This is a genomic window from Curtobacterium sp. MMLR14_006 (genome assembly GCF_001864985.1).
GTDB lineage: Bacteria > Actinomycetota > Actinomycetes > Actinomycetales > Microbacteriaceae > Curtobacterium.
Genome location: NZ_MJGU01000023.1, coordinates 287,114 through 341,162 on the forward strand (window position 1 = coordinate 287,114; position 54,049 = coordinate 341,162).

Consider the following 54,049-nt stretch of genomic DNA (forward strand, 5'->3'; position numbering starts at 1 on the left):
GCAGCAGGATGAGCGTGCCGAACATGGCCATGAAGCTCAGCGCCATCGCGACGATCGGCACCGTGAAGCCGCGGGTGCGGAACGTGCGCAGGTCGAGCAGGGCGCTGTCCGTGCGCTGCAGGCGGGTCTGCCGGACGACGAACACCACGAGGGCCGCCACGCCGACGACGAGCGCGCCGATCGGCACGGCGAGGCCGGTCGAACCCGACTCGCCGATGCTCGACAGGCCGTAGACGATGCCGCCGAAGGCGAACGCCGACAGCACGACGGACACGACGTCAAGCGGGGCCTTGCGCGGCGTCGAGACGTTCTGCACCTTGAACGCACCGAGCACGAGGGCCGCGAGCGCGATGGGGAGCACGAAGCCGAACAGCCAGCGCCACGAGAACGCGTTGAGGATGAGGCCGGAGATCGTCGGGCCGATGGCCGGGGCCACCGAGATGACGATCGAGATGTTGCCCATGATGCGGCCGCGACGCGCCGGGTCGACGAGCGTCAGCACCGTCGTCATGAGCAGCGGCATCATGATCGCCGTCCCGCTCGCCTGCACGATGCGCCCGACGAGCAGCACGGAGAAGCCCGGGGCCAGCAGCGCGATCAGGGTGCCGGCGGAGAACAGCCCCATCGCCGCGAGGAAGACCGGGCGGGTGTCGAAGCGCTGCAGCAGGAACCCGGTGATCGGGATGACGACCGCCATGGTGAGCAGGAAGCCGGTGGTGAGCCACTGGCCCGTCGCCGCGCTGATCTGCAGGTCGTCCATGAGCCGCGGCAGCGCCACGCCCATGATCGTCTCGTTGAGGATGACCACGAACGCGGAGACGAGCAGCAGCCCGATCACCAGACGGGTCTCGGCAGCGGACGGCGGCGAGACGCTCCCCGTGCGCGGGGCGGAATCGACGGCCTGGGTCATGCGGGGGCTCCTGGTGGATCGCGAGGGGTGGGAACGAGGGGCGCGGACCGCGCAGACAGGGCAACCGCCTGAGTGGATTCGATTATTCCGCTTCCGTGCCGACTCGGCCCGACCCGGTCCGCTCAGTGCCGATTCGGCCCGCTCAGTGCAGGATCGCGAACCCGTCGGCGTCGCCGTGCGGCACGACCGGCCGGAGTTCGACGGCGGTCACCGTCGCCGACGGCGGTCCGGTCCGCAACCAGCCCATGAGCGCCTCGACGGCGGGCGACGGCCCCTCGGCCTCGACCTCGACGGTGCCGTCCCACAGGTTCCGTGCGTAGCCGACGAGCTCGAGCGCGTCCGCCTTCCGTGCGGTCCACCACCGGAAGCCGACCCCCTGGACCGTCCCCGACACGACCGCGTGCATCCTCGTCACCGTTGCCATGTCGCTCACCGTAGGCGCGCGCGGACCCCCGGAGTTTTCGTCCCGGTGACGATGTGTTTCCGGTTCGTGACGGCGAGTGATAGTGTCACACCTACCCGAACAGTTCGGGTCAAAACGACCATAAGGTGTTCGATGGAGAAGGCAGGCATCCGCGTCGCGGTCTCGACCGTGATCGTCGCGCTGCGGCCGCACCCGGACACCGGCGCTCCGGCACTGTGGATGCCGCTCGTGCGCCGGGTGGCCGAGCCGTACGAGGGGTCGTGGGCACTGCCCGGCGGGTGGGTGCAGCCGGACGAGGGGCTCGAGGACTCCGCTGCCGCCCGCCTCCGCGAGACGACGAACGTGCAGCCCCGCTACCTCGAGCAGCTCTACGCGTTCGGCGACGTCGACCGCTCCCCGTCGCGGGTCGTGTCGATCGTGTACTGGGCCCTCGTGCACCCGGACGAGGCGAACTCGGTGCCCGACGACTGGAACGTCCGGTGGTTCCTGGCCGACGAGCACCCGCCGCTCGCGTTCGACCACGACCGCATCGTCGAGTACGCCCTGTGGCGGCTCCGCAACAAGATGTCCTACTCGCGGATCGCCCAGGCGTTCCTCGGCGACCGGTTCACCCTCGCCGAGCTCCGCGGCGTGTACGAGGCGGTGCTCGGCCGAGCGCTCGACCCCGCGAACTTCCGTCGACAGGTGGAGAAGACCGACGCGGTCCTGCCGACCGACGAGACCACGAGCGGGGACCGGCACCGTCCGGCCCGGCTGTACCGCTCGAACCCCGACCTGGCCTACGCGGACAACGGCCCGCTGCAGACCGGGGCCGATCAGCACCAGCAGCGGAACCGATAGGAGACCCTCCCGTGTCCATCGCCACGACCATCGAACGCATCTCCAACGGCCAGGCCGGCGGCAGCACCTGCACGCCCGACCTCGCCCTGCCGACCTGGGACTTCGACGCCCGAGCCGGGTACGGCCCGGGCTCGTCGATGTCCGACGTCATCCCCACGAGCGCCCCGCGCCAGGGTGTCCTGCCCGACGAGTACAAGACGGCTCCGACCGACGAGCTGCACGAGCGCATCGAGCGGGCGAAGGCCACGCTCGGCGAACGGGTCGTCGTCCTCGGGCACTTCTACCAGCGCGACGAGGTCGTCCGGCACGCGGACTTCCTCGGCGACTCGTTCCAGCTCGCGAACGCGGCGCTGACGAAGCCCGACGCCGAGGCCATCGTGTTCTGCGGCGTGCACTTCATGGCCGAGACCGCCGACATCCTGGCGCGGGACGACCAGCGGGTCATCCTGCCGAACCTCGCCGCCGGGTGCTCGATGGCCGACATGGCCGACATCGACAGCGTCGAGGCCGCGTGGGCCGAGCTCACCGCGGTCTACGGCACCGAGCCCGACGCCGACGGCCGCGTGCCGGTGATCCCGGTCACCTACATGAACTCCGCCGCCGACCTCAAGGCCTTCTGCGGGCGCAACGGCGGCATCGTGTGCACCTCGTCGAACGCCGCGACGGTGCTCGAGTGGGCCTTCGAGCGCGGGCAGCGCGTCCTGTTCTTCCCCGACCAGCACCTCGGCCGCAACACCGCCAAGGCCATGGGCATCAGCACCGACCGCATGCCGATGTGGAACCCGCGGCTGCCGGGCGGCGGCAACACCGCGCGGGACCTGCTCGAGGCCGAGGTCATCCTCTGGCACGGCTTCTGCTCGGTGCACCGCCGGTTCACGGTCGACCAGATCGACCAGGCCCGCCGCGAGCACCCCGGCGTGCAGGTCATCGTGCACCCGGAGTGCCCGATGGCGGTCGTCGACGCCGCGGACCACGCCGGCAGCACCGACCTCATCCGGAAGACCGTCGCCGCGGCCACCGAGCCGACCACGTTCGCGATCGGCACCGAGATCAACATGGTCAACCGGCTCGCCGCCGAGTACCCGCAGCACACGATCTTCTGCCTCGACCCGGTCGTCTGCCCCTGCTCGACGATGTACCGGATCCACCCGGGCTACCTCGCCTGGGTGCTCGAGGCACTCGTCCGCGGCGAGGTCCTCAACGAGATCGTCGTCCCCGCCGACGTGCAGGCCGACGCCCGGGTGGCGCTCGAGCGGATGCTCGCGGCGAAGCCGCGGGTCTGACGGGCGGGGGACCGGCCGTGCACGTCGTCGTCGTCGGGTCCGGCATCGCCGGTCTGACCGCCGCGATCCGCGCGAGCACCGCCCACGACGTCACGCTCGTGACGAAGGGGGCGCTCGCCGACGGCGCCACCGCGTACGCCCAGGGCGGCATCGCGGTCGCGCTCGGCGCCGACGACACGTCGGCGCTGCACCAGGCCGACACGCACGTCGCGGCGGCCGGGAGCGCCGACGCCCGCGCCGTCGCGGTCCTCTGCACCGACGGACCGGCCCGGGTCCGTGACCTGCTCGCCCTCGGGGTGCCCTTCGACCGCTCGTCGGACCCGGCGACCCTCGACCGGTACGGCGACGACCTCGCCCGCGGTCGCGAGGCAGCGCACGGTCGCTGGCGGGTGCTCCACGCCGACGGCGACGCGACGGGCGCCGCCGTCGAACGGACCCTGATCGACGCGCTGCACCGCCGACACGTGACGATCCTCGAACGCACGAGCCTGACCGACCTCGTCGTCCGCGACGGGGCGGTCGTCGGCGTCGACGTCCTCGACCTGCTCGGCGAGCCCCGGCGGATCGACGCCGACGCCGTCGTCATCGCCTCCGGGGGAGCGGGACACCTGTACCGCGAGACGACGAACCCGCTCGTCGCGACGGGGGACGGCGTCGCCGCGGCCTGGCGGGCGGGTGCCGTCGTCGCCGACCTCGAGTTCGTGCAGTTCCACCCGACGCGACTCGCCGTGCCGGGGGGCGGGTTGGTGTCCGAGGCCGTCCGCGGCGAGGGCGCCGTGCTCCGCGACGCCTCCGGCCACCGCTTCATGACCGACGTGCACCCGGACGCCGAACTCGCCCCGCGCGACGTCGTCGCCCGGGGGATCGCCGCCGCGGTGCGCGACCAGGGCGGCGCACCCGTGCTCCTCGACGCCACCGCGCTGGGCGCCGACTTCCTGACCGGACGCTTCCCCGGGCTGACCCGGGCCACCCGCGCGGCCGGGTTCGACTGGACCCGACAGGGCGTGCCGGTGTCCCCGGCGGCCCACTACGCGATGGGCGGCATCGCGACCGACGCCGAGGGCCGGACGAGCCTGCCCGGACTGCTCGCGGTCGGCGAGGCGGCCTGCACCGGCGTGCACGGCGCGAACCGACTCGCCTCGAACTCCCTGCTCGAAGGACTCGTCTTCGCGGTCCGCGCGGCGGACGCGGTCGCCGGGCCGCGACCCGGCCTGCTCCGCCTGCGCGGCGACGCCGGTCTCCACGTCACCACCGTGCCCCGAGCGGCCGACGCGGGTCGCGCCGCTCCCCACCTGCTCGGCCGTGACGCCGCTCCGCAGCGCGCCGGGACCGGTGGGCGTGGGTCCGGTGCGGACCGCACGGGAGGCCCGGATCACCGTGACGGGACCGCCGACCTCCGACAGGCGGTGCAGTCCGTCATGACGGAGCGGGTCGGGCTGCTCCGCGACGCCGCCGGGTTGGCGAGCGCGCGACGCGACCTCGACGCGCTCACCGCGGCGACCGGCGGCGGCGTGCGTGAGCACGAGGACCGCGCGCTGCTCGACCTCGCCCGACTCGTCGCCCGCGCCGCCGAGACCCGCACCGAGTCCCGCGGCGCACACGCCCGCACCGACCACCCCGACACCGACCCGACCGCCCCGGCCTCGTACGCCTGGGTCGCAGAGGCCGTCCCCGTCTCCGTCCCCGCCCAGCAGGAGGTACCCGCATGACCACCGACCCCGGCACCGTCCCGCCGCACGCCCTGCGCCGCGTGATCGAGACCGCGCTCGAGGAGGACGCGCCCTGGGGCGACGTCACGAGCGAGACGCTCATCCCCGCCGAGGCGACCGCGACCGCGACCCTCGGCGCCCGCGAGCCCGGCGTCCTGAGCGGCGGCGGGGTCTTCGTCGCCGTCATGCACGCGGTCGACCCCTCGATCGACGCCGTCGTGCACGTCGCCGACGGCAGCGCCTTCGTCGCGGGAGACGTCCTCGCGACCGTGACCGGTCCGGCGCGCGCCGTGCTCCGCGCCGAACGGGTCGCCCTCAACCTCGTGCAGCGGATGTCCGGGATCGCGACGACCACCGCCGCGTACGTCGCCGCCACGACCGGCACGTCCGCGCGGATCGTCGACACCCGGAAGACGACGCCCGGACTCCGCGCGCTCGAGCGGTACGCCGTCCGGTGCGGCGGTGGCCACAACCACCGCACCTCGCTGTCCGACGCCGTGCTCGCCAAGGACAACCACCTCGCGGTGCTGCTCGCCGGGGGCACCGAGATCGGCGACGCCCTCCGGCAGGCCCGCGAGCGGCTCGGACACACGGTGCACGTCGAGGTCGAGGTGGACCGCCTCGACCAGGTCGAACCCGTCGTGGCTGCCGGGGTCGACACGATCATGCTCGACAACTTCACGCCCGACGAGCTCGTGGCCGGGGTCGACATCGTCGCCGGTCGGGCGCTCGTCGAGGCGTCCGGCGGGGTCTCCCTCGACACCGTCGCGGCCATCGCCGCCACCGGGGTCGACGTCGTCTCCGTCGGGGCGCTCACCCACTCCGCCCGCGCACTCGACCTCGGTCTCGACATCGACGTCGCGGCGCCGGTGCGGGACTGACCGTGTTCTACCTGGACCGCGCCGCCACGACACCGGTCCGCTGCGAGGTGCTCGAGGCGATGTGGCCCTGGCTGACCGGGGCGTTCGGCAACCCGTCCTCCACCCACGGCGTCGGGGACCAGGCTGCCCGGGGGCTCGCGGACGCCCGGGCGACGGTCGCCCGGGTGCTCGGCTGCCGACCGGCCGAGGTCGTCTTCACCACCGGCGGCACCGAGGGGGCGAACACCGCCGTCAAGGGGATCGCCCTCGCCGCACCCCGCGGCCGGCACGTCGTCACGAGCGCGATCGAGCACGAGGCCGTGCTGGAGAGCTGCGCCTACCTCGCGCGGTTCCACGGCTTCCAGGTCACGGTGCTGCCGGTCGGGTCGGACGGCCGGGTCGACCCGCAGGTCCTGCGCGCCGCGCTCCGGCCGGACACCACGCTCGTCTCGATCGCGCACGCCGACAACGAGATCGGCACCGTGCAGGACGTCCCGGCGCTCGCCGCGGTCGCCCACGGGGTCGGGGCGCGCTTCCACACCGACGCCGTGCAGTCCGCTCCGTGGCTGCCGGTCGGGCCCGACGCGCTGGGGGTCGACGCGGTGTCGCTCTCCGGCCACAAGCTCGGCGCGCCGAAGGGCACCGGCGTGCTCGCCGTGCGGTCCGGCGTCCCGCTCGAACCGCTGCTGCACGGCGGGGGACAGGAACGCGGACGGCGGTCGGGCACCGAGGACGTCGCCGGCGCGGTGGCGGTGGCGACGGCACTCGGGCTGAGGTCCTCCGGTGGCGCTGCCGGTGCTGCCTCCGTCGCGGCCACGAGCGCCCGCGACGCCGTGCTCGACGGCGTGCTCGCCGCGGTCCCCGGGGCCTTCGTCACCGGGTCGCGTACGCACCGGCTGCCGGGGCACGCGTCGTTCTGCTTCCCCGGCGTCAACGGCGAGACGGTCCTGCTCGAACTCGAGCAGCGCGACGTCGTGTCGTCGTCGGGGAGCGCCTGCGCGGCCGGGAGCACCGAGGCCTCGCACGTGCTCACCGCCCTCGGCATCCCGGAGGACGTCGCCCGCACGGCCCTCCGACTGACCTTCGACGAGACACTCATGGCGGCCGACGTGCCGCTCGTCGTCGGCGCGGTGGCCGACGCCGTGGCGGCGGTCCGCAGCCTCGCCTGACGTGTACTAGACGTTCTACTCCATCTCTGGGTACGTGTCCCCCCTTCTGCGGACACGAGAAGTGCGTCAAGGTGGGAACATGACGAACACGACGACCACCGGCACCCGGCAGGAGGACCGCTTCCGCGCGGTGCAGCTCCTCCCCGCGCCGGCGACGGTCGTCGCGCTCGTCCTGGGCGCGCAGCACGACCTCGGCAGCGCGCCGCTCGGACTCATCGCCCTCGTCGGCGCCCTCGCCACCGCCGGGAGCGCCCTGCTCCCCACGGTGCGACCCGCCGTGGAGCGACGGGTCGGGTCCGCCACCCGACGGTCGATGCCCGCGCCGACCGAGACGGACCGGTACCGAGAGGACACCGGACACCCCTGAGGTCCACCACCACCCGGGCACCCGACCCGTGTGGTGGCCCAGACCGGACGTCGAACCCCTGATCGGCGCCCGGCGCGGGGCGCGACGTCCCCTGTCGTCGTGTCCCGCCGCACACCACGACCCGCCGTGGGTCACGACGTCCCACCCCCGATCGGACGTCGGATCCCCTGCAGCCCACGGCGGGTCGGCGGTGTCGCCGCTGCGCGCTAGCGTCGGCGCATGCCCTCGTACCGCGTGACCCTGGCCGTCGGCGCCCTGGCCCCCGGCACCGCTCCGGACGCGGTCCTGCCCGCCGCGGCTCGGCTCGTCGCCGAGCAGACCGTCGTCGAGGCGCAGGACGTCCGCCTGCTGCGCGGGGTCCCGTGCGCCGTGGTGCGCTTCGAGGCGCCGGACGACGTGACCGCCGCCGGGATCCGCGACGCCGCGGTGACGGGACTCCGCGACGTCGTCGAGGTCCGGTCCGACGTCGTCACCCGGCGCGACGGCGGGCGCTGGACGCCGGTCGCCTGAGCGGGTGCCTCAGCTCGGGCGGACGGCGGCCTCCGGCACCCCGGGCCAGAGGTACTCGAGGTCGTCGGGCACGTCGGGGAACAGCTCGCGGTAGTGCTCCGGCGCCTTCTGCACGAGCTTCGACCGGTGCGAGCGGTGCAGGGCCTCGTCGCGGTTCCACGGCGGGATCGGCACGTCGCCGTGCTCGTAGGTCTCCAGGTCCTCGGGGACCAGCGCGAGGTCGGCCAGGGTCTTCTCGAGGCAGGTGTCCGCGTGACCGCGTTCCAGCCAGACGCGGCACGTCGCCTCCTGGTAGGCCATGAGCGCCGGGCGGTACCCGCGCCACATCGCCGTGACCGGGTGGTGCTGCCAGCCGTAGTCGGGGAGCGTCAACGCCCGCATCACCTGCAGTGTCTCCACGCGCTGCTTGCCCAGCCGCTTGTCGTCGAGGGACTCGGCCGAGGCCCGGAAGTCGGCGTACGGCAGGAAGGTCTGCATCGCCCGGACGGTACCCGGCGACGCTGGCACCCGACACAAGTCGTCACAACCCGGCCCCGGCGGCGGCCGACGTGTGAGCATCGTGTGCATGAGCGGAGAACTGGTGGTCGGCGTCAGCGGCAGCCCGTCGGACCCCTCGCGGACGTCCACCCTGGTCGGCGCGACGGTGGCGCGACTGGCCCAGGACATCGAGGGTGCCCGGACGGAGACGATCGAGATCGGCCCGTTGCTGGCCGACCTCGGAGCGGCGTCGTCCCGCGAGGCGATGTCGGACCGCACCCGACGGGCGCTCGAGACCGTCGAGGCCGCGGACGTCCTCGTCGTCGGCAGCCCGGCCTTCCGGGCCGCGTACTCCGGCGCCTTCAAGCTCTTCTTCGACTGGATCGGCCAGTACGACCTCGTCGACACCCCGGTGCTCCTGACCGCCACCGGCGGCAGCGACCGGCACGCCCTGCTCGTCGAGCACCAGATGCGCCCGCTGTTCGGCTTCTTCCAGTCCACGACCCTGCCGCTCGGCGTGTTCGGCAACGAGCGGGACTTCACGAAGCGCGACGGCGGCTACGACATCGGCAGCATCGACCTCGAGCTCCGCATCGACCAGGCCGTCCGCCGCGCCGTCCCCCTCATCCGCGGAGGCTTCGCCACCGCCGGACTCACCGAGGTCCGCCGCCCCGCCGACTTCTGACGCCCCGGGTGCCGGGTTCCGGGTGCCGGGTGCTGTTCCGCGCGTAGGAGGTCGTTCCGCGCGTGGTGAGTCTTTCCGCGCGTAGGGGGCTGGTTCTTCCGGCTCCCTACGCGCGGAAGTGCTTCCCATGTCGCGTGTGATGGGACGGAACCTGCGCGCGGTGGACGCGCGGGGCGCCGGACGGGAGCCCCGGGGCGGGCTGACCCCGTGCCTCCCGTCCGCCTCGTGGCCGAGAGGCGTGAGCCGGGAGCGAGCGCCGGACCCGGACCCAGGCCCTGGCGTCAGTCGAGCAGCGACGCCAGGTGCGCGACCGCCAGGCGGTAGCCGTCGGCGCCCGCGCCGGCGATGACCGCCGTTGCGGCGGTCGCGACGTGGTCGACGTGGCGGAAGGGCTCGCGCTTCCACGTGTTGGACAGGTGCACCTCGACGACCGGGACCGTGAGTGCCTCGACGGCGTCGTGCAGCGCGACCGAGGTGTGCGCGTAGGCGGCGGGGTTGATGACGACGCCGACGAAGTCGTCGAGCGCCTCGTGCAGCCACTCGACGAGTTCGCCCTCGCGGTTGCTCTGCCGGAAGTCGGCCTCGAGCGAGTGGACGGCGGCCTCGGTGTGCACGATCGCCTCGATCTCGGCGAGCGTCACGGTGCCGTACTGCTCGGGGTCGCGCCGGCCGAGGATGTCCAGGTTGGGGCCGTTGAGGACGAGGATGCGCGACTGCTCGGTCATGTCGCGAGCCTACCGAGGGCGGGCAGCGCCGGACCCGACCGCCGCCGGGGCGGCGATGTGAACGGTCACAATTCGGTGTAACGTTCCCGTCCGGGTCGGCTGAGTTGCCGACTGCAACACACTGACGTGGAGATGTTGAATGGTTCTCGCTGCAGCGAACGAAGGGATCCGGCTCGACTTGGGCTGGGTCGACTACCTGATGATCATCGTGTACTTCGGGGTCGTCATCGGGATCGGGTTCACCGCCCGGAAACAGGTCCGGACGAGCATGGACTTCTTCCTGTCCGGCCGTTCGATGCCGGCGTGGATCACGGGCCTGGCGTTCGTGTCCGCGAACCTCGGCGCCACCGAGATCCTCGGCATGGCGGCCAACGGTGCCCAGATCGGCATGGCGACCCTGCACTACTACCTGGTCGGCGCCGTGCCCGCGATGGTGTTCCTCGGGCTCGTGATGATGCCCTTCTACTACGGCTCGAAGGTCCGCTCGGTGCCGGAGTTCATGCTCCGCCGGTTCGGCAAGGCCCCGCACCTGGTGAACTCGATCGCCTTCGCCGTGTCGAACGTGCTCATCGCGGGCATCAACCTCTACGCGATGGCCATCGTCATCGAGGCGATGCTCGGCTGGCCGGAGTGGCTCGCCATCGTCGTGTCCGCCGGCTTCGTGCTCGTCTACATCACCCTCGGTGGGCTCTCCAGCGCGATCTACAACGAGGTCATGCAGTTCTTCGTCATCATCGCGGGCCTCATCCCGCTGACGATCGTCGGCCTGCACCGCGTCGGCGGCTGGGACGGCCTGTCGAAGGCGATCACCGAGACGCAGGGCGTGCAGCACCTGCAGGCCTGGGCCGGCACCGGCTTCGGCGACGTCACGAACCCGATCGGTGCGAACTGGCTCGCGATCGTCCTCGGCCTGGGCTTCGTCCTCGGCTTCGGCTACTGGACGACCAACTTCACCGAGGTCCAGCGTGCGTTCTCGGCGAAGAACATGTCCGCCGCCCGTCGCACCCCGCTCATCGCCGCGATCCCGAAGCTCTTCATCCCGGCCATCGTCGTGATCCCCGGTCTCATCGCGGCCGCGGTCGTCGGCAACCAGTTCGCCGACGGCTCGCTCACCTACAACGACGCGATCCCGAAGCTCATCCAGATGTACCTGCCGACCGGCGTGCTCGGCGTCGCGGTCACCGGCCTGCTCGCGTCCTTCATGGCCGGCATGGCGGCGAACGTGTCGTCCTTCAACACGGTCTTCACGTACGACATCTGGCAGCGCTACATCAAGCCGAACATGCCCGACGTGCACTACCTGAAGACGGGCCGCTGGGTGACCGTCGTCGGCGTCCTGGTCGGCATCGCGACCGCGTTCATCGCCGCGCAGGCGTCGAACATCATGACGTACATGCAGACGCTGTTCTCGTTCTTCAACGCCCCGCTGTTCGCCGTGTTCATCCTCGGCCTGCTCTGGAAGCGCATGACGACGCAGGGCGCGCTCTGGGGGTACGTCCTCGGCATCGTGACCCCGACGATCACCTGGATCGCGTACCTCGTGAACCCGGACCTGTTCGCCACCGCGACCGCCGAGACCCTCTACGGCGCGATCATCTCGTTCGTCACCGTGCTCGTCGTCGGCTTCGTCGTCTCGATGCTCACCAAGCCGAAGGACGAGAAGGAGCTCAGCGGCCTGGTCTACGGCATCGGCAAGATCGACCTGCACGGCGACTCCGTCGCGACCGACACCGCCTGGTACCGCTCGCCCGCGCTGCTCGGCACGGTCGCGCTGGTGCTCTGCGTCGTCCTGTACCTCCCGTTCCTCTAGGCCCGCGAAGACCCGCGAAGGAGATCTCCCATGAGCGACACCACCACCGCCATGACCGAGGAGCAGAAGGCCGCCCTCGTCCGTTCCACCCGCCGACTCGACCTGCGTCGCATCCTCGGCGGCCTGTTCGTCCTGTACGGCGTCATCGTGACCGTCGTCGGCATCGTCCACTGGGACAGCGACCCCGAGAAGACCGGCGGCATCCACATCAACCTGTGGGTCGGGCTGTCGATGCTCGTCGGCGGGCTGCTGTTCTTCCTCTGGGACCGGCTGAACCCCGTCCCGGCGGAGGACATCATCGGCCAGGCAGAGGCCGAGACGCAGCAGAAGGCGGCCGGCGAAGGCCGAGAGCTCGCCTGAGCAGACGGTCCTGACCGTCGGACGGGAGGCGCGGTGCCGGTCGGCGCCGCGCCTCCCGTCCGACTCGGGCTGGTTGACGACGCTGACGGGGCGTCCTAGTATTGAAATGTCGGTCGGGTGCTCTCGGCCGGAAGTGATCCCCGGATGTCCTGCAGCCAGCGCGGGCCCGGGGATTTGCGTTCTGGTCAGCCTACGATCACTGCCGGCGGAATCTGTGGCGAGCCGTCGCGATGTGCGCCGCACGCGACATCGGCGAGTGCGAGCAGCGGCTCGTCCGACGGCTGCACGTGCATCCAGCGCAGACGGCTCCCGATACCGCGATCACGGAGCGCCGTGAACATCGAACGGTCGTCACGGTCCCTCGCCGGACCGCGCGATTCGAGCACGATGGTCCTGACACCCCGCTGCTCGAGCTCCCAGACCAGTCGTTCCAAGCAGCGCCGGCGACGCCGTTCCGCCCGTGCGACGACACCCTCGTAGCGGACGACGACCACCTCGATGGCATGGAGCAGGAGATCGAGCCACGAGAGCCGTTGGCTGGGCAGTCCCTCGTACCAGTGCAGCTTCCGCATTCGCGGCGGTGTGCACCTCCTGACGGCGGCCCTCGCGTCGTCTGCGTTCGCGTCCGTCACGATGACGGCGGCGAGGACGTACACGGTGTGGTCGAGGCCGCCGCCCGGCTCCGACTCGTCCACGTACGCCGTCTCCATCGACCTAGTATATTGCGTACCGGTCAGTACCGCCGAGGAACAGTTGCGCTCCGCCCCTCGCCGCGCCAGGTTGAGCACGAGGAAAGGACGACCCCGTGGACACGATGGTCTTCATCAACCTGCCCGTCGCCGACCTGGAGCGCGCGAAGGCGTTTCACGAGGCGCTCGGCTACTCGATCAACCCGGCGTTCAGCGACGACACGGCGGCGTGCGTCGTGGTGAGCGACACGATCTTCGTCATGATCCTGACGGCGGCGAAGTTCACCCAGTTCACCGACAAGGCCATCGCCGACGCCGACACGATCGAGGTGATCACCTCGCTGAGTGCGGCCTCGAAGGACGAGGTCCACCGCATCGTCGACGCGGCGGTCGCCGCCGGCGGCACCGAGGACCGCCCGGAGATGGACCTCGGCTTCATGTACCAGCGGAGCTTCACGGACCCGGACGGGCACCGCTGGGAGTACGTCTGGATGGACCCGCAGGCCGTGCAGGACGGACCGCCGGCGCAGTGACCGCGGGGCTGGCGGTGTCGGCTGACCACGCCAGGATGGGTGCATGACCCCAGAGCCCCTGCCCGACCGTGCACCGGCGACCCCGGACCTCGTCGTCGGGGCCGACGGCCTCGCCCGTCCGGTGTGGGCGTCGTCCGACGCCATGCTCCGTGACTACTACGACACCGAGTGGGGGATGCCGGTCCGCGACGAGCGCGGGGTGTTCGAGCGGCTCTCGCTCGAGGCGTTCCAGTCCGGTCTGTCGTGGCGCACGATCCTCGCGAAGCGGCCCGCGTTCCGTGCCGCGTTCGCCGACTTCGACCCGGACACCGTGGCGGCCTTCGGCGAGGACGACGTCGCACGGCTGATGGCCGACGCCGGCATCGTGCGGAACCGGGCGAAGATCGCCGCGACGATCACGAACGCGAACGCGACGGTCGCCCTGCGCGCGGACGGCGGGCTGTCCGACCTCGTGTGGTCCTTCCGGCCGGCCGCCACCCCCGCGCCCGTCACCGCAGCCGAGGTCCCGACGACGTCGGACGAGTCCGTCGCGTTGTCGAAGGCGCTCCGGAAGCGCGGCTTCGCGTTCGTCGGACCGACCACGATGCACGCCCTGATGGAGGCCCTCGGCATCGTCGACACGCACCTCGTCGGCAGCCACCGACGCGGGACGTCCGGGGTCTGGCGCTGAGCAGCGCTGAGCAGCGAGCTGAACAGTGCGTTGAGCAGCGCTGAGCAGCGCGGAGCAGCCACGGGGACGTCGGCGGGGCTAGGGTCGCGGCATGAGCTCCGAGAACCCGCGCGTGCGGCCCGTCCACCCCGTCCGTGCGGACACCGTGGCGGTCCCGCTCGACGCCGAGGTCCCGACGCCCGAGCCGGCGGCCGACGGCACCGCCCCGGCGCACGGCCCGGACGAGGTGCGCATCGCCTTCCTGCTCTTCCCGCACCTGACGCAGCTCGACCTGACCGGTCCGGCCCAGGTGCTCTCCCGGGTGCCCGGTGCTCGCGTCGAGTACGTCGCCGCGACGCTCGACCCGGTCCCGAGCGACTGCGGGCTGTCCCTCGTGCCGACCACGACGTTCGCCGAGGCGGCCCCGGCGGACGTCCTCGTCGTGCCGGGCGGCGAGGGCGCCTTCGACGCGATGGCCGAGCGGCAGGTGATCGGCTTCGTCCGGCGCGAGGCCGAGCGTGCCACCTGGGTGACCTCGGTCTGCACGGGGGCGTTCGTGCTCGGCGCCGCCGGGCTGCTCGCCGGCAAGCGGGCGACGACGCACTGGGCGTCGAAACCGATGCTCGAGGCCTTCGGTGCGCAGCCGGTCGACGACCGCGTGGTCGACGACGGTTCGGTCGTCACGGCGGCCGGGGTGAGCGCCGGCATCGACATGGCGCTGTGGCTCGCGGCGGAACTCGCGGGGCGTCCGGCGGCGGAAGCGATCCAGCTGCAGCTCGAGTACGACCCGCAGCCACCGTTCGACGCGGGTTCGGCCGAGCGCGCGGACGCCGTCGTGGTCGCCCGGGCCCGGGCTGCCGCCGAGGACGCACGCGGTGACCGCGTCGAGCGGGCTGCCGCCGCGGTCCTGCGCTAGTCGTCGTCCCGCAGGGGGCGGCGCATCTGCACCGACGTCACCTGGTAGCCGAGCGCCGCGTAGAGCTCCTGCGCGCCGGTGTTGTAGCCGAACACGTTGAGGCCGATGCTCGTCGCGCCGTGCTCCGCTGCGGCCCGGTGTCCGAGCTCGAGCGCGCGGCGGGCATGGCCGAGTCGCCGGTGCGTCGCGGCGATCTCGACGTCGAACACCCACCAGTCCGGGCTGCCCGGTGCGAACGGTCCGATCCAGAGGTGCCCGACGACGGTGCCGTCCTGGTCGGTGACGTCCCACACCAGGTGTCCGTCGGCGGGGGAGCCGCCCGGGAACCAGCGGTCGCGCGACTGCTGCTCGTTCGCCTCGGCCTGCTCGCGGGTCTCGCCCGCCTGCATCCGGGACGCGACGTACTCCGCCATGGTGCGGTCGAGCCAGGCCGGGAGGCGCGTGGCCGGCATCGCGACCAGCCGCGTGTCCGTCACCGGTTGCCCTTCGACCCCCGGCTCGGCTTGCCGCGCATGCGCCCCCGGCCGGGGACCGGCCCCTTGCCCGTGTTCGAGCCCTTGCCACTGCCCGACTTGCCGCCGCCGGGTGACTTCGCCTTGGCCTTGCCGCCGGCACCTGCGCCGGCGTTGCCGCCGGCACCCTTGCCCGAGCCGGTCTTCGCACTGCGTGCCGAGGCCGAGCCCGAACCGGGGGCTCCGGCGTCCGTCGAGGCGTCCGGTGCCCGTCGTGAGCTGTTCGCCGTCCGGCCGCGCACGACGCCGATGAAGTCCTCGGTCACCTCGGTGGCGTCCTGGTCGCGCCAGACCAGGGCGATCCGGGTGCCGGGCGCGTCGGTCAGGGGGCGTGCGACGAGGTCCTTGCGGCTCGCTGCCCGGAACAGCGACTGCGGGAGCACCGCCACGCCGACGTTCGCCTCGACCAGGTCGAGCGCGCCGTCGATGTCGGCGGGCACCGGGCCCGCGTCGACGACGTGCACCTCGGTGGCGCCGAGGTCGACCTCGTCGAGCTCCGCCAGGGGGGAGTCCTTCGGCAACGCGACGACGGCCGTCTCGGTCCAGAGCGGGATCGCGTTGTGCTGGCGGGAGACGGGCATGCGGGCGAAGGCCATGTCGGCCTCACCGGCCAGGGCGTCGTCCACGTCGCCGGCGCCGATCGGGCGCAGCACGAGGTCGATCGTCGGGAATCGTTCGCGCCAGACGCGAGCCCACTTGGCGGGGGAGACCCCCGGCACGAAGGCGATGGTGAGTGCCGCGGTCATGCAGACGAGCATAGGGGCCGTACCCTTGACCCCATGGCGCAGGAACAGACCATGAAGCCCGAGACGGCTGCGAAGAAGCTCGGCATCTTGCTGGCGGCCGCTCCGGAGTCCTTCCGGGACGCTCCCGTCACGCGGACCGCCTTCGACGAGCTCCGGAACGAACCCCCGACGTGGCTCGAGGACCTCCGACGCGACGGTCCGCACCCGCGACCGGTCGTGGCGCAGAAGCTGGGGGTGTCCATCTCCGGGCTCACCCGTGCCGGCATCGAGGACCCGCTGACCACCGCGGAGATCAAGACGCTGCTCGAGCAGAAGCCCGAGTGGCTCGTCCGCGAGCGTGCCACGCAGGCCGCGGTGCACGCCGAGAACGCCCGGGTGAAGCAGGAGCGCGCCGCGAAGGCCGCTGCCCGCGACGAGGACTGACCCACCCCGACCCCGCACCACCCACCGGGACGAGGACACGGACGTGCACGAGACCGTCGCCGACGCCATGCTCGTCGTGCCGCAGTTCGCGTCGGTGTGCTGCATCGTCGGCGACCGGTACCGTCCGCGCCCGGCCGTCGTCGTGCCGGCGGCCGTGATGCTCGTCGCGATGCTCATGCCCGTCGTGCACGCCGGCGCCGCCTGGACCCTGCTCGCAGCGACGCTGCTGCTGGTGCTCGCACCGCTGCCCGTGATGCGTCGCCGCCGTGCCGACGGTGGTCGGGCGGAGCCGATGGACGTCCACCGTGCGCTCTCGTCCGTCGTCATGGCCGGGATGCTGCTGATGGGACACGCCGTCGGTGTCGCCGGTGACCACGGCGGGCACGCCGTGGTCCTGTCCGCCGTGCTCGGGGCCGGTGTGGTCGGCTACTGCGCCTTCAGCGGCTGGCTGCTCCGGTACGAGTGGGGGCGTGCGGACCGGCGCTCCGTCCGCAGCGGTGAGGTCTTCGCGATGACGGTCGCCGTGGTGGGCATGACGCTCGCGATGTAGCGCCGGACGGCTCAGTCGCGTCGGGCCGGAGCGTCGGCTGCGTGCGTCACCCGGTCCTTCGCGGCCCGGACCGTGTCCGCCGGCACCGGTGGGACACCTCGTCGGATGCCCCGGACGCCGATCGCGAACAGCACGGCGGTGACGAGCGCGAACAGGACGAACGTGACGGCGGTCGCCGCCCAGACCGGCAGCACCAGTGCCAGGAGCGCGACCGCGAGGCCCGCCAGCAGCACGAGGGTCGTCAACGCGGAGCCCACGGCGATGCCGGTCAGCACGAGCCCGGTCCTCGCCCCGTCGACGCGCTGGCCGATCTCCCGCCGTGCCGAGGCCACCTCGTCGCGCACTGCCCGCAGGACCGGTTCCAGTGCCTTCTGGACCAGGCCCGCGGTGACGGTGTCGCGCAGCGACGGCTTGGCGGTCGGGTCGTCGTCGTGGTCGGTGGTGCTCACGGGGTCTCCTGTCCGGATGCGGTCGTCCGCGTCCGGTCCTGCGACGCAGCAGGACCCACGATGGTCACGTTCCCGAGCAGGTGCTCGGTGTCCTCCCAGCTTGCCGAGCCGGGGACGCGGCGGTCGGTCCCGTCGCCCGTGCCGCGTGCGCGCGGTAGCGTCGGGTCGTGTCCGATCGCGCTGCCCGTCGCCCCGAGCCCGCTCCGCGCCTCGACGAGGTCGACGAACGCATCCTCTGGACGCTCGCGGCCGACGCCCGGATCCCGAACAACCGACTGGCCGCTGCGGTCGGCATCGCACCGTCGACGTGCCTGGCCCGCGTCCGGGCGCTCGAGGACGCCGGGGTGATCCGGGGGTACCGCGCCGACGTCGACGTCGCCCGGCTCGGGTTCTCGATCGAGGCGATGGTGTCCGTGCGGGTGCACGCCGCCGCCCGCCGCGAACTCCGCGACTTCGCGAAGCGGCTGCTCCGGGTGCCCGTCGTGCAGGACGTGTCGTTCCTGGCCGGCGACAAGGACTTCCTCGTGCACATCGCCTGCGAGTCGACGGAACAGCTCCGGGACTTCGTCGCCGACGAGCTCAGCGGCGACCCGTCGGTGGCGACGACCCAGACGAACATCGTGTTCGAGCGCCTCGTCGCCGACCGCTCCGGGCAGGGGCGCTCGTTCGACGAGCTCCGCCGCTGGCGCGCCTGAGGCGGCCGCTGCGCCCAGGCCCGGCGGTCCGGCGTCAGCGCGTCCGGGTCATCGGGACGTGGGGGATGCGGTCCTCCAGGTACTCGTCGCCCGAGCGCACGAAGCCGAACCGGGCGTACCACTGCTCGAGGTGTGACTGCGCGCCGAGCACGATGACGGGGGAGCGGGACTCGGCGATCGCCGCCTCGATGAGCTGCCCGGCGAGGCCCTGGCCGCGGGCGTGCTTCGCCGTCGCGACGCGCCCGATCCGCTCGGTGCCGTCGGGTTCGCGCAGCAGGCGGAGCGTGGCGTCGACCGAGCCCTGGCCGGCCCAGAACTGCACCGTGCCCGGTTCCAGGTCGCGGCCGTCGACGTCGGCGTAGGCGCACTCCTGTTCGACGACGAAGACGTCCTGCCGCAGTCGGAGGACCTCGTGGAGCGTGACGACGTCCATGTTGCGGGTCGGAGCGTTGAAGATCGAGACCACGGTCGGCCTTTCCTGAAGATTTCTTGCGAAACGGGTTCCGTCTCGGCGCAGAGCGGCGTACATTGCCGGTCAACCACTCTACGTGCGCAGCCGAGATCAGGAGGTGAGCGCATGGACACGACGACTCGTGCACCCTGGCTCGCCGCCGTCCGGATCGCCCTCGTGGGCGTCGGGACACTGGCCGCGCTCGTGCTGCTCTCCCTGCTGTTCGGGGCGCGCCCCGCGGCTGCGGCCGAGTCCGCGCCGCCGACGACGAGCGCCCACCAGGGCGTCCTCGGCCACGCGACCGAGGGTCTCGGTTCGGCCGTCGACGACGTCACGAACGGCGTCGGCAGCGCAGTGGGCGGTGTCGTCGAACCGGTCACGAAGGCCGTCGTCCCGACACCTCCGGCTCCCGCGAAGCCCGCTCCGGTGGCCACGAAGCCCGCACCGGTGGCCACGAAGCCGACGCCCGCCGCTCCGGCACCCGCGGCGGTCGCCCCGAAGCCCGCGCCCGCCGCGCCGTCGAGCCCCGCTCCGGCTCCCGCGCCCCACCAGGCCGCGGCACCGACGCACGCCGCCCCTGCCGCCCGGTCGACCACGCACCTGACGCAGGGTGTCGTCGACACGGTGAGTCGTGCCTCCCGGCCGGTCACCGACACCGTCGCCGGCGCGCTCCGTCCCGTCACCGACACCGTGCAGGCCGTCACCGACGGCCGCCCGGTGAGCGCCGTGGTGGGCACCGTCGACGACGTCGTCGGCAACGACGTGGTCGGGACCGTCACTGCACCGGTGACGGACCTCGTGGACGACACCCTGACGGGTGTCGGGACGGTCGTCGGATCGGTCCCCGACACGGTGACCGGCGTCGTCCCGTCCGTCGGCGAGACCCTGCCAGGAGGCTCGGATCCCGTCCTCGGCGCTCCGTCGCCCGTGCCCGGTGGCACGACCGCCCCGGTGGTCGGCTCCGTCGTGCCGGCTGCGGCCCCGGCTGGCCCGGCCGTCGCCTCGACGACCGGTCCGGATGCCGCTGCGCGTTCGACGCGCTGGCAGCAGCCGGTGGGCCCGGCGGGTGCCCACGGGCGGATCTCCGACTCGGCCGTCACGCCGACGACGGTGATCTCCGGCGTGACGGTGACCCCCGGCGCGACGGCGGACGTCGCGGACGCGACGGTCGGCGGCACGGCACTCCGGGTGCCCGCCGACGGGAACGGCCACGGCGGCCCGTCCGACGCGCCCGTCGCGGGTGTCCTCGGTGGCAGCGCCTCCTCGACCACCGGCGGCGCGACCGCCGTCGGCACCGTCGGTTCGACCGACGACTCGTTCTCCCTCGCCGCGGGGTCTCGCGGCACGCTCTCCGACGACGCGGTCCCCGCATCGGTCGTCGGCGAGCACGACGTCGCCCCTGACTGAGATCGGTGCACCTGTCCACCACGGCAGGCACGCACACCCGACCGCGACCGCGGTCGGACGACATCTCGATCAGGGAGTACGACCATGAACAAGTACGTCTCGCGAGGGCTCTGGTTCGCCCTCTGCGTCGGCGGCCTCACACTCGGAGGGACGGCTGCGGCGAACGCGGCCACGACCTCCGGAGCCGACGGCGCCGTCTCGGGCACCCAGGTGGTCCCGTCCGTGGACGCCCCGGTGTCCCTCACCGGCAACGCACTCGGGGTGCTCGGCGACGCGGTGTCGTCGGCGACCGCATCCCCGGCCGCTGCCTCGCCGTCCCCCTCGAGCGCGGCGGTGCCGTCCACGGCTCCGACGACCTCGGGTGCGAACGGCACGGCCTCCGGCACGCAGGTCGTGCCGCAGGTGACCGCTCCGGTGCACGTCGGCGGCAACGCCGTCGCGGTCGGTGGCGACGCCGCCTCCACCGCAGCACCCGCCGCTGCACCGGCTCCGGCAGCACCGAGCTCGGCAGCAGCGACCTCGGCACCGGCGACGTCCGGTGCCGACGGCACGGCTTCCGGCACGCAGGTGGCCGGTGACGTGACCGCTCCGGTCACCGCCACCGGCAATGCCGTGGCCGTCGGCGGCGACGCTGCGTCGACGTCGACCCCCGCCGGCACGTCGTCGTCCGCCCCGTCCTCGGCGGCGTCGTCTTCGGCGGCGCCGAGCACTTCGGGGTCGGACGGCACGGCCTCGGGGACGCAGGTGTCCCCGGTCGTCAGCGTCCCGGTCACCGTCTCCGGCAACGGAGTCGGCGTCCTCGGCGCCGGCACGAGCACCGACTCGGCGCGGCCCACCGGCTCCTCGTCCTCGACCGGCACTCCCGCGTCGGCCAGCACCTCGGGTCAGGACGGACTGCTCTCGGGCACCCAGGTGCTCGGTGCGGTCTCGGTCCCGGTCTCGATCGGTGGGAACGGCATCGGCCTGATCGGTGACGGTACGAGCACCGGCACGGGTACGGGTACGTCGGGTTCGACGGGTTCCGCGCCGGTCGTGGGTGGTTCGACCTCTGGTTCGGACGGCACGGGTTCGGGGACGCAGGTCACTCCGGTGGTCTCGGTTCCGGTGACGGTCGGTGGGAACGGCATCGGTCTGATCGGTGACGGTACGAGCACTGGCTCCGCGTCCGGTACGTCGGGTTCGACGGGTTCCGCGCCGGTCGTGGGTGGTTCGACCTCGGGTTCGGACGGCACGGCTTCGGGGACGCAGGTCACTCCGGTGGTCTCGGTCCCGGTGACGGTCGGTGGGAACGGCATCGGCGTCGTCGGTGACGGCACCAGCACGGGCACGGGTACGGGCACGTCGGGTTCGACGGGTTCCGCGCCGGTCGTGGGTGGTTCGACCTCTGGGTCGGACGGCACGGCTTCGGGGACGCAGGTCGCTCCGGTGGTCTCGGTTCCGGTGACGGTCGGTGGGAACGGCATCGGTCTGATCGGTGACGGAACGAGCACCGGCACGGGTACGGACACGTCGGGTTCGACGGGTTCGACGGGTTCCGCGCCGGTCGTGGGTGGTTCGACCTCCGGGTCGGACGGCACGGGTTCGGGGACGCAGGTCACTCCGGTGGTCTCGTTTCCGGTGACGGTCGGGGGGAACGGCATCGGCGTCGTCGGTGACGGCACCAGCACGGGCACCGGTTCGTCGACCTCGACGGGCTCCGCGCCGGTCGTGGGTGGTTCGACCTCCGGTTCAAACGGCACGGCTTCGGGGACGCAGGTCACTCCGGTGGTCTCGGTCCCGGTGACGGTCGGTGGGAACGGCATCGGCGTCGTCGGTGACGGCACCAGCACGGGTACCGGTTCGTCGACCTCGACGGGCTCCGCGCCGGTCGTGGGTGGTTCGACCTCTGGGTCGGACGGCACGGGTTCCGGGACGCAGGTCACCCCGGTGATCGACCTGCCCATCACCATCGGTGGGAACGGCATCGGCATCGTCGGTGACGGCACCGGCACCGGGACCACTCCCGGCACCGGGACCGGCACGACTCCGGGCGACGGTACGACTCCTGGTGACGGTACGACTCCTGGTGACGGCACCACTCCTGGTGACGGCACGACCCCTGGCGACGGCACCACGCCCGGCACCGTGACCACCCCCGGGACGTCCACGGGCACGACCGACGTGCCCCGGGCCTCCACTCCGGCCGTGGTGACCACCTCGGTGGTCCGCACCACCGGAGCGACCGTCGGCGGGACGACCACCCTGGCGGCGGGGGACGCGACGACGGCAGCCGAGGGTGCCGGCCAGCGGCAGCTCGCCTACACCGGAGCGTCCTCGCCGGTGCTGCCCCTCGGGTTCGCGCTCCTGCTGCTCCTCGCCGGTGCGGGCACGCTCGTGCTCCGTCGTCGGCACTGACCGTCGGGTCGACGAGGGGCGTCGCGCAGCAGCGGCGCCCCTCGCCGGCGTGTCCGGGATGCGGGTGTGCGTGTGCATCCACCGACGAAGCACCGGTCGATCGACGCGTGCTCTGTCGGAAGGTGTCGACGCATCGGATGCACGTGCACCTTCCGACAGCACACGTGTCGATCGTCGCGTGGTCCGTCGCAAAGTGCGGCGACCGCCCGACGGCCCGACCGTCCGACCGACCGCCAGCTCCGCCCCGCCCCGCAGCCGCCCTCCGTCACACCCGCACGCACCCAGGACCGGGTGGGGTATCGTTCGGACTACGCAAGCGCTCCGGGGTCGGTGTAATTCCGAACCGGTGGTGACAGTCCACGAACTGATGACGGGTGCGAACCCGACTGAGGTTGACCCGGTGGAAATCCGGGACCGACGGTGAGAGTCCGGATGGGAGGCGCGCTGACGGACAGGACGTCCCACGACCCGTGGTGGCGTGTCGTCCGTCGATGCCGACGATCGTCGAACGCCCCCGGAGTCCCGTTGAGAGGACACCAGTGTTCACCGGCATCATCGAGGAACTCGGCACCGTCACCGCCGTCGAGCAGCAGGGCGACTCCGTCGCGCTCACCGTGCACGGCCCCGTCGTCGTGCAGGACGCCCGGCACGGCGACTCGATCGCGACCAGTGGCGTCTGCCTGACCGTCGTCGAGCAGACCCCCGAGACCTTCACCGCCTTCGTCATGAAGCAGACCCTCGACATGAGCGCCCACGGTGCGCTCCGCGTGGGGGACCGCCTGAACCTCGAGCGTGCCGCGTCGGTCGGGGACCGGCTCGGCGGACACATCGTGCAGGGCCACATCGACGGCACGGCGACCGTGCTCGAGACGGCCGACGGCGACGGCTGGCGCCGTGTGCGCTTCTCGCTCAGCCCGGCGCTCAGCCCGCTGATCGTCGACAAGGGGTCGGTCGCCCTCGACGGCGTCTCGCTCACGGTCAGCGCGGTCTCGCCGGAGGACACCGCCCCCGACGCCGCCTGGTTCGAGGTCAGCCTGATCCCCGAGACGCTCGAGGCGACGACCCTCGGACTCCGCGTCCCCGGCGACCGGGTGAACGTGGAGACGGACGTCCTGGCCCGTCACGTCCGGCGGATGCTGCGGCTCGACGCCGCGACGGCGCCCGCACAGGAGGCCCGGTGATGGTCACGGAGACCGGCCAGCGCCCCGGGGCGCCCGACACCACGACCTCGGTCGCCGCCGCAGGGCTGGCGAGCGTCCCCGAGGCGATCGCCGCCGTCGCGGCGGGGCGCCCGGTGATCGTCGTCGACGACGAGGACCGCGAGAACGAGGGCGACGTCATCCTGTCCGCCGAGCTCGCGACCCCCGAGTGGATCGCCTGGACCGTCGCACACTCGTCGGGCTTCATCTGCGCGCCGGTGAGCACCGAGATCGCCGACGCCCTCGACCTGCCGCCGATGGTGCAGCACAACGAGGACGTCCGCGGCACCGCCTACACGGTGACGGTCGACGCCGCCGTCGGTGTCACCACCGGCATCAGCGCCCACGACCGAGCACACACGTTGCGCGTCCTGGCCGACCCGACGTCGGGGCGTGACGACCTGCACCGCCCCGGACACGTGGTGCCCCTGCGCGCACGCCCGGGCGGGGTCCGCGAACGCGCGGGCCACACCGAAGCAGCGATCGAGCTCGTCACCGCGGCCGGGCTCCGGCCCGCCGCGGCGATCTGCGAGATCGTCGACGAGGCCGGCGGCATGATGCGGCTGCCGGCGCTCGTCGCACTCGGGGCACGCGAGGGCGTGCCCGTCATCACCATCGCCGCGCTCGCCGAGTGGCTGGACGCGGCAGACCGGGCGGCGGCATCCGATGCCGTGCCCACGGAAGGAACGACACGATGAGCGGAGCAGGCGCGGCAGACCGCGACCAGGTCGACGGCAGCGGAATCCGGGTGGCGATCATCGCCGGGCAGTGGCACGACCAGATCGCGGCGGGGCTCCTCGCCGGGGCCCAGCGCGAGGTCGAGCGCCTCGGTGCCACGGCCGACGTCATCCCGGTCCCGGGGAGCTTCGAACTGCCCGTGGTCGCGAAGACCGCGCTCGAGGCCGGGTTCGACGCCGCGGTCGCCCTCGGGGTGATCATCCGCGGCGGCACCCCGCACTTCGAGTACGTCTCCGACGCGGCGACGAGCGGGCTCACCCGGGTCGCGATCGACACCGGCAAGCCGGTCGGCTTCGGCGTGCTGACGCTGGACGACGAGCAGCAGGGCCTCGACCGGGCCGGGCTGCCCGACTCGAAGGAGGACAAGGGGGCCGAGGCTGCGCACGCCGCGATCAGCACGGCCGTCACCCTCCGGACCCTGCGCGTCCTGGCGTAGTCCGGCACGACACCGCGCACCGACGGTGCGACCACGCAGAACGGCCCCGCGCCTCTCGGAGAGGTGCGGGGCCGTTCCGTCGTGCGGGTTGGTTACCGCTTGCCGAACACGTGGATCGGCAGGAAGAACGAGAGGCTCATCAGGAGCACGCCGGCCATGAAGACGAAGGCCTGGCCGGACTCGACCTGGAAGGCGAACCCGAACAGGTACATCGACACCAGCAGCAGCAGGATCGAGAAAACAGCGGCGATGACGCGGCCCACGGGATACCTCCGGGTGTCGACGAGTGGAACGTCGCCCAGTCTATCCCCAGGAGCGGGGACGCCGGTTCACGCTCCGGGTCGGGTCGCGATGAGCCGGTCGACGACGGTGAGCAGCGGCTCCATGTCGACGCTGCCGCGGTGCGGCCGGACGTCGCTCGCGGCCCCGAGCGACGCCTGGTGGTACAGGCCGTCGCCGAGGAGCTTCACCGCCTGGGCCGTCGGCTCGTCGCCGAGGGCCTCGACCAGGGTCTCGAGCCACGCGTTCTCGGTGTCGTCGAGGGTCCGACCGGCTTCCTCGTACCCGGCCTGCTGCAGGCGGCTCGCGGCGAGGAGCACGAGGTCGAGCTCGCTGCCGACGAACAGGCAGTTGCGGACGAAGTAGCGGGCGGGCCCGTCCTCGGCCTCGCGCATCCGCTCGACGTCGATCGCGGACAGGTCGGAGAGCCGTTCGCAGAGCCCCTCGACCAGCGCCGCCTTGGACCCGAAGTGGTAGAGCAGTCCGCCCTTCGACACCCCGGCCCGGGCGGCGACGGCGTCGAGGGTCGCGGGACGCTCGCCCTCCTCGCACACGATGGCGACGAAGCTGTCGAGGACGCGGTCACGGGCACTGGCCATGCCGAGAGTCTGCCATGCGGGAGCGGCCCCCAGCGCGCGTGCGTCCACGGCTTCGGGCACCGGTTCTCGTGAACGTTCACGAAGTCGTTGCCGTGCACCACGAGGGGACACGCCGTCTGTGGCCGCGAACCGTTGATCCGGCGCGTTCGGGACGCTACGGTCGACGGGACCGTGAAGGTTCACGACACGACAAGGATCCGCATGTCAGCGCAGACCGCGACCACCTCCAGCAACAGCCCGACCGGCGAGCAGACCCCCGGGTGGGCCGTCCTCGGCCCCGGCCAGATCGCACGCCGTTTCCTGTCCCAGCTGCCGGCCAGCGCGTCCGGTGCCGTGCTCGCCGCCGCCGGCAGCACGTCGGCGGAGCGGGCACGGGCCTTCGCCGACGAGGCCGTCGGGCACGGCTTCGCCGACGTCGCGGCCGGGACCCACACCGACGCCCTCGCCGATCCCCGCGTCGACGCCGTCTACGTCTCGACCGTGCACACGGGCCACGCCGCACTCGTGCTCGCCGCGCTCGAGGCGGGCAAGGCCGTGCTCTGCGAGAAGCCGCTCGCGCCGAACCACGGCACCGCGATGGCGCTGGCGGACGCCGCACGGCAGGCCGGACTGCCCCTCGTCGAGGCCTACATGTACCGGTTCCACCCGCAGACCGCCGCACTGCTCGACCTCGTGCGCGAGGGTGCGGTCGGCGAGGTCACGCACGTCGACGCCGCGTTCGCCTTCCGGGCGGGCGAGCGCACCGGTCGGCTGTTCGACGTCAACACCGCCGGCGGCGGCATCCTCGACGTCGGTGGCTACCCGGTGACCATGGCTGCAGCGGTCGTGCAGGCCGCCACCGGCGTCGCCGTCGCCGAGCCCACCGAGCTCAGCGCGCACGGCACCCTCGGCCCGACCGGGGTCGACGAGTGGACCGTCGCGCAGCTGACCTACCGGGGCGGCATCACCGCGTCCGTCCGCACGGGTGTCCGCGTGCAGGACGACAACGCCGTCACCGTGCACGGCAGCCGCGGGCGCATCGTGCTCACCGACCCGTGGACCCTCGGCGACGCCCCCACGATCCAGGTCCACACCGTCGACGAGGACCCCCGCACGCTGACCTTCCCCGGGGCGCACCCCTACGCGCTCGAGGCCGACGCCACCACCGACGCCCTGCGCACGGGGTCGGTCGACGCGGCGCAGATGACGCTCGACGAGTCCCTCGCGACGGCCCGCACGCTCGACCGGTGGCGTGCCGCGATCGGTCTCCGCTACCCGTTCGAGGCCGAGACCGCGGACATCCCGACCGTGTCCGGCCGGCCGCTCACGGTCGCCGCCCACGAGCCGGACCGCGCCGGCAACCCGATGCGGTACGGCGAGGTCCCGGGCGTCGGCAAGCAGCTGTCCCGCCTGGTGATGGGCGTCGACAACCAGCCCGACCTGGCCCACGCCAGCGCGATCTTCGACCTGTTCGTCGAGCAGGGCGGCAACGTCTTCGACACCGGCTACGTCTACGGCGGCGGCGTGCTCGAGGGGCGCCTCGGCCGGTGGATCCAGAACCGCGGGATCCGCGAGGACGTGGTCGTCATCACGAAGGGCGCGCACACGCCCTTCTGCGACCCGGAGTCGCTGACGAGGCAGCTGCTCGAGAGCCTGGACCGCCAGGGCACCGACTACGCGGACGTCTACATGATGCACCGGGACAACCCGGACATCCCGGTGGGGGAGTTCGTCGACGTCCTCGACGAGCACCGTCGCGCCGGCCGCATCCGGGTCTACGGCGGCTCGAACTGGACGACCGCGCGCTTCGACGAGGCGAACGCGTGGGCGCGCGCGAACGGCAAGCACGGGTTCGAGGTGCTCAGCAACCACTTCGGGCTCGCCGAGGCGTACGACGTGCCGTGGGACGGCTGCGTGCACGCGACCGACGCCGCGTCGAAGGCCTGGCTCGAGGAGCGCCAGGTCCCGCTGCTGCCGTGGTCGTCGCAGGCACGCGGGTTCTTCACCGGGCGGGCGAAGCCGGAGGACACCAGCGACGCCGAGCTCGTGCGCTGTTACTACAGCGACGCGAACTTCGAGCGGCTCCGCCGCGCGACCGAGCTCGGCGAGCGGTTCGGCGTGCCGGCCACCGCGATCGCCCTGGCGTACGTGCTGCACCAGCCGTTCCCGACGTTCCCGCTCTTCGGTCCGCGTACGATCGCGGAGGCCCGGTCCTCGATGACGGGCCTCTCCGTCGACCTCACCCCGGAACAGGTGGCATGGCTGGACCTCCGCGACTGACCGAAGGCGCCGCACCCGGCGGCCGCGCGACGATCCTCGACGTCGCCGCGGCCGCCGGGGTGTCGCGGCAGACGGTCACGCGCGCGGTGAACGGCCTGAGCGGCATCAGTGCCGCGACGAAGGAGCGCGTGCTCGCGGCGGCCGAGCGGTTGGACTACCGTCCGTCGCGGTTCGGCCGCGGCCTCGTCACCGGCGGCGACCACCAGCTCGGTCTCGTCGTCAACGACCTGCGCAACCCCTATACACCGCAGCTCGCGTCGGCGGTCTTCCGGCTCGCCGCCGAGCAGGGCTGGAACGTCATGCTCGCCGACGTCGACCTGGCGAGCGACGCCGACCGGATGGTGCAGGCGCTCGGTGCCCAGACCGACGTCGTCATCGGGTACCTCGGCGCCCGCCGGGAGCGCTGGAACGCGTTGCTCGGCACCGTCCCGATGGTGGAGCTCGACCCGCACACCGAACCGTCGACGGCAGCGGTGCGGCTGGACCCCACCGACGCCGTCGAGGCCCTCGCCGACCACCTGGTCGCCGCCGGTGTGCGGCACCCGGTGGTGCTCGACCACTCCGAGGCCGGCCGGCCGAGCGTCCGCGGTGCGCTCGTCACCGATGCCCTGCGCCGCCGCGGGTACCTGCCGGAGCTCGTGCACGCCGCGCAGGCGACGGCGGAGTGCGGTGCGGCCGAGGCGACACGGGCGCTCGGTCGGTTCCGTCGGCTCGACGCGTTCGTGGCGTTCAACGACGTCACGGCGCTCGGCGTCCTGCAGGCCTGCCGACGTGCGGGGGTGGACGTGCCGGGCGCCGTGCGCGTGGTCGGGGTGGACGGGCTGCCGCTCGGGGAGCTCGTGGCGCCGACGCTCACGACGCTCGCGGTCGACCTCGACGAGGTCGCGCGTGCGGCCATCGACCTCGCGCTCGGCATGTTGGCGGGGGAGCTGCCGCGTTCCGGTCCGGAGGTCCAGCGGACGGTCCGGCACCGGCTGCTCCTGCGGGAGTCGGCCTAGCGCGACGCCCCCCGCGGCGCGCGCTGCGGACGGCGGCCCGACCCGGTACCGAGCGCCTGACGGACGGGAGGCGCGGGGCGGTCTGGTGACGAGCCTCCCGACCGGCGCTTGGTTGCGGTTGCAACCAAAACCGTCCAGACGGTACACTAACGGAGTCCTGACGGGGCGCGTGTCCATCCCGCGTCCCGTCTCGTCTGCCCCACGTACCACCCGCCGTCGACCTGGTCCGGCTCGAAGTCCCAGGAGTCCGCCGTGTCCGCACTGCTCACCAGCCCCGTCGCCACCCGTGTCCGGGGGAGCCGCGCCCGACGCTTCCTCGCGCTCGCCGTCCTCATGCTGCCGGTGCTGCTCATCTCGGTGGACAACACCGTGCTGAGCTTCGCGCTGCCGTCCATCAGCCGGGCGCTCGAGCCCGACGCCGCCACCCAGCTCTGGATCGTCGACTCCTACCCGCTCGTGCTTGCGGGCCTGCTCGTGGTGATGGGCAGCATCGGCGACCGCATCGGCCGGCGCCGCATCCTGGTGATCGGGGCCACCGGCTTCGCCCTGTTCTCGGTCGCCGCAGCGTTCGCCACCGACGCCTGGATGCTCGTCGCCGCCCGGGTCGCGATGGGGGTCTTCGGTGCGATGCTCATGCCGGCGACGCTCTCCATCATCCGCAACGTCTTCGTCGACGCGGGGGAGCGGCGCATGGCGCTCGCCGTCTGGTCGACGATGTTCGCCGCCGGGAACGCACTCGGTCCGCTCGTCGGCGGGACCCTGCTCGCGCACTTCCACTGGGGCAGCGTCTTCGTGGTCGCGGTGCCGATCCTCGTGCTCATGCTCGTCGGCGTGCCGTTCTGCGTGCCGGAGTCGCGGGACCCGCTGCCCGGCCCTGTCGACGTGCCGAGCATGGTGCTGTCGCTCGGTGCCCTCGCGCCGACCGTCTGGGCGATCAAGTCCGTCGTGCACCCCGAGGAGCGCGGGCTCGCCGTCGCCCTGCTCGCCGTCGGCGTGGTCTGCGGCATCGCGTTCGTCCGGCGGCAGCTGCGCTCCCGGACGCCCATGCTCGACCTCCGGCTCTTCCGCAGCACCGCCTTCACCGGCAGCGTGCTCATGAACCTCGCGGCGATGTTCTCGCTGACCGGGTTCCTGTTCTTCATCGCGCAGCACCTGCAGCTCGTCGCCGGCCTCGACCCGTTCGCCTCCGGACTCGTGCTCATCCCGGGGTCCGTGCTCACGATCATCGCCGGGCTCGCGGTGGTGCCGGTCGTCGCCCGGGTCGCGCCGCGCTGGGTCGTGTCGGTCTCGCTGCTGTTCTCGGCGGCGGCCTACGCGCTCGTCGCCGTGCTCGGGCACCACGCGTCGATCGCCGCGCTGGCGTTCGCGTTCGTCCTGCTCGGCATCGGCATCGGCGCGTCGGAGACGGTGACGAACGACCTCATCATCTCGACCGCGCCGGCGGACAAGGCCGGGGCCGCCTCGGCGATGTCCGAGACGGCGTACGAGATCGGCGCCGTCCTCGGCACGGCGGTGCTCGGCACGATCCTGGCGACGACCTACCGCGCGAACGTCCTGGTGCCCGACGGGCTGTCGGCCGGGGCGCACGTCGCGGCGCAGGAGACCCTCGGCGGCGCGGTGTCGGCGGCCTCGACGCTCGGCGGCCCGGCGGGGCAGGCGCTCCTGGAGTCGGCGCGTGCGGCCTTCGACTCCGGCGTGACGATCACCGCCGGCGTCGCCGCCGTGCTCATGGTGGTCGCTGCCGCCGGCGCGGTCGTCATGCTCAAGCGCCGCTGACGCCGGGCCGTGCGCGCCCGGGCTGCCGTGCGCGCTCGCGCCGGGGCCGGCCGGTGCGCGCTCGGTGAGCAGAAGCGGTCGGGTCGCCGCGAGCGACCCGACCGTTCCTGCTCACGAAGTCCCTCCGCCGAGCCCGGCGACGCGTTGCGCGGGGCGCGGCGGGGCCCGTGCGGCACGCCCGGGAGCCGCCGAACCTGTGAATCGTTGACCTCAACCATGGTTCAGGTCATACGTTGGGACCTGGCCACCGCGTGGTGACCACCCCCACCGGAGGAACGACCACGAACACCATGCCCGACGAAGCCCCCGCGACGATCGCCGACGCGTACAAGTCCGCCTTCCGCGGCCACCCGGCCGGAGTCGCCGTCATCACGGCGGAGGGGCCCGACGGCCCCACCGGACTGACCGCCTCGAGCGTCGCGAGCGTCGCCGTCGACCCGCCGGTCCTGGTGTTCTCGCTCTCGACGAACTCCGGCTCCGCCGGCGTCGTGCTCGGTGCCCCCGTGTTCGTCGTGCACCTCGTCGACTCCCGCGGCGTCGACCTCGCCCGTCGCTTCGCCTCGACCGGCAGCCCGGCCGCCGACGACCCGATCTGGGGGACGCTGCCCTCCGGCGACCGCTACCTGCCCGGCGCCGCGAGTGCACTGCGCTGCCGCCCGTTGTCCACGACCCCCATCGGCAGCTCGACCGTCGTCGTCGCCGAGGTCCTGGACATCATCGTCGGACTCGACCGCGGCGAGCCGCTGGTCTACCACAACCGGGAATTCCACTCCCTCACCGATCGTTCCCGGCTCTCGTGAGCCGCGGGATCCCATCCGCAACCCACTGATCGAAAGGAACTCACATGGCTGAGTACACCCTGCCGGAGCTGCCGTACGACTACGCCGCACTCGAGCCGCACATCAGCGGCAAGATCATGCAGCTGCACCACGACAAGCACCACCAGGCCTACGTCACCGGCGCGAACACCGCCCTGCAGCAGCTCGGCGAGGCTCGCGAGTCGGGCAACTTCGGTGCGATCAACAAGCTCGAGAAGGACCTGGCGTTCCACCTCGGTGGCCACGTCAACCACTCGATCTTCTGGACCAACCTCGGCCCGGACACCAAGGTCCCCGAGGGCGAGCTCGCCGCGGCGATCGACGAGTTCTTCGGTTCGTTCGAGAAGTTCCAGGCGCAGTTCGCCGCCGTCGCGAACGGCATCCAGGGCTCCGGCTGGGCCGTCCTGGCCTGGGACACCGTCGGCCAGAAGCTGACCACCTTCCAGCTGTTCGACCAGCAGGCCAACGTGCCGTTCGGTCTCGTGCCGATCTTCCTGCTCGACATGTGGGAGCACGCCTTCTACCTCGACTACCTCAACGTCAAGGCCGACTACGTGAAGGCCGTCTGGAACATCGTCGACTGGGAGAACGTCGCGGCGCGCTTCGCCAACGCGAAGTCGCAGTCCTTCGTCACGGTCTGAGACGTGCGCGACGGGCCACGACGCTGACCCGACCCTGACGACGGGGCACGGTGCCGACGGCACCGTGCCCCGTCGTCGTCCCCGCAGCGGGGTGGTCGGCGCCGGACCGCTCCGTCGTCGGTGTGGTCGTCGTCAGGCCCGGACGGCTCCGGTGCTCGCGGCCAGTTCGTCCGCGACCGCCCGGAGGGCTGCGTCCACGTCGGTGTGCTCGGGATCGACGAGGGACCCCCACTGTGCGCCGCGCGCGGCGAGGACGGCGTCCTGCGCGAGGAGCTCGGCGTCGTCCGGGGGAGTGCCGTGGGCGACGACCCACGCGGTGATCGTCTCGACCCGGCAGCGGTGTGCGGCGTGCTGGTGGCGGTGGCCGTCGAGCGCCTCGACCGAGCCGAGCTCGAAGGTGAGTCGGGCTGCGAGCGCACGCTCCGGGTGGTCGAGGCCGCCGAAGGTCGTGACGAGCCAGTCGGTCAGCGCTGCGTGGTCCGACGCCGGGTCGAGGTCGGCGGCGGTGACGGTCTCGGCGAGGTGGTCGACGACCGCCTGGATCAGGGCCTCTCGTGTGCCGAAGTGGTACACGATCGGGTAGGCGCTCGTGCCGAGGACCCGGCCGAGGCTGCGGACGGAGACGTCCTCGAGCTTGGTGTCGAGCAGGTGCTCGGTGACCTTCTCGAGGATCGCCGGCTTGAGCGTGGGGTCGGGCTTCCTGGGCATCGCTTCTCCGTCGGTGGGCGGCGGTCGCTCGACCGGTTACATGTAGACGGCAAGTATATCAGTGGGCCGGCAGGCGCGCGGAAGCGCTGCGGGTCTGGCCCGCGGGCGACGACGGCGGTCAGCGCTCGGCGGGCTCGGCGACGACGGTCAGGGTCTGGACCCGCCCGGCGGCGAGGGGCGCGAGGCGGAGCTCGATCCGCAGTCGGCCGCTGCTGCCCGGCAGCCACCAGCGCAGGTGCGACGGCGCGGAGGACTGCTCCTGCACCGGCGCGGCGGTCAGGTCCGCCCCGACCTCGGCGACCGCGGCCGCGACGGCACGCCGCCGTCGGTCGTACGGCACGTCCATCGCCACGTTCGGCGTGCAGATCGCGTCCGCCACGTCGTCGCGCCAGTGGGCCAGGAGGCCCGTCACGGCGACCTGCGCCGCCCGCGTCGCACGGGCGGTCGCCTGCACCCCGACGGCTGCGGCGGCCGCACCGCCGCCGGCGTGCACCTCGTCGTCGGCCGCAGCCGCCGCGAGGACGAGGTCGTGCGCCTGCTGTGCGGCGACGGACACCTTGGCCTGCGTGGCGTTCTCGAACGCGACGACGCCGAGGCCGTCGCGCACGGACCACCGCATGTGTGCCGAGAACCCGGGGTACCCGCCGGAGTGCGACACGAGTTCGCCGAACCGGTCGTCCTGCTCGACGAACAACCCGAAGCCGTACGCGGTCGCCCGGGTCGAGGTCGGCACGACAGACGGCGGGACCACCCGCATCGCCTGCTGCATGAGGCGACGGTCGGCCGGCGACACCGGTCCGGTCTCCGGGGCGTCCGAGGACGCGGAGGCCAGGTGTGCGCCCCACCGGGCGAGGTCGGCGACGGTGGAGAAGAGCCCGCCGATCGACGAGAACGCCCCGGGCCCCGTGGACGGCAGGGGCTCCCACGTCCCCTCGTGCGGGCGGAAGCCGGTGACGACGTGCCCGGTGGCGTGCTCGGCCGCGAACACCGTCCGGTCGAGTCCGAGCGGCCGGAGCACCGTGTCGGTGGCGACCTCGGGGAACGGACGGCCGGTGACGGCGGCCACGACCCGGCCGAGCAGGGCGTAGCCGGTGTTCGAGTAGGCGAAGCGGGTGCCCGGCACCGAGTCGAACAGCAGTCCGTCGCGCAGGACGTCGTCCAGCTCGTCGTCGCGCATCGATTCCTGCCGGTCCGCCCACGGGTCGTCGGTGGGGAACCCGGCGGACATCGTCAGCAGCATCCGCACGGTCGGCACCGGGGCGTCCGGGCCGGGCAGGGCGACCGCGGCGAAGGCCGGCACGAACGCGGTGACCGGGGCGTCGAGGTCGAGCCGCCCGTCGGCGACGAGGGTCAGGAGCGTGGCCGCGGTGACGCTCTTCGTGCAGGACGCGATGCGGTAGACGGTGTCGGCGTCCGGCCGGCGTCCGTCGCCCCGGTCGCCGTGCCCACCCGACGCGACGAGGCCGGTGCGGTCGAACACGCCCCAGACGCTGCTCGGCGCCGTGCCGCGCTCGACACGCTCCCGGAAGACGGCGTCGACCTGCTCGACGACGGCCGGGTCGACGGACGGCTGTGGGCTCACGACCGGCGCATCTGGTCGTAGGCGTCGAGCGCGCGCTGCCGGGTGGCCTTCAGGTCGACCATCGGCTCCGGGCGGTCCTCGTCGGCGGGGACCCACCGCCGGACGTACTCGCGGTGCGGGTCGAACCGCTCGAGCTGTCGATCGGGGTTGAACACGCGGAAGTACGGCGCGGCGTCGAACCCGGACCCGGCGACCCATTGCCAGTTCGCGGCGTTGTTGGCCGAGTCGGCGTCGACCAGGGTGTCCCAGAACCACTGCTCGCCCACCCGCCAGTCGACGAGCATGTTCTTCACCAGGAAGCTCGCGGTCGCCAGCCGGACGCGGTTGTGCATCGCACCGGAGTGCCAGAGTTCGCGCATGCCGGCGTCGACGAGGTCGATCCCGGTCGTCCCCCGTCGCCAGCGGTCGACCTCGTCCTCCGACGCGTCGCGCCACGGGAACGCGTCGAACTCACGACGCACGTTGACGGTCGTGATGTCCTCGCAGTGGAAGTACTCGTTCCAGTTGAACTCGCGCCACGCGAGCTGGCGCAGGAACGCCGAGGCGTTCTGGCGCTGTTCCGGCTCGAGCCGACCGTGCAGGCGGTGCCAGACCTGGTACGGGCTGACCTCGCCCCAGCGCAGGTGCGGGGACAGGTCGCTCGTGGCCGCCATGGCGGGTTCGTCGCGCTGGTCGTAGTCCTCGAGCGCGTCGTCGACGAAGTGCTCGAGTCGACGGTGGGCGCCGAGCTCGCCCGGCTCCCATGCGTCGCGGAGCCCACCCGCCCAGTCGGGCTTCGTCGGGAGCAGGCCCCAGTCGTCGAGGGTGTCGCTCGCGACCCCGGTCGGGTCGGGCAGGTCACGGGGCTTCGGCAGCGGGTGCCGCGGCTCGGGCATCGCCTGGGCCGCGCGCCAGAACGGCGTGAAGACCTTGTACGGCTCGCCCTGTCCGGTGAGCACGGTCCAGGGTTCCCAGAGCAGGTTCGCGGCGAAGCTGTGGGCCTCGACCCCACGGTCGTGCAGGGCGCTCTTGATGCCGGTGTCGAGGTCGCGTTCCGCGGACCCGTACCGTCGGTTCCAGAACACGGCGTCGGCGTCGGCGTCGGTGACGAGCTGGTCGACGACATCGGCCGCGGGACCGCGACGCAGGACGAGTCGCGAGCCGCGGTCCTGCAGCTCGGCGTCCAGGGCGGTCAGCGAGTGGTGGAGCCACCAGCGGCTCGCGGCGCCGAGGGGACGGATGCCGTCCGATTCGCCGTCGAGGACGTAGACCACGGTGAGGGGCCCGCCGTGGTCGATACCGGCGCGCAGGGCCGGGTTGTCGGCCAGGCGCAGGTCGTCCCGCAGCCAGACGACGGCGCCGGTCATGCCGTCACCGTGTCGGCGTCGGCCAGCGCCCGAGCGGGTCGCCGGGCCGGGGTCGACCCGACCGCCACGCGGAGCTTCGTGCAGAGTTCGGTGAGGGTGCGCAGCTCGGCGTCCGAGAGCCCGGCACCGACCTGCTGGGCGATGCTCGCGGCGTGCTGCACGGCCACCTGTCGGTAGACGTCGAAGCCGTGCGGCGTCAAGGCGACGATGACGCCACGGGCGTCCGTGGGGTCCGGCTGCTTCTCGACGATCCCACGGGCGAGCAGGCGGTCGACCAGGCGGCTGACGCTCGGCTGGGTGAGCAGGAGGTGCCCGGTGAGGTCGCGCATGCGGCAGCGGCGACCCGGCTGTGTCGACAGGTTGAAGCAGACGTCGTACTCGTTGAAGGAGATCTCACCGCCGGGGAAGTCCGCGTTGAGGCTCCGCATCACGGTCACCTGCGCCCGGAACAGTGCTTCCCAGGCGGCGACGGCGGTCGCCTTCTCCGTGCGGCGTGATTCGCTCACGGTCGCGCTCCTTCCGGTCGTACGGTCCGTCCACAGTACCGACGGGCGCTGACACGGCACCGGGGGCGTGCGCGCGCCGTCCGAGGCGGACGGGAGGCTCGCTGTCGGCCGCCCCGCGCCTCCCGTCCGGTGCGCCCCGGTCGCACGACGTGCCGCTCGCGTCCGCCGGGGTCGCACGACGTGTCGGCCGAGCGCCGGCGACCCGGCAGGACGTGCGACCTCGCGTCCGCTGCTGATCAGGGCCGGACGGGTGACCTCGTGCCGGCCGGTGACCGGGCCCGGACGTGCGCGAGGGCCGGCCGCCCTCGCGGACGACCGGCCCTCTCCCTTGCACCAAGAGTTTCCTGCAATCACATTCCACAGCCGGTGCCACAGCAAACACCGACTGCACGACCGACTGTATAACGAAGCGGTAACGGCGCGCCAGCCCGACGAGCGGTCGTCCCCTGGGAGTTCACCAAGAGCTCCCGATGCGCCTCAGAAGAGGTCGGGCGACGGCGTCGACGCGTAGCGCACGGCGACGTCGGCGTGCCGGTCGAACCGGTAGCCGACCCCGCGGACCGTCCGCACGATCTCCTCGAACGCACCGAGCTTCGAGCGGAGCCGGCGGACGTGCACGTCGATCGTGCGCTCGTTCGGGGTCTCGTCCTCGCCGTCGGACCACAGGCCCTCGATGATGGCGGCGCGCTCGACCGTCTGGCCCTCGCGCAGGACGAGGAACTGCAGGAGCTCGAACTCCTTGTAGGTCAGGGGAGCGACCTCGCCGTCGAGGGCGACCCGCTTGCGCGAGATGTCGATGACGACACCGGTCTCCTCGGGCTCCGGCTTCTCGGCCTGCTTGCGTGCGGCGACGGCGGAGCGGTCCTGCAGCGCGAGCCGCACCACGTCGACGTCACGGCCCCCGGAGTGCTCGGCCGCCACCGCGACCGCGGCGTACGTCTCGGCACCGGGCACGAGCTGCGCGGTGAGCGCCTTGAGCTGCTCGACCACCGCGGCGAGGGTGGTGCCGGCCGCGGCGGCCTTCGCCTCGTCGAGGCCGACGTACAGGGCGAAGCCGCGGGCCTCGGTGCCCTCCGGCAGCGAGCGGTTCCGCTGCGGGGCGACGACGGGGCTGGTCGGGACGGCGGCCGAGACCGGTGCCGGCGACACCGGCCGCGGGCGGATCGGCGTCACGGTGCCGAGATCGGTCGAGGCCGGGGCTGCGGTGCGGAGCGAGGGGCGGGGCTGGGCGATGGTGAGCGACATGGGGTGTCTTCCGTGCGGTGTGGCCGGTTCGCGGGTGGCGCGGCGGCCGGTGTCGAATGCGTCGACCCGGGTACGGCTGACGCCGTCGAGCCCTGCGGTCCTGCTGCGGACCGGGGCGGACCCGGGGAGAGGGGTGAAGGACCTCGTCGCGACGTGCTCGTCGTCGACCGTGGTGGTCACCCGGGGATCACGCGCTCGCGACGGGGATGGTGTCGCGGGGGATCCGGCTGGAACGGGTACCGATCAGGCACACATTCGACAACGCATGACAGCGACCGGCATCATCATGCCGGCAGTCCCCTGGGCCTCGGTGAGGACGCGGGTGGACACGGTTGCAGTCATGAGACGAGTATCGGCGGTATACCAAGACGGTGTCAACCGTCCGAGCGGACGGTCCGCCGAACGCAGGAGGCGGCGATCAGGGGTGACGGACGACGGGAGGCCTGTGGCGGTGTCGCCACGGGCCTCCCGTCGATCGTCGGTGTCGTCGACCGCCTACTCGGCCAGACCGTAGAGACGGTCGCCGGCGTCCCCGAGGCCGGGCACGATGTAGCCGTTCTCGTCGAGCTTCTCGTCGAGCGCGCCGAGCACGATCGAGACGTTGCGGTCGCCGACCGCCTGCTCGACCATCGCGAGGCCCTCCGGCGCGCCGAGGATGCACACGCAGGTGACCTCTTCCGCGCCGCGGGCGAACAGGAAGTCGATGGCCGCCGCGAGCGTGCCGCCGGTGGCGAGCATCGGGTCGAGCACGAAGCACTGGCGACCGGACAGGTCGTCCGGCAGGCGCTCGGCGTAGGTCTGCGGCTCGAGGGTCTCCTCGTTGCGCGCCATGCCGAGGAACCCGACCTCGGCCGTCGGGACCAGCTTGACCATGCCCTCGAGCATGCCGAGCCCGGCACGCAGGATCGGGACGACGAGCGGGCGCGGCTTCGCGATCGCCACGCCCATGGTGTGGGCGACCGGGGTGTCGATCGGCGTCGCGGTGACCCGGACGTTGCGCGTGGCCTCGTACGCCAGGAGCGTGACGAGTTCCTCGGTGAGGGCGCGGAACGTGGGGGAGGGTGTGGTCCGGTCGCGGAGCACCGAGAGCTTGTGGGTGATGAGCGGGTGGTCGGCGACGTGGACTCGCATAGGGTCGAGCCTACCGTGCCGCCGACCGCCAGGAGAGACCGTGGAAGCCCCAGCAGCCCGCCCGTTCGTCCCCGCCATGCAGCGGGCGCTCGACGAGGCCCGGGCCTGCCTGGCGACCGGCGACGTCCCCGTCGGTGCGGTCGTCCTCGACCGGGACGGCGCGGTCGTGGCGACCGGGCGGAACGAGCGCGAGGCACTGCAGGACCCGACCGCGCACGCCGAGGTGCTGGCGCTGCGCGCCGCGGCGCGGGCGACCGGTGACTGGCGTCTGTCCGACCACACGCTCGTCGTCACCCTCGAACCGTGCGTCATGTGCGCCGGCGCGATCCTGGCGGCGCGGGTGCCCCGCGTGGTGTTCGGTGCGTGGGACCCGAAGGCCGGAGCGAGCGGCAGCGTCTACGACGTCGCGCGGGACCGCCGGCTGCCGCACCGGTCCGAGGTGGTCGGGGGCGTGCTCGAGGCGGAGTGCGCCGGAGTGCTCGACGCGTTCTTCGCCGAGCGACGCTGAGGGGTCCCGCGACGGCGGTGACGCGACGCCCGCCGGGACGGGCCGGGTTCAGTCGGCGGCGCGGATGACGATCGACTCGGTCGGCGGCTGCGGACCGGTCCGGAGCACGTCCGGCTCGACGTAGATGACGCGCGCGATCGGCACGGCGGCACGGACACGCTGCTCGACGGCGTCGATGCCGGCAGCGACGTCCCCGAGCCGGCGGTCGCCGTCGACGGCGACCTTGACGCCGACCATGAGCTCGTCGGGGCCGAGGTACAGCGTCTTGATGTGGATGATCGAGTCGACCTCGGGGCCGTCGAGCACGGCGTGGCGGATCCGCTCGGCGTCGGCCGCCGTCGCGCCCTCGCCGACGAGCAGGCTCTTCGTCTCGATGCCGAGGACGACGGCGACGGCGATGAGCAGCACCGCGATGGCGATCGTGCCGAGGGCGTCGTAGAGACCGTCCCCGGTGAGCGCGGTCAGGCCGACGCCGAACAGGGCGAAGACCAGGCCGAGCAGGGCCGCGGTGTCCTCGAGCATGACGACCGGCAGTTCCGGCGCCTTCGCCCGCCGGACGAACTGCACCCAGCTCTGCGTGCCCTTGTGCGGGCGGGCCTCGCGCAGGGCGGTCCGCAGCGAGAAGCCCTCGAGCCCGATCGCGATGACGAGGACCACGAGCGGCAACCACCAGTTGTCGAGCGGGTGCGGGTGCCGGAGCTTCTCGATGCCCTCGTACAGCGAGAACACCCCGCCGACGGAGAACAGGATGATCGACACGACGAAGGCGTACACGTACCGCTCGCGCCCGTAGCCGAACGGGTGCTCCTGGTCGGCGGCGCGACGGGCGCGACGGCCGCCGAGCAGCAGCAGGAGCTGGTTGGCGGAGTCGGCGAGCGAGTGCACGCCCTCGGCGAGCATCGAGGCCGAGCCGCTGATCGCCGCGGCGACGAACTTCACGATCGCGATGCCGACGTTCGCACCGAGCGCGGCGAAGATCGCCCTCGTGCCTCCAGAAGCGCTCACGGCCGTCCCCTTCTCCCGGTTCTGGATGACGATCCTAGGGGAGCGCGGTCGGTAGGGTCGGCAGCATGACCATCGACCTGCCCCGCACCGCCATGCTCGGCGTCGGCTCCATGTCCGGGGCCGTCCTCGACGGCCTGCTCGCCGCCGGGCTCGACCCGGCGACCGTGACGCTGACCACCCGGTCCGAGGCATCGGCCGCCGCGCACCGCGAGCGCGGGCTCGACGCAGTCGCGACGGACACCGACCCGGACGCGAACCGCGCCGCGGTCCGCGGCGCGGCCCTCGTCGTGCTCGGTGTCAAGCCGTACGGCATCGCCGACCTGCTCGCCGAGGTCGCGTCCGACCTCGCCCCTGGTGCGGTCGTCGTGAGCGTCGCCGTCGGCACGACCACGGCGAGCATGGAGGCGCTCGTCCCCGCCGGCGTGCGCGTCGTCCGGGCGCTGCCGAACACCCCCGTCGGCGTCGGTCTCGGCGTCACCGGCATCAGCGCGGGTGCCTCCGCCGACGACGCGGCCGTCGCGCTCGCGTCGTCGGTCTTCACCGCGTCCGGCGAGGTCGTCTCCGTGCCGGAGTCGCAGCTCGACGCCCTGTCCGCGGTGTCCGGGTCGGGGCCCGCCTACGTCTTCCTGCTCGTCGAGCAGTGGCAGCAGGCCGCCGAGGCCCTCGGCTTCACGCCGGAGCAGGCCGCGACCATGGTGCGCGGCACGGTGCGCGGCGCCGTCGAGCTGCTCGGACGGTCCGGGCGGGAACCCGCCGACCTGCGCCGTGCCGTGACGAGCCCGAAGGGCACGACCGAGCGCGCCGTCGCCGTCCTGCAGGACGCCGACCTGTCCGACACGTTCCTCCGCGCCTCCCGCGCGGCGATCGCGCGGGCCGAGGAGATCGCCGCGTCGTAGCGGGTCGCCGCTGAGCGGGCAGCGCTACTCGAACCCGGCGAAGCGCTCGAGGTCCGTCTCGGACCCGGAGACGATGATGACGTCGTCCTCGCCGATGACGCTCTCCGGCGTCGCCGGCACGAAGGGGCTGCCCGGCGGCTTGATGCCGAGCACGGTGAGGCCGAAGCGGGTGCGGATGACCGTCGTCGCGAGGTCCTTGCCGCGCACCGCCTTGGGCGGGTGCATCTTGACCACGGCGAAGTCGTCGTCGAACTCGATGAAGTCGAGCATCCGCCCGGACACCAGGTGCGCGGTGCGCTCGCCGGCCTCGCGCTCCGGGTAGACGACGTGGTTCGCGCCGATGCGGGACAGGATCGTGCCGTGCGAGCGGCTGATCGCCTTCGCCCAGATCTGCGGGATGCCGAGGTCGACGAGGTTCGCGGTGATGAGGACGCTCGACTCGAGGTCGCTGCCGGTGCCCACGACCGCGATCGCGAAGTCCTGCGCGCCGATCTGGCGCAGCGCGTCGATGTCCGTCGCGTCCGCCTGCACCGCGTGCGTCACGCGGTCGGACCACTTCTGCACGAGGCCGGCGTCGGTGTCGACGACCAGGACCTCGCGGTCCTGTCGTTCGAGCTGCCCGGCGGTGGCGGCGCCGAAGCGGCCCAGGCCGATGACCAGGACGGGGGCGTCGTGACTGATCGCACCGGTCGGGTGCGATCGACGTGTTCGGTCAGCCAACGATCGGCCTCTCCTCGGGACGGCGGAACAGCTGCCGGCTCTGGCTGGCGGCCAGGGCAGCGGCGATCGTCACTGTACCGACCCGGCCGAGGAACATGGTGGCGGCGAGGACGTACTTGCCGGACTCTGGCAGCTCGGCCGAGACCCCGGAGGACAACCCGCACGTCGCGAACGCCGAGATCACCTCGAACAGCACCCGGTCGAGCGACTCGTGCGTGATCTGCAGGAGCACGACGGTGGCGACGGCGACGATCGTGGCGCCCCAGAGCACGACCGCGACGGCCACGCGGAGCACGTCGCTCGGGATCCGGCGGCCGAACGCCTCCATGCTCTGCCGGCCGCGGGCCTCGGCGACCGCGGCGAGGAACAGCACGGCGAGCGTCGTCACCTTGATGCCGCCGGCGGTCGACGCCGAGCCGCCGCCGATGAACATGAGCATGTCCGTGACGAGCAGGCTCGAGCCGTTCAGCTGGTCGAAGTCGACGAGCGAGAACCCGCCGGACCGCGTCATCGTCGACAGGAAGAGCGCCTGGAACGCCGTGCGGCCGGCGCCCTCGTCGCCGAAGGTCGTCGGGTTCGAGGCCTCGAGGGCGATGTAGACGATCGCGCCGCCGACGAGCAGCACCGCGCTGGTCGCGAGCGTCAGCTTGACGTGGATCGGCCACCGCCGGGGCGTGCGGAGCTGCTTCGTCAGGGCCCGGATCACCGGGAAACCGATCGCGCCGGCCACGACGCCGACCATGAGGAGCGAGAGGAACCAGTAGTCGTGGGCGAACGGTGTCAGCCCCTCGGCGTTCGGTGCGAACCCCGTGTTCGTGAACGCCATCGCCGCGTAGTAGAAGGAGTCGCCGACCGCCGTCCAGAACGGGATGCCGGCGAGCAGGACCGACGGCAGGAGCAGCAGGCCGAGCACGATCTCGATGGACAGCGTGCTCACCGCGACGGTCGCGAGCAGCGTCCCGACCTCGCCGAGCCGGACGGCCTGGCCCTCCGGGACCGCCCCGTGGTGGGTGCGGAGCGGGTTCGAGTCGCCGGCGGCCATGAGCTTGGCGCGGAGCCCGAGCTTGCGGGTGACGAACAGCCCGAGGATCGACGCGAAGGTCAGGACCCCGACCGCGCCGATCTGGGTGCCGATCACCACGAGGGTCTTGCCGAACACCGACCAGTGCGTCGCCATGTCGACCGTGGCGAGCCCGGTCACGCACACCACCGAGGCCGCGGTGAACAGGGCGTCGGAGAAGTGCGTCCCGGTGCCGTCCGCCGAGGCCCACGGGGTCATGAACAGCACGGTGAACAGGAAGACGAGCGCGACGAACACGAGGATCGCCAGTCGCGAGGGGGAGGAGCGGAGCACCGTGGCGATGCGTCCGACCTGCCGACGGGGCACGCTCACCTGCTGCGTGAGCGGCTCGGTGCGGTCGAGCATCGTATGCCTCCGAGGACATGGGCCGGGTCGGTTCGTCATGGTACATCCGTGACGCCCCGGCTAGCCTTGCCCCCATGGCCGACATCTTCTCCGTCGTGGCGGACCCGACGAGGCGCGAGCTGCTCGGGGCGCTCCTCACCGCCTACGGATCGGACGCCACCGCCGGCGAACTCAGCGTCGGGCAACTGGTCGAGCGGCTCGGCGTGAGCCAGCCGACCGTGTCGAAGCACCTCCGCGTCCTGCGCGACATCGGCCTCGTCACGAGCCGGGAAGAGGGACAGCACCGGTTCTACCGGCTCGACCCGGAACCCCTCGTCCGCCTCGAGGACTGGGTGCTCCCGTTCATTGGGGCCGTCGACGCCGACGGCACCCCGGCGACCACCGCCTGGACGCCGGACGGGCAACCGGTCTCCGTCCGTCGGAGCGGCGCCGCGGGCAAGGCCACGGTCGAAGTCGGCACCGAGCTCGGGCGGGTCATGGCCGAGGCCTCGCACCGGGCGAACGCCGCGATCTCCGGCGCCCAGCACGGGTGGGAGCGCGTCGTCGACCGCAGCCGCAAGCGGTTCGCCCGCCGCGGCGACGAGGACGGCGAGTGAGCCTGGACACCGGGTCCCACGCGCCTCTACAGTGACCAGTGACCACACAGGTCACATCGATCCCGCACGCCGCGTCGACAGGGCCGGCGGGCGGGCCACCCGGAGGCGGACCATGACCGGCAGTTTCGACGACGTGCGCTTCCTCACCGTCGCTGAGGTCGCCGAGATGATGCGCGTCTCGAAGATGACCGTCTACCGCATGGTGCACGCCGGGGAACTCCCCGCGATCCGCTTCGGACGGTCCTTCCGCGTGCCGGAGTCCGCCGTGGCCGCGGTCCTGCGCGGTGGCGTCGCCGACGTCGGCTGACCGCCCGTTCGACATCACAGCGGCCACCCGGTAGACTCCACCAGGTTGATTTTCCGCGGTCTCTTCGGCCCGGTGTCCGTACATCAGCATCAGTCCGAGCGAGGTCCACATGGGTTCTGTCATCAAGAAGCGTCGCAAGCGCATGGCGAAGAAGAAGCACCGCAAGCTCCTTCGCAAGACGCGTCACCAGCGTCGCAACAAGAAGTAGGTCGAAGGACCAACAGCTGAAGCCCCGGTTCGCCGGGGCTTTCGCATTTCCCGGGGGCGTCCTTCCGCCCCCGCCGGGCCGCGGTCCGGTGCGGGTTACGCTGGGGGCATGCCCACCGTGACGCTCTTGACGAAGCCCGGCTGCCACCTCTGCGACGAGGCACGACCCGTCGTGGAACGGGTCGTGGCCGAGCACCCCGACGCGACGCTGCAGGAGCAGTCGATCCTCGACGACGAGGCGCTGCGCCAGGAGTACGCCGAGGACATCCCGGTCGTCCTCGTCGACGGCCGCGTGCACAGCAACTGGCGCGTGGACGCCGACCGGCTCGCCCGTGCACTCGAGCAGGCGGGGGCGCGCGCATGATCTCCCACGTCGTCTCCTGGACCCTGCGCGAGGACCTCGACCGCGCCTCGGCGATCGCACGCATCCGCGAGCTCCTGACCGGGCTCACCGGCACCATCGACTCGATCCGCTCGCTCGAGGTCGTCGAGAACGTCGCCTACCCCGGGAAGAACCAGGACGTCGCCGTCGTGGCCTCGTTCGACGACCTCGCCGGGCTGGACGCGTACCAGGTGCACCCGGAGCACCAGGCCGCGGCGGCCGAGATCCGTGGACTGGTCACGTCGCGTGCCGCCATCGACTGGCAGAGCTGAACCGAGCCTCCCGTCCGCCCTGTCGCGCCGTACGCTGCGGCGCTTCGTGAGCAGCAATGGTCGCCTCCCGCGTCGGGAGGCGACCATTGCTGTTCACCATGTGCGCGCGGCGTCGCCGCGCAGCGCGGGACCTACGGGGTCAGGCGCGTCGGGCCGCGGAACAGGTACGTGACCTCGCGGATCGACGGTTCACCGAGCATGAGCATGAGCACGCGTGCCAGGCCCATGCCGAACCCGCCGTGCGGCGGGACGCCGTAGCGGAAGAAGTCGAGGTACCAGCCGAGCTCCTCGGGGTCGAGGCCCTTCTCGACGGCCTGCGCCTCGAGCACGTCGACGCGGTGCTCGCGCTGGGCGCCCGTGGAGATCTCGGCGCCGTTGAAGATGAGGTCGTAGCTGTTGGTGACCGACGGGTCGCCCGGCTTGCGCATGTGGTAGTACGGCCGGATCGAGGCGTCGTACTCGGTGACGAACACGAACTCGGAGCCGTGGTGCTCCTTCGCCCAGGCGGCGACACGACGCTCGCCCTCGGGGTCCAGGTCGCCGTCGGCGCGCACGACGTCGTAGCCGCTGTCCGCGACGATCGTCCGTGCCTCGGCCAGGGTCACGCGGGGGAACGGCGTCGCGGGGACCTGCAGCTCGAAGCCGAAGACCTCCTCGATGTCCTTGCCGTACTTCTCCTTGACGGCGGTGATGCCGGCGACCAGGACCTCTTCGTGCATCGCCATGACGTCCTCGTGGGACTCGATCCACGAGAACTCGGCGTCGACGCTCGTGAACTCGGTGGCGTGCCGGCTCGTGAAGGAGGGGTCGGCCCGGAAGGCGTCGGCGATCTCGAACACGGCACCGAAGCCGGCCGGCTGCGCCATCTGCTTGAAGTTCTGCGGGGACTGCGCCAGGTAGGCGGTCGTCTCGAAGTACTCGAGCTGGAAGAGCTCTGCGCGCGACTCGGACGCCGACGCCATGAGCTTCGGGGTGTGGATCTCGATGTAGTCGCGGTCGACCCAGTACGTGCGGAACGCGTGCTCCAGCGTCGTCTGGATGCGGAAGATGAGGTTCTGCTTGCGGTTGCGCAGGTCGAGGAAGCGCCAGTCGAGCCGCTTGTCGAGCGAGGAGTCGTCGGCGATCGGGGTCTCCGGGATCGCGGCGCTCACCACCTCGAGCGCACCGATCTTGACCTCGAGCCCGCTGAGCTTCACGCGCTCGTCGTGCTTCAGCGTGCCGGTGGCGTGCACGAAGGTGCCGTGCGCCAGGCCGGAGATCTCGTTGGTCGTCGCGAGGGCGGCCTGGGCGGCGTCGTCGCCGTCCTCGGCCTCGCGCGTCGCCGGGTTCACGAGCTGGACGGCGCCGGACTCGTCGCGCAGCACGACGAACTGCACCTTCTTCTGGTCTCGGACGGTCTCGACCCATCCGGCCACGGAGACGGGGCCGTCGGGGAGGGCTGCCAGGTCGGCGATGCGGGTGCGTTCGATCACGGTGGTCGAGTCTAACCGTCTGCGTCTGCCGCGTGGGTCGTCCCCTTGCTCCTCCACAGGGCGGCACGCGTCCGTCGTCGTCCACAGACCGGCCAGGAGGCCCACCGCGGCCCCGGCGGGATCCGTAGCGTCCTCGACGTGGCCGGGTCGCGGGCCGGAGAGGGGACCGATGGGGACGGGAACGGGGGTACTCGCGGCCTGGCCGCCTGCGGCGGTGGCGCTGGTCGTCGCCGCGTTCTGCACGGCGACCCTGACGATGCTCGTGGCCGTCGTCGGCGGAGTGTGGGCGGTCGTCAGGTGGCGGCAGGACGTCGCGCGCGAGCAGCGGGACCGTTACTGGTCACGGCTGACGGTGGTGTTCGACCTCGTCACCGCGACCGAGGTCGGCCGCCGTGAGATCGGCCGCAACCTGGCGCAGGCGATGTACGACATGCAGAAGGTGCCCGCTGGAGAAGAACCCGCTGCGAGGGTGTTGGCGGAACTCCTCATCGAGCGAAGGAGACAGTGATGACGAGCCGACTGCGACGCGCATGGCGAGAACTGGTCCGGCGGGAGCCGGCGGCGTCCGCGGATCCACGTGCGCCCATCGGTCCGGCACCGGGCGAGAGCATGTGGGACTGGGCGCAACGCGGAGCGATCGAGTGGCAGCTCCACGTTGAGGAAGGCGAGCTCAAGCTCGAGCTGGCGCGGGAGCGCATGCGGGCCCAGGTGTTCGCGGAGCACGATGCCGGCTCAGGGGAGCGACGCGCGGAGTGACCCCAGCGTGCCGAGGAACTCCTCGGCCATGCCCGCCCGCTCGACGAGCTTCGCGTGCCGGGCGCGCGCGTCCTCGAGGAACTCGTCCAGGCGTGCGGCGAGCACGGGCTCGTCGTCGACGGCGCGGGTGCGCAGGGCGTCGACGACCCGGAGCAGTTCGGCCATCTCGTCGAGGGTGAAGCCGAGGGGCTTCATCCGCCGGATCACGAGCAGCCGCTCGAGGTCCTGCTCGGTGTACACGCGGAAGCCCCCGGAGGTCCGGCCGCTCGGCACGAGCAGCCCGACCTCGTCGTAGTGCCGGATCGTCCGCAAGGACATGCCGGCACGGTCGGCGAGCTCGCCGATGTGCATCGTGTCAGGGGCGTCGGCGGCGTCGTCGGGGTGCATGGTTCAACCCTACCCTCACGTGAGGGTAGGGTTGCCGACGATGTCAGTGACCTCCTCCGCCCCGGCCGCCACGAGCGTCCTCACCGCGCTCCGTTCGCCGCGCCTGCTCACCCGCGAGGTCCTCGCCGGTGTCGTGACCGCGCTCGCCCTCATCCCCGAGGCGATCTCGTTCTCCGTCGTCGCCGGGGTCGACCCGGCCGTCGGGCTGTTCTCGAGCGTCGTCATCGCCATCGTCATCTCGATCGTCGGCGGACGCCCGGCGATGGTCTCCGCCGCCGCGGGTTCGGTGGCGCTCGTCATCGCGCCGCTGGTCCGCGAGCACGGCATCGCCTACCTCGTGCCGGCGATCGTCCTCGGGGGCGTCCTGCAGCTCGTGCTCGGGTTCCTCGGGGTGGCCCGGCTCATGCGGTTCATCCCACGCAGCGTCAACGTGGCGTTCGTGAACGCCCTGGCGATCCTCATCTTCACCGCGCAGCTGCCGAACCTGCTCGGCGACGACGTCCCGTTCGTCGTGTGGCCGCTCACCGCGCTCGGCATCGCGCTCATCGTCGGCTTCCCGTTCCTGACGAAGGCGATCCCGGCACCGCTCGTCGCCGTCGTCGTGATCACCGCCATCACGATGCTGTTCAGCGTCGCGGTACCGACGGTGGGGGACGAGGGCGAGCTGCCGACCGCACTGCCCGGGTTCGGGGGCATCACGACGCCGTTCACCCTCGAGACGCTGCAGATCGTCGCGCCCTACGCGGTCGGCGTCGCGATCGTCGGCCTCATCGAGACCCTGCTCACCGCCCAGCTCGTCGACTCGATCACCGAGACCGGCTCGAGCAAGTGGCGCGAGTCGTGGGGGCAGGGCGTCGCGAACATCGCGTCGGCGTTCTTCGGCGGGACGGGCGGCTGCGCGATGATCGGGCAGACCGTCATCAACGTGAAGACGGCCGGCGCGCGGACCCGCATCTCGACCTTCGCCGCCGGCGCCTCGGTGCTCGTCCTGACCATCGTGCTGCACGACCTCGTCGCGCAGATCCCGATGGCGGCGCTCACCGCGGTCATGCTCATGGTCTGCGTCGCGACGTTCGACTGGCACAGCATCCGACCGCGCACCCTGCGCCGGATGCCGCTCGGCGAGACGGCCGTCATGGTGATCACGGTCGTGGTCGTCGTCGCGACCGACAACCTGGCGACGGGGGTGCTCGTCGGCGTCGTCGTCGCGGCCCTCGTGTTCACGCGCCGCGTCGCCCACGTCGTCACCGTCGTCCGGGAGCCCGTGGACGACCGGACCGTCCGGTACCGGGTCCGCGGGGCGCTCTTCTTCGCGTCGTCGAACGACCTGGTCACCCGGTTCTCGTACGCGCAGGACCCGGAGCACGTCGTCATCGACATGTCGGACGCGCACGTCTTCGACGCGAGCACGGTGGCAGCACTCGACGGCGTCGAGCAGCGCTTCGCGAAGCACGGCTCCACGGTCGAGGTCGTCAACCTGAACACGGCGTCGGTCGCGCTGCACGGGCGGCTCTCCGGCGAGCTCGGCTGAGCGCTTCCGCATCCGTGAATCGCCTGAGGGGCCGGTGGGAACGCGAGGGCGACCTAGACTGGAACCCATGCCCGCCACCCGAATCCACCTCGTCCGGCACGGTGAGGTGCACAACCCGGACCGCGTCCTCTACGGTCGGCTCCCGGGCTTCGGTCTGAGCGATCTCGGCGGGCAGATGGCCCTGGCATCGGCGAACGCGTGGCGCGACGCCGGTGTCGACGTGCGGCGGATCGTCGCCTCGCCGCTCCAGCGCACGCAGGAGTCCGCGGCGCCGTGGGCTGCGGCCTACGACCTCGAGGTCACGCTCGACGAGCGCCTCATCGAGCCGACGAACCGGTACGAGGGGCAGCCCCCGGGGTTCACGAAGCGGTCGCTCCGGCGCCCGGCGGAGTGGCCCTGGATCGCCAACCCGCTGCGGCCCAGCTGGGGCGAGGCCTACGAGTCGATCGCGAACCGCATGCTCGCCGCCGTGGACACGGCCTGGCGGAGCGTCGACGAGGGCGACGTCGTGCTCGTCAGCCACCAGCTGCCCATCTGGATGGTCCACCGGAAGCTCGCGGGGGAGTCGCTCTGGCACGACCCGCGCAAGCGCCGCTGCGACCTGTCGAGCATCACCACCGTCGAACGTGTGCCCGCCACGTCGACCGGTCGGTTCACCGAGGTCGGGTACGCGGACCCCGCGCAGGAACTCCGCGCGCGGGCCATCGACGAGGGAGCAGTGTGACCGGCACCACCAGCGAGAACGGCAGCAGCGTGCGGCGGACCCGTGGGCGCCTCGCGACGATCGCGGGGGTGGCGGCCGTCGCCGCGGCCCTCGTCCTGACCGGGTGCTCGTCGGGCAACGACTCGCTGTCGAAGCAGTACGGCAGCGGCACCACCCAGAACTACATCTCCGGCAACGGCGCGGTGACCGAGGTCGCCGTGGACAAGCGCGCCTCGCCGGTCGAGTTCTCGGCGGAGGACACCGACGGTGACGCCGTCTCGGCAGCGGACCTGCGCGGCAAGGTCGTCGTGCTGAACTTCTGGTACGCCGGCTGCCCGCCGTGCCGCGCCGAGGCGAAGTACCTCAACGAGGTCCACGACGACTACGCCGACTCGGACGACGTCGCCTTCATCGGCGTCAACGTCCGCGACGAAGCAGGCACGGCCGCCGCGTTCGAGCGGACCTTCGGCGTGGAGTACCCGACCGTCCTCGACGCACGGACCGGCACCATGCAGCTCGCGATGTCCGGTCAGGTCGCTCCGAACGCGGTCCCCGCGACCATCGTCCTCGACACGAAGGGCCGGGTCGCGGCGCGGGTGCTCGGCGCCGTCGACGGCACGAGCATCCTGAAGACCCTGGTCAGCGACGAGCTCGACGCGGGCAAGGCCTCCTGACCCGTGGCCTCCAACCCCTTCGCCGACGCGATCCTGAGCGGGCAGATGGCCGTGGCGCTGCCCGTGGCCGCGCTCGCCGGTCTCGTGTCGTTCCTGTCGCCGTGCGTGCTCCCGCTCGTGCCGGGCTACCTCGGGTACGTCGGTGGCGTGGCCGAGGGCGGGCAGCGGCGGGGGCGCGTCGTGCTCGGCGTGCTGCTCTTCATCCTCGGCTTCACGGCGGTCTTCGTCGCCTACACGACCGTGTTCGGCGCGCTCGGCTTCTGGCTCGTCCGCTGGCGCGACCTCATCACGCAGGTCCTCGGCGTCGTGGTGATCGCGATGGGGCTCGTCTTCGTCGGTCGCTTCACCTTCATGCAGCGCACGATCAAGCCCGGCTGGACACCCGCCACCGGTCTGGTCGGCGCCCCGCTGCTCGGCATCGTCTTCGGCCTCGGCTGGACCCCGTGCCTCGGTCCGACGCTGGCGGCCATCAACCTGCTCAGCGTGCAGTCCGGCAGCGCCTGGCAGGGCATGTGGCTCGGGGTGGCCTACTGCCTGGGGCTCGGCATCCCCTTCCTGCTCGTCGCCCTCGGCGCGGGGTGGGCCACCGGCGCCGTGCGTGCCGTGAAGCGCCACATGCGCACCGTCAACATCATCGGAGGAGCGATCCTGATCGTCATCGGTCTGCTCATGGTCACCGGCATCTGGTCGGCCATCATGTCGAGCGTCGGGGCGGTGATCCAGAGCTATGTCCCCGCGATCTGACGACGGCACCGACCTCGTGGCCGACCCGCAGCGGCCGTCCGACCACGTCGACGGCTCCGGCCCGGGTGACTCCGAGATCGTCCAGCCGAAGCTCGGTCTGGTCGGGTCTCTCCGCTTCGCCTGGCGTCAGCTCACGAGCATGCGCACCGCGCTCTTCCTGCTCATGCTGCTCGCGCTCGCGGCGATCCCGGGCTCGCTCGTGCCGCAGCGCACCGCCGACCCGAACGGCGTCGTGCAGTACAAGACCGAGCACGCGACGCTCTACCCGATCCTCGACAAGCTGCAGGTCTTCGACACCTACACGTCGGTGTGGTTCTCCGCGATCTACCTGCTGCTGTTCGTCTCGCTCATCGGGTGCATCCTGCCCCGGACGAAGCACCACTGGCAGGCGCTCCGGACGCGACCGCCCCGCACGCCCGCGCGCCTGACGCGCCTGGCGGGCTTCCGGTCGGTGGCGGTGGAACCGGACACGGTGGCGGGCGACGCCGGGACGACGGACGCGGCCACGGGCCTCCCGTCCGTCGACCACGCCGTGACGCGCGCGATGGCGATCCTCAAGCGGTCCGGCTACCGGGTGGAGCGCTTCGGGGACTCGGTCAGCGCGGAGCGCGGCTACCTGCGCGAGACGGGCAACCTCGTGTTCCACGCGGCGCTCGTCGGCGTGCTCCTCGCCGTCGGTGTCGGCGGCGGGTTCGGCTACACCGGGCAGCGGCTGCTCGTCGAGGGGCAGACCTTCTCGAACGTCCTCGGCTCGTACGACTCGTTCAACCCGGGGCGCTGGTTCCACCAGTCCGACCTGCAGGGCTACAACCTGACGCTCGACAAGTTCACGACGACGTACGAGGAGAAGAACCTCGACGCCCTCGGGCAGGCGCTCGACTACTCCGCCACCGTCACCACCCGCGAGCAGGGCGGCGAGGCCGCGACCAAGCGGCTCGGCGTGAACAGCCCGCTGCACGTCGGCGGGACGAACGTCTACCTGCTCGGCAACGGGTACGCGATGTCCGTCACGGTGCGCGACGGCAAGGGCGACGTCGCCTTCCAGGACGTCGTGCCCTTCCTGCCGGAGGACTCCAACTACACCTCGGTCGGCGTCATCAAGGTGCCGGACTCGGTACCGGACCAGCTCGGCATGCAGGGGTTCTTCTACCCGACGGCGACGAAGCAGGCCTCCGGCGCCTTCAGGAGCGCCTACCCGGACGCCCAGAACCCGCTGCTGAGCCTGCAGGTCTACACCGGCGACCTCGGCCTCGACAGCGGTGTGCCGCAGAGCGTCTACACGCTCGACACCGGCGGCCTGCAGCAGATCGCCGGCCGTCAGTCGGACGCGCCCTCGATCATGCTGAAGCCCGGCCAGACGAAGCAGCTGCCCGACGGTGCCGGGTCGATCACCTTCGACGGCGTGAAGCGGTACGTCTCGCTCGACGTGCACCACGACCCGTCCTCGGTGTGGGTCGCCGGCTTCGCCCTGCTCTCCACGCTCGGCCTGCTCACGTCGCTGTTCGTGCCGCGCCGCCGCGTGTGGGTGAAGGCGGTGCCCCGGACGGGCGCCGAGCACGGCGAGTACGACCTCGAGTACGCCGGCCTGGCCCGCGGCGAGGACCCGAACCTCGAGCGTGCCGTCGCGGACCTCGCACACCGCCACCTGTCGGACCTCGGCGTTAGGATGCCCCAGTGAGCGACTTGACCACGAACCTGGCGACCTACTCGGTCGTGCTGACGTACTCCGCGATGTCGGTCTACGTCATCGCGTTCATCTCGTTCGCGCTGGACATGGCGAAACGATCGGGCGAGGTCGCGGCCGCTGCGAAGGCGGTCGGTACCGACGGTGCCGACGACACGGCGACCACCACGGCCGCCCGGTCCGGCAAGACCGTCGCCACCGTCCGCGGCGGCACGGTCGTCCTCGAGCAGGTCACTGCTCCGCCCGCGAACGGCAGCGGTGCGTCCGGCCGCGGCACGACGTTCGAGCGGGTCGGGATGGCGATGACCGTCCTCGCGCTCGTGCTGCACGTCGGAGCGGTGGTGCTGCGCGGGATCGCGGCCGACCGTGTGCCGTGGGGCAACATGTTCGAGTTCTCGCTGACGGGCACGGCGCTCATCACGCTGATCTTCCTGCTCGTGCAGTTCTGGCAGAACCTGAAGTTCCTCGGCGTCTTCATCAGCGGGCTGACGATCATCCTGCTCGGCATCGCGACGGTGAACTACTACGTCCCCGTCCGGCCGCTCGTGCCGGCGCTGACGTCCTACTGGCTCGTCATCCACGTGTTCGTCGCCATCGCCGGCACCGGGTTCTTCGCCCTCGGCGCGGGCCTCGCGATCGCACAGCTCGTGCAGACCTACCGGCAGGGCCGCTCGGCCGAGCAGAAGCTCCGCTTCATGGCGACGCTGCCGAACGCCGACCGGCTCGAGGTCCTGACCTACCGCGTCCTGCTCGTCGGCTTCGTGCTCTGGACCTTCACGCTCATCGCCGGTGCGATCTGGGCGCAGAGCGCCTGGGGCCGTTACTGGGGCTGGGACACGAAGGAGGTCTGGACCTTCATCATCTGGGTCATCTACGCTGGCTACATCCACGCCCGCGCGACCCGCGGCTGGCGGGGCGCCCGGTCCTCGTGGCTCGCCCTGATCGGCTTCGCCGCGGTCATGTTCAACTTCTCCG

General features: G+C 72.3%; 61 protein-coding genes, 1 pseudogene and 1 riboswitch (2 of these 63 cut by a window edge). Of the genes and pseudogenes, 40 read left to right on the forward strand and 22 right to left on the reverse strand.

Translation table 11 applies throughout. The annotated features are described in order from the left end of the window. A protein-coding gene (locus tag BIU94_RS13180) for an MDR family MFS transporter (RefSeq protein ID WP_083404823.1) crosses the window boundary here: on the reverse strand, positions 1-910 show its 5' portion. It extends 572 nt beyond the left edge of the window; 910 of the gene's 1,482 nt are visible here — the first part of the coding sequence; its start codon is at positions 908-910; the stop codon falls past the left edge of the window. A 142-nt stretch (positions 911-1,052) separates the two neighbouring features. Beyond that, positions 1,053-1,334 (reverse strand): acylphosphatase, encoded by a 282-nt coding sequence (locus BIU94_RS13185; protein WP_254783007.1) that lies wholly within the window; start codon positions 1,332-1,334, stop codon positions 1,053-1,055. A gap of 132 nt (positions 1,335-1,466) precedes the next feature. On the opposite strand from BIU94_RS13185, the gene BIU94_RS13190 reads away from it, so the two are divergent. The 7 genes from BIU94_RS13190 (at position 1,467) to BIU94_RS13220 (ending at position 8,072) form a co-directional block, all read left to right on the forward strand. Next, the gene (locus tag BIU94_RS13190) at positions 1,467-2,174 is read left to right on the forward strand and encodes an NUDIX domain-containing protein (RefSeq protein WP_071261018.1); all 708 of its coding nucleotides are present in this window, start codon (positions 1,467-1,469) and stop codon (positions 2,172-2,174) included. Between the two features lie 11 nt (positions 2,175-2,185). Beyond that, positions 2,186-3,457, forward strand: a complete 1,272-nt coding sequence (gene nadA / locus BIU94_RS13195) for a quinolinate synthase NadA (protein ID WP_071261020.1) — start codon at positions 2,186-2,188, stop codon at positions 3,455-3,457. Positions 3,458-3,474: 17 nt separating this feature from the next. Next, positions 3,475-5,166: an L-aspartate oxidase gene (locus BIU94_RS13200; RefSeq protein ID WP_071261022.1), complete on the forward strand. Its 1,692-nt coding sequence runs from the start codon at positions 3,475-3,477 to the stop codon at positions 5,164-5,166. Continuing rightward, positions 5,163-6,047: a carboxylating nicotinate-nucleotide diphosphorylase gene (nadC, locus tag BIU94_RS13205; protein ID WP_071261024.1), complete on the forward strand. Its 885-nt coding sequence runs from the start codon at positions 5,163-5,165 to the stop codon at positions 6,045-6,047. The genes BIU94_RS13200 and nadC overlap by 4 nt, the downstream gene beginning before the upstream one ends. Positions 6,048-6,049: 2 nt before the next feature. Further along, the gene (locus BIU94_RS13210) at positions 6,050-7,195 is read left to right on the forward strand and encodes a cysteine desulfurase family protein (protein ID WP_071261026.1); all 1,146 of its coding nucleotides are present in this window, start codon (positions 6,050-6,052) and stop codon (positions 7,193-7,195) included. 79 nt (positions 7,196-7,274) lie between these two features. Beyond that, positions 7,275-7,562 carry a hypothetical protein gene (locus tag BIU94_RS13215; RefSeq protein ID WP_071261028.1) on the forward strand — a complete coding sequence of 96 codons (288 nt, stop codon included), beginning with the start codon at positions 7,275-7,277 and terminating at the stop codon, positions 7,560-7,562. A 219-nt stretch (positions 7,563-7,781) separates the two neighbouring features. Then, positions 7,782-8,072 (forward strand): hypothetical protein, encoded by a 291-nt coding sequence (locus tag BIU94_RS13220; protein ID WP_071261030.1) that lies wholly within the window; start codon positions 7,782-7,784, stop codon positions 8,070-8,072. Between the two features lie 9 nt (positions 8,073-8,081). On the opposite strand, the gene BIU94_RS13225 is transcribed toward BIU94_RS13220, so the two are convergent. After that, positions 8,082-8,549, reverse strand: coding sequence for an MSMEG_6728 family protein (locus tag BIU94_RS13225; RefSeq protein ID WP_071261032.1), 468 nt, complete (start codon positions 8,547-8,549; stop codon positions 8,082-8,084). Between the two features lie 88 nt (positions 8,550-8,637). Between BIU94_RS13225 and BIU94_RS13230 the strand changes: the two genes are divergently transcribed. Then, positions 8,638-9,234, forward strand: coding sequence for an NAD(P)H-dependent oxidoreductase (locus tag BIU94_RS13230; protein ID WP_071262024.1), 597 nt, complete (start codon positions 8,638-8,640; stop codon positions 9,232-9,234). A 281-nt stretch (positions 9,235-9,515) separates the two neighbouring features. Here the strand turns inward: BIU94_RS13230 and aroQ are convergent, their stop codons facing one another. Beyond that, entirely contained in the window at positions 9,516-9,959 is a 444-nt protein-coding gene (aroQ, locus tag BIU94_RS13235) for a type II 3-dehydroquinate dehydratase (protein WP_071261034.1), read from the reverse strand. 139 nt (positions 9,960-10,098) lie between these two features. Between aroQ and BIU94_RS13240 the strand changes: the two genes are divergently transcribed. Continuing rightward, complete coding sequence (locus tag BIU94_RS13240) at positions 10,099-11,769, forward strand: sodium:solute symporter family protein (protein ID WP_071261036.1); 1,671 nt, start codon at positions 10,099-10,101, stop codon at positions 11,767-11,769. A gap of 30 nt (positions 11,770-11,799) precedes the next feature. Then, complete coding sequence (locus tag BIU94_RS13245; RefSeq protein ID WP_071261038.1) at positions 11,800-12,129, forward strand: hypothetical protein; 330 nt, start codon at positions 11,800-11,802, stop codon at positions 12,127-12,129. A 185-nt stretch (positions 12,130-12,314) separates the two neighbouring features. On the opposite strand, the gene BIU94_RS13250 is transcribed toward BIU94_RS13245, so the two are convergent. Continuing rightward, entirely contained in the window at positions 12,315-12,839 is a 525-nt protein-coding gene (locus BIU94_RS13250) for a DUF3800 domain-containing protein (RefSeq protein ID WP_071261060.1), read from the reverse strand. 104 nt (positions 12,840-12,943) lie between these two features. On the opposite strand from BIU94_RS13250, the gene BIU94_RS13255 reads away from it, so the two are divergent. The 3 genes from BIU94_RS13255 (at position 12,944) to BIU94_RS13265 (ending at position 14,916) form a co-directional block, all read left to right on the forward strand. Further along, positions 12,944-13,351, forward strand: coding sequence for a VOC family protein (locus BIU94_RS13255; protein ID WP_071262026.1), 408 nt, complete (start codon positions 12,944-12,946; stop codon positions 13,349-13,351). A gap of 43 nt (positions 13,352-13,394) precedes the next feature. Beyond that, on the forward strand, positions 13,395-14,021 hold the full coding sequence (locus tag BIU94_RS13260; protein WP_071261063.1) for a DNA-3-methyladenine glycosylase I: 627 nt from the start codon (positions 13,395-13,397) through the stop codon (positions 14,019-14,021). A 91-nt stretch (positions 14,022-14,112) separates the two neighbouring features. After that, positions 14,113-14,916, forward strand: a complete 804-nt coding sequence (locus tag BIU94_RS13265) for a DJ-1/PfpI family protein (RefSeq protein ID WP_083404826.1) — start codon at positions 14,113-14,115, stop codon at positions 14,914-14,916. On the opposite strand, the gene BIU94_RS13270 is transcribed toward BIU94_RS13265, so the two are convergent. Next, positions 14,913-15,392: a GNAT family N-acetyltransferase gene (locus tag BIU94_RS13270; RefSeq protein WP_083404827.1), complete on the reverse strand. Its 480-nt coding sequence runs from the start codon at positions 15,390-15,392 to the stop codon at positions 14,913-14,915. The genes BIU94_RS13265 and BIU94_RS13270 overlap by 4 nt on opposite strands. After that, positions 15,389-16,174, reverse strand: a complete 786-nt coding sequence (locus BIU94_RS13275) for a LysR family substrate-binding domain-containing protein (RefSeq protein WP_071262034.1) — start codon at positions 16,172-16,174, stop codon at positions 15,389-15,391. Before BIU94_RS13275 ends, BIU94_RS13270 begins: the two co-directional genes overlap by 4 nt. Before the next feature lie 33 nt (positions 16,175-16,207). Between BIU94_RS13275 and BIU94_RS13280 the strand changes: the two genes are divergently transcribed. Together BIU94_RS13280 and BIU94_RS13285 are read left to right on the forward strand one after the other, a co-directional pair. Continuing rightward, positions 16,208-16,597, forward strand: a complete 390-nt coding sequence (locus BIU94_RS13280) for a DUF5997 family protein (RefSeq protein WP_071261065.1) — start codon at positions 16,208-16,210, stop codon at positions 16,595-16,597. 43 nt (positions 16,598-16,640) lie between these two features. Next, positions 16,641-17,147 carry a hypothetical protein gene (locus BIU94_RS13285; RefSeq protein WP_071261067.1) on the forward strand — a complete coding sequence of 169 codons (507 nt, stop codon included), beginning with the start codon at positions 16,641-16,643 and terminating at the stop codon, positions 17,145-17,147. A gap of 11 nt (positions 17,148-17,158) precedes the next feature. Here the strand turns inward: BIU94_RS13285 and BIU94_RS13290 are convergent, their stop codons facing one another. Further along, positions 17,159-17,596 carry a phage holin family protein gene (locus BIU94_RS13290; RefSeq protein WP_071261069.1) on the reverse strand — a complete coding sequence of 146 codons (438 nt, stop codon included), beginning with the start codon at positions 17,594-17,596 and terminating at the stop codon, positions 17,159-17,161. A gap of 167 nt (positions 17,597-17,763) precedes the next feature. Here BIU94_RS13290 and BIU94_RS13295 point away from each other — a divergent pair, with 167 nt between their 5' ends. Then, positions 17,764-18,291 carry an Lrp/AsnC family transcriptional regulator gene (locus BIU94_RS13295; protein ID WP_071261071.1) on the forward strand — a complete coding sequence of 176 codons (528 nt, stop codon included), beginning with the start codon at positions 17,764-17,766 and terminating at the stop codon, positions 18,289-18,291. 34 nt (positions 18,292-18,325) lie between these two features. On the opposite strand, the gene BIU94_RS13300 is transcribed toward BIU94_RS13295, so the two are convergent. After that, positions 18,326-18,757: a GNAT family N-acetyltransferase gene (locus BIU94_RS13300; protein WP_083404829.1), complete on the reverse strand. Its 432-nt coding sequence runs from the start codon at positions 18,755-18,757 to the stop codon at positions 18,326-18,328. A gap of 111 nt (positions 18,758-18,868) precedes the next feature. Here BIU94_RS13300 and BIU94_RS13305 point away from each other — a divergent pair, with 111 nt between their 5' ends. The 5 genes and pseudogenes from BIU94_RS13305 (at position 18,869) to ribH (ending at position 24,916) form a co-directional block, all read left to right on the forward strand. Beyond that, positions 18,869-20,149, forward strand: a complete 1,281-nt coding sequence (locus BIU94_RS13305; RefSeq protein WP_071261073.1) for a hypothetical protein — start codon at positions 18,869-18,871, stop codon at positions 20,147-20,149. Between the two features lie 84 nt (positions 20,150-20,233). After that, the gene (locus BIU94_RS17855) at positions 20,234-22,543 is read left to right on the forward strand and encodes a hypothetical protein (RefSeq protein WP_083404830.1); all 2,310 of its coding nucleotides are present in this window, start codon (positions 20,234-20,236) and stop codon (positions 22,541-22,543) included. Positions 22,544-22,856: 313 nt separating this feature from the next. Beyond that, positions 22,857-22,991, forward strand: a riboswitch (FMN riboswitch). 91 nt (positions 22,992-23,082) lie between these two features. After that, a complete protein-coding gene (locus tag BIU94_RS13315; protein ID WP_071261078.1) occupies positions 23,083-23,724 on the forward strand; it encodes a riboflavin synthase in 642 nt (213 codons plus the stop codon). After that, positions 23,724-24,383 (forward strand): annotated as a pseudogene (gene ribB / locus BIU94_RS13320) (3,4-dihydroxy-2-butanone-4-phosphate synthase); the annotation flags it as partial. The gene BIU94_RS13315 and the pseudogene ribB, both read left to right, overlap by 1 nt. A gap of 53 nt (positions 24,384-24,436) precedes the next feature. Further along, a complete protein-coding gene (ribH, locus tag BIU94_RS13325; RefSeq protein ID WP_071261080.1) occupies positions 24,437-24,916 on the forward strand; it encodes a 6,7-dimethyl-8-ribityllumazine synthase in 480 nt (159 codons plus the stop codon). A gap of 92 nt (positions 24,917-25,008) precedes the next feature. Here ribH and BIU94_RS17860 read toward each other — a convergent pair whose 3' ends face one another. Next, the gene (locus tag BIU94_RS17860; protein WP_017888559.1) at positions 25,009-25,179 is read right to left on the reverse strand and encodes a hypothetical protein; all 171 of its coding nucleotides are present in this window, start codon (positions 25,177-25,179) and stop codon (positions 25,009-25,011) included. Between the two features lie 66 nt (positions 25,180-25,245). Beyond that, positions 25,246-25,794, reverse strand: a complete 549-nt coding sequence (locus BIU94_RS13330; protein ID WP_071262041.1) for a TetR/AcrR family transcriptional regulator — start codon at positions 25,792-25,794, stop codon at positions 25,246-25,248. Positions 25,795-25,995: 201 nt separating this feature from the next. Here BIU94_RS13330 and BIU94_RS13335 point away from each other — a divergent pair, with 201 nt between their 5' ends. The 5 genes from BIU94_RS13335 to BIU94_RS13355 all read left to right on the forward strand — a co-directional run bounded on the left by BIU94_RS13335 (position 25,996) and on the right by BIU94_RS13355 (position 32,286). Then, a complete protein-coding gene (locus BIU94_RS13335; RefSeq protein ID WP_071261082.1) occupies positions 25,996-28,053 on the forward strand; it encodes an aldo/keto reductase in 2,058 nt (685 codons plus the stop codon). Next, entirely contained in the window at positions 28,032-29,051 is a 1,020-nt protein-coding gene (locus BIU94_RS13340; protein ID WP_071261094.1) for a LacI family DNA-binding transcriptional regulator, read from the forward strand. Before BIU94_RS13335 ends, BIU94_RS13340 begins: the two co-directional genes overlap by 22 nt. A 252-nt stretch (positions 29,052-29,303) precedes the next feature. Further along, positions 29,304-30,827 carry an MFS transporter gene (locus BIU94_RS13345; RefSeq protein ID WP_071261096.1) on the forward strand — a complete coding sequence of 508 codons (1,524 nt, stop codon included), beginning with the start codon at positions 29,304-29,306 and terminating at the stop codon, positions 30,825-30,827. A 290-nt stretch (positions 30,828-31,117) separates the two neighbouring features. Further along, positions 31,118-31,627 carry a flavin reductase family protein gene (locus tag BIU94_RS13350; RefSeq protein WP_071261098.1) on the forward strand — a complete coding sequence of 170 codons (510 nt, stop codon included), beginning with the start codon at positions 31,118-31,120 and terminating at the stop codon, positions 31,625-31,627. A 44-nt stretch (positions 31,628-31,671) separates the two neighbouring features. Then, positions 31,672-32,286, forward strand: coding sequence for a superoxide dismutase (locus BIU94_RS13355; protein ID WP_071261102.1), 615 nt, complete (start codon positions 31,672-31,674; stop codon positions 32,284-32,286). Between the two features lie 132 nt (positions 32,287-32,418). On the opposite strand, the gene BIU94_RS13360 is transcribed toward BIU94_RS13355, so the two are convergent. The 6 genes from BIU94_RS13360 to upp all read right to left on the reverse strand — a co-directional run bounded on the left by BIU94_RS13360 (position 32,419) and on the right by upp (position 38,804). Beyond that, on the reverse strand, positions 32,419-32,994 hold the full coding sequence (locus tag BIU94_RS13360; protein WP_071261104.1) for a TetR/AcrR family transcriptional regulator: 576 nt from the start codon (positions 32,992-32,994) through the stop codon (positions 32,419-32,421). A 118-nt stretch (positions 32,995-33,112) separates the two neighbouring features. Next, a complete protein-coding gene (locus BIU94_RS13365; protein ID WP_071261109.1) occupies positions 33,113-34,576 on the reverse strand; it encodes a serine hydrolase in 1,464 nt (487 codons plus the stop codon). After that, entirely contained in the window at positions 34,573-35,922 is a 1,350-nt protein-coding gene (locus BIU94_RS13370) for a deoxyribodipyrimidine photo-lyase (RefSeq protein ID WP_071261111.1), read from the reverse strand. Before BIU94_RS13370 ends, BIU94_RS13365 begins: the two co-directional genes overlap by 4 nt. Further along, positions 35,919-36,428 carry a MarR family winged helix-turn-helix transcriptional regulator gene (locus BIU94_RS13375; RefSeq protein ID WP_175472223.1) on the reverse strand — a complete coding sequence of 170 codons (510 nt, stop codon included), beginning with the start codon at positions 36,426-36,428 and terminating at the stop codon, positions 35,919-35,921. The genes BIU94_RS13370 and BIU94_RS13375 overlap by 4 nt, the downstream gene beginning before the upstream one ends. A gap of 477 nt (positions 36,429-36,905) precedes the next feature. After that, positions 36,906-37,673, reverse strand: a complete 768-nt coding sequence (locus tag BIU94_RS13380; RefSeq protein WP_071262054.1) for a winged helix-turn-helix domain-containing protein — start codon at positions 37,671-37,673, stop codon at positions 36,906-36,908. A 495-nt stretch (positions 37,674-38,168) separates the two neighbouring features. Next, complete coding sequence (gene upp / locus BIU94_RS13385) at positions 38,169-38,804, reverse strand: uracil phosphoribosyltransferase (protein ID WP_071261113.1); 636 nt, start codon at positions 38,802-38,804, stop codon at positions 38,169-38,171. Positions 38,805-38,880: 76 nt separating this feature from the next. Between upp and BIU94_RS13390 the strand changes: the two genes are divergently transcribed. Beyond that, positions 38,881-39,312 carry a nucleoside deaminase gene (locus tag BIU94_RS13390; protein WP_071261116.1) on the forward strand — a complete coding sequence of 144 codons (432 nt, stop codon included), beginning with the start codon at positions 38,881-38,883 and terminating at the stop codon, positions 39,310-39,312. Between the two features lie 48 nt (positions 39,313-39,360). Here BIU94_RS13390 and BIU94_RS13395 read toward each other — a convergent pair whose 3' ends face one another. Further along, entirely contained in the window at positions 39,361-40,317 is a 957-nt protein-coding gene (locus tag BIU94_RS13395) for a cation diffusion facilitator family transporter (RefSeq protein WP_071261119.1), read from the reverse strand. Positions 40,318-40,382: 65 nt separating this feature from the next. On the opposite strand from BIU94_RS13395, the gene proC reads away from it, so the two are divergent. Beyond that, entirely contained in the window at positions 40,383-41,213 is an 831-nt protein-coding gene (proC, locus tag BIU94_RS13400; protein WP_071261121.1) for a pyrroline-5-carboxylate reductase, read from the forward strand. Between the two features lie 24 nt (positions 41,214-41,237). Here the strand turns inward: proC and BIU94_RS13405 are convergent, their stop codons facing one another. Together BIU94_RS13405 and BIU94_RS13410 are read right to left on the reverse strand one after the other, a co-directional pair. Beyond that, the gene (locus BIU94_RS13405; protein ID WP_175472224.1) at positions 41,238-41,933 is read right to left on the reverse strand and encodes a TrkA family potassium uptake protein; all 696 of its coding nucleotides are present in this window, start codon (positions 41,931-41,933) and stop codon (positions 41,238-41,240) included. Continuing rightward, positions 41,926-43,359, reverse strand: coding sequence for a TrkH family potassium uptake protein (locus BIU94_RS13410; RefSeq protein ID WP_139196397.1), 1,434 nt, complete (start codon positions 43,357-43,359; stop codon positions 41,926-41,928). The genes BIU94_RS13405 and BIU94_RS13410 overlap by 8 nt, the downstream gene beginning before the upstream one ends. A gap of 74 nt (positions 43,360-43,433) precedes the next feature. Between BIU94_RS13410 and BIU94_RS13415 the strand changes: the two genes are divergently transcribed. The 5 genes from BIU94_RS13415 to BIU94_RS13430 all read left to right on the forward strand — a co-directional run bounded on the left by BIU94_RS13415 (position 43,434) and on the right by BIU94_RS13430 (position 45,123). Further along, positions 43,434-43,955: a helix-turn-helix transcriptional regulator gene (locus tag BIU94_RS13415; protein ID WP_071261123.1), complete on the forward strand. Its 522-nt coding sequence runs from the start codon at positions 43,434-43,436 to the stop codon at positions 43,953-43,955. Positions 43,956-44,067: 112 nt separating this feature from the next. Further along, positions 44,068-44,262, forward strand: a complete 195-nt coding sequence (locus BIU94_RS13420) for a helix-turn-helix domain-containing protein (protein ID WP_071261129.1) — start codon at positions 44,068-44,070, stop codon at positions 44,260-44,262. Between the two features lie 109 nt (positions 44,263-44,371). After that, a complete protein-coding gene (locus BIU94_RS17125) occupies positions 44,372-44,470 on the forward strand; it encodes an AURKAIP1/COX24 domain-containing protein (protein ID WP_003792170.1) in 99 nt (32 codons plus the stop codon). A 108-nt stretch (positions 44,471-44,578) separates the two neighbouring features. Further along, positions 44,579-44,833, forward strand: coding sequence for a glutaredoxin family protein (locus tag BIU94_RS13425; RefSeq protein ID WP_071261131.1), 255 nt, complete (start codon positions 44,579-44,581; stop codon positions 44,831-44,833). Further along, entirely contained in the window at positions 44,830-45,123 is a 294-nt protein-coding gene (locus tag BIU94_RS13430; protein WP_071261133.1) for a Dabb family protein, read from the forward strand. The genes BIU94_RS13425 and BIU94_RS13430 overlap by 4 nt, the downstream gene beginning before the upstream one ends. Positions 45,124-45,254: 131 nt before the next feature. Here the strand turns inward: BIU94_RS13430 and aspS are convergent, their stop codons facing one another. After that, positions 45,255-46,595 carry an aspartate--tRNA(Asn) ligase gene (aspS, locus tag BIU94_RS13435; protein WP_071261135.1) on the reverse strand — a complete coding sequence of 447 codons (1,341 nt, stop codon included), beginning with the start codon at positions 46,593-46,595 and terminating at the stop codon, positions 45,255-45,257. Positions 46,596-46,764: 169 nt separating this feature from the next. Between aspS and BIU94_RS13440 the strand changes: the two genes are divergently transcribed. Continuing rightward, entirely contained in the window at positions 46,765-47,103 is a 339-nt protein-coding gene (locus tag BIU94_RS13440; protein ID WP_071261137.1) for a hypothetical protein, read from the forward strand. Between the two features lie 224 nt (positions 47,104-47,327). Here the strand turns inward: BIU94_RS13440 and BIU94_RS13445 are convergent, their stop codons facing one another. Beyond that, positions 47,328-47,738: a MerR family transcriptional regulator gene (locus tag BIU94_RS13445; protein ID WP_071261139.1), complete on the reverse strand. Its 411-nt coding sequence runs from the start codon at positions 47,736-47,738 to the stop codon at positions 47,328-47,330. Between the two features lie 40 nt (positions 47,739-47,778). On the opposite strand from BIU94_RS13445, the gene BIU94_RS13450 reads away from it, so the two are divergent. The 6 genes from BIU94_RS13450 to ccsB all read left to right on the forward strand — a co-directional run. Further along, on the forward strand, positions 47,779-49,269 hold the full coding sequence (locus BIU94_RS13450) for a SulP family inorganic anion transporter (RefSeq protein ID WP_071261141.1): 1,491 nt from the start codon (positions 47,779-47,781) through the stop codon (positions 49,267-49,269). Between the two features lie 67 nt (positions 49,270-49,336). Then, positions 49,337-49,993: a histidine phosphatase family protein gene (locus BIU94_RS13455; RefSeq protein WP_071261144.1), complete on the forward strand. Its 657-nt coding sequence runs from the start codon at positions 49,337-49,339 to the stop codon at positions 49,991-49,993. Next, entirely contained in the window at positions 49,990-50,646 is a 657-nt protein-coding gene (locus BIU94_RS13460; RefSeq protein ID WP_254783005.1) for a TlpA disulfide reductase family protein, read from the forward strand. The genes BIU94_RS13455 and BIU94_RS13460 overlap by 4 nt, the downstream gene beginning before the upstream one ends. A gap of 45 nt (positions 50,647-50,691) precedes the next feature. Then, complete coding sequence (locus BIU94_RS13465; RefSeq protein WP_071262084.1) at positions 50,692-51,390, forward strand: cytochrome c biogenesis CcdA family protein; 699 nt, start codon at positions 50,692-50,694, stop codon at positions 51,388-51,390. Further along, the gene (locus tag BIU94_RS13470; RefSeq protein ID WP_071261148.1) at positions 51,374-53,068 is read left to right on the forward strand and encodes a cytochrome c biogenesis protein ResB; all 1,695 of its coding nucleotides are present in this window, start codon (positions 51,374-51,376) and stop codon (positions 53,066-53,068) included. Before BIU94_RS13465 ends, BIU94_RS13470 begins: the two co-directional genes overlap by 17 nt. Continuing rightward, a protein-coding gene (ccsB, locus tag BIU94_RS13475) for a c-type cytochrome biogenesis protein CcsB (RefSeq protein ID WP_254783004.1) crosses the window boundary here: on the forward strand, positions 53,065-54,049 show its 5' portion. Its footprint extends 47 nt past the window's final position; the window shows 985 of its 1,032 coding nt (coding positions 1-985); its start codon is at positions 53,065-53,067; the stop codon falls past the right edge of the window. The genes BIU94_RS13470 and ccsB overlap by 4 nt, the downstream gene beginning before the upstream one ends.

What these genes read in the sequence shown, in the direction of transcription:
- BIU94_RS13230 (WP_071262024.1), top strand. Translation starts at nt 8,638, where the DNA reads ATGAGCGGAGAACTGGTGGTCGGCGTCAGCGGCAGCCCGTCGGACCCC.
- BIU94_RS13305 (WP_071261073.1), top strand. Translation starts at nt 18,869, where the DNA reads ATGGACACGACGACTCGTGCACCCTGGCTCGCCGCCGTCCGGATCGCC.
- BIU94_RS13430 (WP_071261133.1), top strand. Translation starts at nt 44,830, where the DNA reads ATGATCTCCCACGTCGTCTCCTGGACCCTGCGCGAGGACCTCGACCGC.
- BIU94_RS13215 (WP_071261028.1), top strand. Translation starts at nt 7,275, where the DNA reads ATGACGAACACGACGACCACCGGCACCCGGCAGGAGGACCGCTTCCGC.
- proC (WP_071261121.1), top strand. Translation starts at nt 40,383, where the DNA reads ATGACCATCGACCTGCCCCGCACCGCCATGCTCGGCGTCGGCTCCATG.
- BIU94_RS13340 (WP_071261094.1), top strand. Translation starts at nt 28,032, where the DNA reads ATGGCTGGACCTCCGCGACTGACCGAAGGCGCCGCACCCGGCGGCCGC.
- BIU94_RS13455 (WP_071261144.1), top strand. Translation starts at nt 49,337, where the DNA reads ATGCCCGCCACCCGAATCCACCTCGTCCGGCACGGTGAGGTGCACAAC.
- BIU94_RS13380 (WP_071262054.1), bottom strand. Translation starts at nt 37,673, where the DNA reads ATGTCGCTCACCATCGCCCAGCCCCGCCCCTCGCTCCGCACCGCAGCC.
- BIU94_RS17125 (WP_003792170.1), top strand. Translation starts at nt 44,372, where the DNA reads ATGGGTTCTGTCATCAAGAAGCGTCGCAAGCGCATGGCGAAGAAGAAG.
- BIU94_RS13245 (WP_071261038.1), top strand. Translation starts at nt 11,800, where the DNA reads ATGAGCGACACCACCACCGCCATGACCGAGGAGCAGAAGGCCGCCCTC.
- BIU94_RS13420 (WP_071261129.1), top strand. Translation starts at nt 44,068, where the DNA reads ATGACCGGCAGTTTCGACGACGTGCGCTTCCTCACCGTCGCTGAGGTC.
- BIU94_RS13260 (WP_071261063.1), top strand. Translation starts at nt 13,395, where the DNA reads ATGACCCCAGAGCCCCTGCCCGACCGTGCACCGGCGACCCCGGACCTC.
- BIU94_RS13445 (WP_071261139.1), bottom strand. Translation starts at nt 47,738, where the DNA reads ATGCACCCCGACGACGCCGCCGACGCCCCTGACACGATGCACATCGGC.
- BIU94_RS13450 (WP_071261141.1), top strand. Translation starts at nt 47,779, where the DNA reads ATGTCAGTGACCTCCTCCGCCCCGGCCGCCACGAGCGTCCTCACCGCG.
- BIU94_RS13370 (WP_071261111.1), bottom strand. Translation starts at nt 35,922, where the DNA reads ATGACCGGCGCCGTCGTCTGGCTGCGGGACGACCTGCGCCTGGCCGAC.
- BIU94_RS13240 (WP_071261036.1), top strand. Translation starts at nt 10,099, where the DNA reads ATGGTTCTCGCTGCAGCGAACGAAGGGATCCGGCTCGACTTGGGCTGG.
- BIU94_RS13265 (WP_083404826.1), top strand. Translation starts at nt 14,113, where the DNA reads ATGAGCTCCGAGAACCCGCGCGTGCGGCCCGTCCACCCCGTCCGTGCG.
- BIU94_RS13220 (WP_071261030.1), top strand. Translation starts at nt 7,782, where the DNA reads ATGCCCTCGTACCGCGTGACCCTGGCCGTCGGCGCCCTGGCCCCCGGC.
- BIU94_RS13470 (WP_071261148.1), top strand. Translation starts at nt 51,374, where the DNA reads ATGTCCCCGCGATCTGACGACGGCACCGACCTCGTGGCCGACCCGCAG.
- BIU94_RS13355 (WP_071261102.1), top strand. Translation starts at nt 31,672, where the DNA reads ATGGCTGAGTACACCCTGCCGGAGCTGCCGTACGACTACGCCGCACTC.
- BIU94_RS13390 (WP_071261116.1), top strand. Translation starts at nt 38,881, where the DNA reads ATGCAGCGGGCGCTCGACGAGGCCCGGGCCTGCCTGGCGACCGGCGAC.
- BIU94_RS17855 (WP_083404830.1), top strand. Translation starts at nt 20,234, where the DNA reads ATGAACAAGTACGTCTCGCGAGGGCTCTGGTTCGCCCTCTGCGTCGGC.
- aroQ (WP_071261034.1), bottom strand. Translation starts at nt 9,959, where the DNA reads ATGACCGAGCAGTCGCGCATCCTCGTCCTCAACGGCCCCAACCTGGAC.
- BIU94_RS13415 (WP_071261123.1), top strand. Translation starts at nt 43,434, where the DNA reads ATGGCCGACATCTTCTCCGTCGTGGCGGACCCGACGAGGCGCGAGCTG.
- BIU94_RS13190 (WP_071261018.1), top strand. Translation starts at nt 1,467, where the DNA reads ATGGAGAAGGCAGGCATCCGCGTCGCGGTCTCGACCGTGATCGTCGCG.
- BIU94_RS13410 (WP_139196397.1), bottom strand. Translation starts at nt 43,359, where the DNA reads ATGCTCGACCGCACCGAGCCGCTCACGCAGCAGGTGAGCGTGCCCCGT.
- BIU94_RS13275 (WP_071262034.1), bottom strand. Translation starts at nt 16,174, where the DNA reads ATGACCGCGGCACTCACCATCGCCTTCGTGCCGGGGGTCTCCCCCGCC.
- nadC (WP_071261024.1), top strand. Translation starts at nt 5,163, where the DNA reads ATGACCACCGACCCCGGCACCGTCCCGCCGCACGCCCTGCGCCGCGTG.
- BIU94_RS13350 (WP_071261098.1), top strand. Translation starts at nt 31,118, where the DNA reads ATGCCCGACGAAGCCCCCGCGACGATCGCCGACGCGTACAAGTCCGCC.
- BIU94_RS13360 (WP_071261104.1), bottom strand. Translation starts at nt 32,994, where the DNA reads ATGCCCAGGAAGCCCGACCCCACGCTCAAGCCGGCGATCCTCGAGAAG.
- BIU94_RS13255 (WP_071262026.1), top strand. Translation starts at nt 12,944, where the DNA reads ATGGTCTTCATCAACCTGCCCGTCGCCGACCTGGAGCGCGCGAAGGCG.
- BIU94_RS13250 (WP_071261060.1), bottom strand. Translation starts at nt 12,839, where the DNA reads ATGGAGACGGCGTACGTGGACGAGTCGGAGCCGGGCGGCGGCCTCGAC.
- BIU94_RS13185 (WP_254783007.1), bottom strand. Translation starts at nt 1,334, where the DNA reads ATGGCAACGGTGACGAGGATGCACGCGGTCGTGTCGGGGACGGTCCAG.
- BIU94_RS13330 (WP_071262041.1), bottom strand. Translation starts at nt 25,794, where the DNA reads ATGGCCAGTGCCCGTGACCGCGTCCTCGACAGCTTCGTCGCCATCGTG.
- upp (WP_071261113.1), bottom strand. Translation starts at nt 38,804, where the DNA reads ATGCGAGTCCACGTCGCCGACCACCCGCTCATCACCCACAAGCTCTCG.
- BIU94_RS13280 (WP_071261065.1), top strand. Translation starts at nt 16,208, where the DNA reads ATGGCGCAGGAACAGACCATGAAGCCCGAGACGGCTGCGAAGAAGCTC.
- ribH (WP_071261080.1), top strand. Translation starts at nt 24,437, where the DNA reads ATGAGCGGAGCAGGCGCGGCAGACCGCGACCAGGTCGACGGCAGCGGA.
- BIU94_RS13225 (WP_071261032.1), bottom strand. Translation starts at nt 8,549, where the DNA reads ATGCAGACCTTCCTGCCGTACGCCGACTTCCGGGCCTCGGCCGAGTCC.
- BIU94_RS13335 (WP_071261082.1), top strand. Translation starts at nt 25,996, where the DNA reads ATGTCAGCGCAGACCGCGACCACCTCCAGCAACAGCCCGACCGGCGAG.
- BIU94_RS13425 (WP_071261131.1), top strand. Translation starts at nt 44,579, where the DNA reads ATGCCCACCGTGACGCTCTTGACGAAGCCCGGCTGCCACCTCTGCGAC.
- BIU94_RS13465 (WP_071262084.1), top strand. Translation starts at nt 50,692, where the DNA reads ATGGCCGTGGCGCTGCCCGTGGCCGCGCTCGCCGGTCTCGTGTCGTTC.
- BIU94_RS13440 (WP_071261137.1), top strand. Translation starts at nt 46,765, where the DNA reads ATGGGGACGGGAACGGGGGTACTCGCGGCCTGGCCGCCTGCGGCGGTG.